The following is a 57,671-nucleotide window of genomic DNA, read 5'->3' as shown; positions in this document are numbered from 1 at the left end:
TCCTTTTACTCCACTTAATAAAGAAAATAACAAGTTAGGTGTATGGATAGATATATTCCCTATCGATGGTGTAGATAATGACTTTAATGTCTTTACATCTCAAATGGAAAAACTTCACATTTTGTTTGAATCCCAATTACAAGCTCGTTGGTTAATACCTTTTTATGGTCTTCATATGGGTTTTTATTCTTGCGTAAAGCAAATAGTAAAAAAAATAATTCATTTTAACAAAGATGTTAATCAGATAAATGAGCAAATACGTATAATAAGAGAAAAACATAACTATAATGAATCAGTGTACGTAAGTCAGATAGTATGTGATGGAAATGGAAATCGTGAATTTTTTAAAGCTGAGATTTTCGAGAATTACATAGATGTTGTTTTCGAAGGTTATAAGTTCAAAGCAATCAAAGACTACGATATCTATTTGAAAAAAAATTATGGAGATTATATGCAACTCCCTCCACAGTCGGAGCGATTACAACATAGTGCAGGGCATACTCATTTCTATTGGAAGTCAAATACAAAAATAAATATATGAAGAAATTAAATTTTACAGTGGGACCTGTTATGTCAAGTGACGCTGTTCTTGATGTTGGCGCAGAGCAAATTCCTTATTTTAGAAATAGTGATTTTTCAGCTTTAATGCTTGAAAATGAAGAACTTGTTAAGAGTTTCTCAGGAGTGGATAGTTCTGGCCGAACAGTTTTTATGACTTGTTCTGGCACAGGCTCTATGGAGGCTGTAGTCATGAACTTTTTTACCTCAAATGATAAGGTGTTGATTATCAATGGAGGAACTTTTGGACAAAGGTTTGTAGAAATTTGTAAAATACATCAAGTTCCTTATTCAGAAATACGACCACAGTTTGGTTGCGATATTACAGATGAAGATCTTGCTCAATATGAGGGAAAGCATTATACCGGTTTTTTAGTAAATATAGACGAGACATCTGTTGGGGTTTTATATAATATAGAGCGCATAAGTAAGTTTTGCAAAGCTAATGGACTATTTTTAGTTGTTGATGCAATAAGTTCTTTTTTATGCGATCCATTAAATATGAAGGAATTGGATGTTGCGGTAATGATTACTGGGTCACAGAAGGCACTGGCGTGTGCTCCAGGTATATCTCTGATAACGATGTCAGAAAAAGCGATACATCGATTGAAAGATAGCAAGGTTTCTTCTTTGTATTTTGATTTGAGCTTAGCTCTAAAAGATGGTGAACGTGGACAAACTCCTTTTACGCCAGCAGTAGGTATCCTACGTCAAATCAACGTTCGATTAAACGAGATAAAGCAAAAAGGTGGAGTTGATGTGGAAATAGAAAGAGTACATGCATTAGCTTCTGATTTTCGTCATAAAATAAAATCCTTACCTTTTAAGATTGTCTCAAAGTCTCTTCCTAATGCTGTAACAGCATTAACTCCTTTACATGCCAAGGCATATGATATTTTCTTGAAATTGCAGAGTGAGTATAATATTTGGGTGTGTCCTAATGGAGGTAATCTAAAAGATTCTGTATTTCGAGTTGGGCATATTGGTTATTTGACAGAAAAAGACAATGATGTTTTGATCAATGCCCTTGAGGATTTAAGTAGAAAAGGATTTTTATAATGACAAGAGTTATAACTTATGGAACATATGATTTGTTTCACAAGGGACATCGTAAGCTTTTAGAACGTGCCAAAGCACTTGGTGACTATTTGATAGTCGGAGTAACTGCAGATAGTTTTGATAGAGTTCGGGGCAAGATAAACGTTCAGCAAACATTAATAGAGCGTATAGAAGCAGTTAGAGCAACAGGGTTAGCTGATGAAATAATAGTCGAGGAGTATGAAGGACAAAAAATAGATGACATAAAACGTTTTAATGTTGATATTTTTACTGTTGGTTCAGACTGGAGAGGACATTTTGATTATCTTAATGAATATTGTCGAGTTGTCTATCTGGAACGTACGCAAGGAATTTCCAGTTCAGATCTTCGTACAGAGGAGAGAAAAATCAGAATGGGCATTGTCGGCGAGTCCTCAATCATTAATAAGATAATTTTAGAGAGTAAGTATGTAAATGGATTAACTATTAGTAGTATCTATAGCCTTTATCCAAAATTTATAAAATCAGAAGACGCAAACTTAGAAGAAAAAAGCTACGAGTCGTTATTGGAGAAGTCTGATGCTGTATATATCATATCAAATCCTCTAGAGCATTATGCTCAAATTAAGTCAGCTCTACTTCAGCGTAAGCATGTAATTTGTGAATCTCCAATAGCGACAAATATTGTTCAGTATGACGAACTAAGGAATCTTGCCTCTGCAAATAACTGCATATTAATGGATGCTGTAAAGACTGCTTATTCTACAGCTTATTATAGATTGTTATTATTGGCAAAAAGTGGCAGGATAGGTGAAATTGTTTCTGTTGACGTAACATGTACCAGTATGGAAAATCTGTTAAATACAGAAGCTCAAGAATTAAAATATATATGGAATAGTATTAATTCATGGGGGCCTACAGCCATGTTACCAATTTTTCAACTACTTGGAACGGATTATAAACAGAAATTAATAATATCAAGGCCATTAACCGAACACGATTATTTTGATAGCTTTACTCAGATCAATTTTGTATACGAACATGCAGTTGCAACATTAAGAGTAGGGCAAGGAGTAAAATCAGAAGGTGAACTAATTATTAGTGGAACGAAAGGATATATTTATGTTCCCGCTCCTTGGTGGAAAACTGATTATTTTGAAATACGGTTTGAAAATCCACAAAATAATAAACGCTACTTTTATCAATTGGATGGAGAGGGAATTAGATACCAACTTGTTTCTTTTGTTAAAATGATCAATCTCTCGTATAATGTAGCCTATGTAGATGATAAAACTTCTAAAGCAATAGTAAGGATTATCGAAGATTTTTATAATAGAAAGGATTACGTAGAAATATAAACTACTATATGACAGATTTACAAAAAGTATTGCTTGAAACATTTAAGGCTTTCTCTGCTCTGTGTGATGAATATAACTTGAGATATTATGCTGCTTTTGGAACAGCTTTGGGAGCGGTGAGACATCAAGGCTTTATACCGTGGGATGATGACATAGATGTATATATGCCCCGTCAAGACTATAATAAATTCATTGCTTTAAGAGACAGAATTGAAGAAGCATATTCAATTATTGACTTAAGGGATACGGGGTATTTTATGTATTTTGCTAAGTTCATAAATAATCAAACAACGGTATGGGAAAAACGAGAACTCCCTTTTTTATATGGAGTTTTTATAGATATATTCCCATTAGATTATTATGATGAAGAGAAGTCTGATGAAATAAAAAAAGAAAACAAGTTGTTTTCTAAGGCTTATCTTGGTTTTTTTAAATCGAATCGCGAGTGTTCTTTATCTTTTAGCTGGCAATGTCTCAAAACGGGTGCATGGATAACTTTTCTAAAAGCTTTGGAAACCTTGATGTATTATCGACCATTAAGAAATAAGTATTTAAAAAGGTTATATAGCCATATACAATATTTTTCATCTCTTCGGGGGGATAAATTGTGTAGATATTCGCCTGATCTAAACGAGAGTAATGTTTATCCCGTAAACTGGTTTGGAGAAGGTATTGAACTTCCTTTTGAAGATACGACTATCGTTATTCCTAAAGCTTTTGATTCTTATTTGCAAGTTGAATTTGGTGAATATATGATTTTTCCACCTGTTGAAAAGCGAGTATCTAATCATAATATTTATTTTTTAGACTTATATCATCATTATTCTATTGATGAAGTCAATAGAATAATGAACATGAAAAAAAAGTTCTTTATCATAAAGCTATGAGAAAGATAGTTTAGAGGCAAGATGTATTGTTTGGTAACGAAACACCTTGTTTAGTTTTTTATGGGCTGCAAATAGAGAAAGATAATTATAAAAATATATGATTATGACTATGCAACGCATACAATATGTTGATCGCCTAAAAGGTTTTGCTATGTTGGCAGTAATCTTTGGACACATATATTTTTTTTCTTTGAATGATGGAAATAATATTTGGGTAAGATTTGTGTCCACGTTTCATATGCCTTTGTTTATGTTTTTATCAGGTTGGGTTATATCATCTGTGCCAGATATTAAGAAGGTGTTGATTAAATCTGTTTCTTTCTTGTCTCCTTTCTTATTCGTGGGATTATCATTTGTCATTTTTAATCATAAAGATGTAGCTGGATTCTTTGAAGGTAGTGCAAAGAATGGTTATTGGTATCTATTCGTATTGTCCTTGTTTTACGTTTTCTTATGGTCATTACGCTTGGTTACTCGGTTTGTCAAATTCAAATGGGTGGATATTATTTGGGCTGTAACGATTTGGGCATTCCTAATCATGATTCAATTTACTCTATCAGAACGATGGAGTAATGTACTGAGCGTTTATCAGGCAAGAACATTGTGGCCATTATTTATTGCCGGTTATTTGTTCAGGAAATACAATTTGACAGAAACTCTTTTATCTAAAAATATTGTATTCAGTTGCTGCATGATAGCTTATGCAGTAACTGTTTATTTTTTCACAAAGGGCTTTTCCAGATTATTCTTATTTTCAGCTTTTCTTTCCGTTCCCACCTTTGTTTATCTCTTTAAGAAATTGGAAATAAACAGTGGTGTCGTGTCCGATGCTTTGGCAAAAATAGGTCGCCATTCGTTAGATATTTATATTTATCATTTTTTCTTTGTATTTGCGTTAAGATTATCAGGATGGCATGAATATTTCATGGAAACAGACAACCTACTACTTGAATGTGTGATAGTTGCGATTCTTTCTGTTGCTATTGCATACAGCTGTATAGGTATAGGCTACTTGATTAGACAAAGTGAATTTTTAGAGAACTTGATTTATGGCAGATATATTGCAAATGCAATAATTTCATTAAACAAAAAATCTGCGTAAAGCCGAACAAATTGTAATATATGAGAAAGAAGGTCTTATTTATAATAGGCACGTTACAATCAGGAGGAGTGTCGAAATCCATGGTGTCATTACTGACGGCTTGGGATAGGCAAAGATACGATACCTCATTGTTGCTTTGCTGTAAGGGGGGTGACATATATTCAGACAGGTTGCCAAAAGATGTTCATCTGATATATAACCCTGTTATAGAGCATGTGATGGGTGGTGTATCTTCGGCATGGTGGCTTCTGCAACATGGAAAGATCGTTTTGTCATTGGGTGTTTTGATTAGGCTTATATTGTCCCAACTGTCAAAACCTATGGCAGGACGCTTGATCGCAAAGATGATGCCGGCAATCAATAATGAGGAATATGATTTGATTGTAGATTATGGTGGTCAGCAAATATTATATTATATGGTGGATAAGTTGCGTGGGAAAAAGAAAGTGAGTTTCTTTCATAGCGACTATAGCAGATGGCCTTACTATTATAAGGCCGACAAAATATATTATCCGTTAACAGATCATATATTTACAATTTCAGACACCTGTGTAGCAGCCCTGAGACAATATTTCCCGAATTGTCATAAGCAAATATCTAAGATGGAGAATATATCTTCACCTGAACTTATAGAGCGATTGTCTGAAGAAGATCTTGATAATTTTGTTCCACACAACTTGACATTAGTTACTGTAGGACACGTGTGTTACAACAAGGGAATAGACTTTGCAATCGAGGCTGTAGATATACTTAAAAATACTGAGATTGATTTTTTATGGCTATTTGCAGGTGCTATTATAGAACCTAAATGGATTGAAGAGATAAAACGTAAAGGTCTACAAAAGTATTTCAAATTTGTTGGCATTCAATCAAATCCCTACCCATACATACGTCAAGCTGATATATATGTACACCCATCTCGTTTCGAGGGTAAATCTATTGCGCTCGATGAGGCGAAAATACTGTGCAAGCCTATTATCGTAACCAATTTTTCTACCGTAAGTGACCAATTTGAAGATAGAGTCAATGCCACTATCTGCACAATGGATGGCAATGCCTTAGCACATGCCATTCTTAATCTTTATGAAGATGGGCAGTTACGGCAAAAATATGTAGATTATCTTAAAACACATATTCATGATAATTCCAGTGAGGTGCAGAAATTATATACGTTCCTATAACATTTTAAGGCTATGTTTCCCTATCTTTTAGTTTTCATTGTTGCTTTTATTCTATTTCTTGTTTTAAAAGACAAACGGTCAGATAAATATCTTATAGCCTACTTTCTCTATGTTTCTTTGTTTGTGGGTTTGGGAGATATGATAGGCGGATATGACCGCTATATATATGGAGAGGTGTTTGATGCTATAGCAGAAGAAATGCGAGGTGGTCGCAATTTAGCACGATTGAATTATTTGATCAATGGCAAAGAGTATGGCTACTTCTTTTGGCAAGTGTTAGTATCATTTGTCACGCAGAATAGGTATATATTTATCCTCATCACCACCTTGGCTCTTTATATGCTCTATTTCTTCTCTTTCAAGCAATATATACAAGACTACCCTTTGGCAACGATAGTGTTTCTCGGTTTCTTTTATTATTTTACGATGACCTATCTTCGTCAAGTTTTTGCGGTTGGCATTGTGTGGTTATCCGTGCGATACATTTGGGAGCAAAAGCCAATCAAGTTTTTTGCCCTTGTGCTTTTGGCTTACACATTTCATGGTTCCGCTCTGATTTTTGCACCCATGTATTTTTTGCCAATACGGAAATACAGTCCAACGGCCATTATTGCTTTTGTTGCAGTCTGTTTACTTGTAAGTTTGTCTCCTTTACCCAATGTGCTACTGGTGTCATCAGGAGAGGCTACAGGAATGGCAGAGCGAACAGCTGCCTATACCACAGAAGATCAAGGCTTCCGTATAGAGTATGTCTTGGAATGCATGTTCTTGTTGTGGCTTATTTTTACTAACTACAGGAAAATTGTGCCTACCAAGCAAACGCTTGTGTTTCTTAATATGACAGTTGTGTTCTGTGGAATACTTCTTCTCTTTATGCGTTTTGGACAAGGTGGTAGGTTTGGATGGTATTTCTTCTTGGGCATTATCTATATGCTCACACACATTTGTCATCTCCCTCATCGAAAGCCATGGCTCAAACCACTTGTTGTCACAGTGTGTTTCTTGCTATTTTTGCGTATCACTATTGCTTGGCAGTCGCTCAATATGCCTTATAAAACATTCTTTACGAATGGAGAACCTTCGGGAAGTGGCTCTATTTATGAACGATATGAGTATGATTATAATTATACCGTTGATAAATTGTACAAATAATATAAAACAATACAGTACATGAAAATTATTATAGATCCAAGATTACAGTACGCCTATGCCTCTTATTATCTACTTGGAATAGAAACGGTTTTTGGAAAAAACAGTATACGGTATAGTGCTAAGCCTTTCGAAGGTTTGGATAATAAATATATCAATACTTATAGATATGGTTTTGCTTTTGTTATAAAAAACGGGGGAAATGACTATAAGGTCTTTATAGATAGTGAGGATGTTGCAAGTATATTTAACGAAGGATATGAATGGTGTGATATCTATGGAAAGGTAAATCCCACATTTGAACATACTCAAAAGGATATAAAATTATTAGCAATAGGCCCTTCGTTTGGAATAACACTTCATACTATTCCAATTACTATAATCAAATGTCTTAAACACTATTTTCAGAGTATAGGCTATACGAATGTTCCTTTAAAAAAATATTTGCAAGATTATTTGTATTCCAACATTCGTAGACGACCTATAAATGTATATGAGAAACCAGTGAAGGTGCGCCCCAACTATATTTTTCATTCCTCAACACTATGGTACAATAAGTTTGCGGAAACAGATACAAATTATTGGCGTGGTGAATTTTTACGCGCATGCCAACAATTACAAATAAAAATTGAAGGGGGTTTGTTTTATATAAACGGGGAAGATGTATTAGCAGAAATGCCTGATTATCCTAAATATAAAGAGATATATAAGGATTTTATTTATGATAAGAGACTTTCAATGGATGAGTATATTAAGAAAACCAAGGAAAGTGTTCTTGTTTTTAATACTCCATCTGTATGTGGATGTCATGGATGGAAATTGGCTGAGTATCTCTGTATGGGAAAGGCTATCATATCTACTAAACTTTCTCGAGAGATGCCTGAGCCTATGGTGCATGGTGAAAATATTCATTTTGTGCACACGAAAAAAGAATTACTCGAAGCTATTATGTTGATAAATAGTAACGAAGAATACCGCAGACATTTAGAAAATGGTGCAAGAAGATACTATGAGCAATGGCTCAAACCAGATGTAGTTATAGACAGACTATTGGAACATGCGCTTTACATACACAAATAGTTTTATTTCATGATGATTACTGTATTTACTCCTTCATATAACAGAGATGACTTGCTGCCACGCCTTTATGACAGTTTGTGTGTGCAGACTTTTTCTGATTTCGAATGGGTGATTGTGGATGATGGATCAACAGATAACACACAGGAAGTTATTAATAAAATAATTTTAAATCATAAGAAGTCTAATCCTAATTTCCAAATACGATATTATTATAAGGCTAATGGAGGTAAACATACTGCAATAAATCTGGGAGTAAACAAGGCGTGCGGTGATTTATTTTTCATCGCAGACAGCGATGATTATTTACCATCAAACGCTCTTAAACTTGTAATAGAACAATGGAATGAAGTGAAGAATGATGATTCCTTTGGTGGTGTATGTGGATTGGATTTGTTAAAGGGTAAGAAAGAGGTTGTTGGTGGTATGCCTCCTTATGATATTCTTGATTGCACCTTCTTAGAATATTGGTGGAAGTTCAAAATGAAGAATGGGGATATGAAAGAGGTATATCGAACTTCTGTACTTCGTGAGTTTCCCTTCCCGGAAATACCAGGTGAAAAATTTTGTCCGGAAGAATTGGTGTGGGCTCGGATAGCTCAAAAATACAAACTGAGATATTTCAGTGAAGTAATTTATATTGCAGATTATCAAGAACACGGCATTTCTGCAAATATGACACGAATGAGGATGCAAAGTCCACTTTTGTCCATGATGATGTATGCAGAAAATGTCTCTTATGATATTTTACCATTCTCACGTAAGGTAAGATATGCGATAAATTATTGGAGATTCCGTGCATGTTTTCATGGATCATCGTTAAATGCTTTGATCAAACTTCCTGTGTTAAGATGGTATTGGGTGTGGACTGCACCATTAGGATTTGTATTACATGTAAGAGATAGCTACATGAAAAAATAAGGGTATAAGCTATTTTATTAATCATGTGTATGCTGTCGCACATCTTTTAGTCAATTATATTGATCTGAATAAAGGAGAAAAATGTGACAAAGAAGTTATGAAAACTTATTTAGTAAAAAAATGATTGAAAACAAGTTTGTTGTTTTTGCAGTAGATCACTTTAGTTCTTTAGGAGTGATTAGATGCTTGGGTGAAGCGGGAATAAGGCCTGACGTTATCTTATTTTCTGTTCAAAAGCCTAAGCTAGTTCAATATTCTAAGTATATAGCTGTATTGCATCATGTTCGTAGTTTAGAGGAAGGCTACAAGTGTTTGGTAGACGAATATGTGAATGAGAGCACAAAGCCCTTTGTTTTGGCTACAAGTGATGAAGTGGAATCTTGTCTCGATTTACATTATGATGAATTGAAAGACAAGTTTTATTTTTATCATGCGCAGGAACAGGGACGAGTTACAAAAATGATGCAAAAGCATGTCATTGTAGAAATGGCGAAAAGATGTGGACTGCGCATTCCCAAAACAGAAATAGTTAGCCGTGGTGAGTCTTCAAAGATGTTGAAATTTCCAATTTTAACAAAGGCGCCAACATCGACCATACATAATTGGAAAAATAATGTTTTCATATGCCATAACGAAGACGAACTTCAAGAAGCATATAAGCATATTAAATGTGAAAAGGTACTGTTGCAGGAATATATTGAAAAACAGGATGAACTTAATGTTGAAGGTTTCTGTATTGATGGTGGAGAGGCGTATTTTACCTTGCAAAACCGTTTCCATAGAATAACGAATAAGAGTTATGGTAACTATGCATATATAGAGAAATACTCTTATCCGGAATTAGAACAGGCCATCAGACGATTGTTTAGGGAAACTCATTATAGTGGGGTGTTTGAGTTGGAATTTATGATAGGAAAAGACGGAAAATGTTATTTCTTAGAAATCAATTTTCGAAATAGTGCTTGGTTATATGCATATTCAAAATGTGGTCAACCGCTTTTGATGATGTGGGCTAAATCAGTATTGTGCAATAAAATAATTACGGAGGATGAAAACATCAGAAAACTTCCATTTAATTTGATGGATGAAATAACTGATTTTAAATGGAGCGTTATGTCGGGTATAGTTTCTCCTTTTACTTGGCTTAAGGAGTGTCTTGGTTCCGACTGCCATTTTTATTATAACAAACAAGACTCTCGGCCCTTTTATATGTATTTATGGAATAGGTTTTGGGGATTACTGAAATGATAAAAGAGTATATTAAAAGATATTGTGACGAGCGTTGGAATATTGGCTTCATCCAAAATTCTCTTGATAACATTCTTCAGGGGGAGGATATCCGAGTTCAGTGGGTAGAACATGATTATAAAAATTCATGGTTTGCAGATCCTTTTATTTTAGATGTTACAGATACGGATATTATTGTTTTGGTTGAAGAATTTCCAAAAAACATTTATCGTGGGAGAATTTCTAAATTAACGATAGATAGACGCAGTTATCAGCTAAAGAAATTAGACATTGTCAAAGAACTCCCTACTCACATGAGTTTCCCTGTGATTATTAGGCAGCCATGGTTTGAAACCTCTAACGGGTCTACCGGGGACTTTGTTTACTTAATGCCGGAAAATGGTGCTTCTGGTAAGTTAATCGTCTATAAGTATTGGGTTCACGAGAATATCATAGAAGAAGTTCATAATGTTTTGGATGAATCCGTTGCAGATGCTACTCCTCTTCGAGTGGGAAACAAAGCATATTTATTTTGCACAAAGACACCAAATGTAAATGGGAATACACTTTATGTATATCAGTGGGACAGTCAAGAAGAAAAATTCATGCCATTGGGTTCAAAGATTTTTCAAGAAAATATAGCGCGTATGGCAGGAAACTTTTTCGAATACGAGGGAGCCTTGTACAGGCCTGCTCAAGAATGTAACACTCAATATGGGCATGCTGTATCTTTGCAGAAGATTACTTGTGGGGAAAAGTCTATTTGGGATATGCAGGAATTAGATTGTGAAACGATAGAATTTAGGGAAGTTAGAAGAATGTTTTCTGACCATCCTAAATTGAACGTAGGGATGCATACCTTCAACATGTACAAGGGGGTTATAGTGACAGATGCATTAGGTTTTGATAATATGTGGATAAGAAATATTTTATCTAAGTTTGGAATTATCCATTGATAAAGTAATATGAAGATTCTACAGGTTATCACATCTTTGCAGATTGGTGGGGCGGAGCACGTGGTGGTGCACCTTACCAAGTTGCTACGGCAGAAGGGACTTACGGTGGATGTGGTGGTCTTCAATGGTGAGGAGACTGCTTTTATGCGGGAGTTGAAGGAGACGAGATGTAGGATTTATAAGCTTGGACATGGTGTTTACAATATTAAATACATCCCCAAGTTAAGAAGGATCATGCGGGAGTATGACATTATTCACACTCACAACTCCTCTCCGCAGCTGTTTGCCGCCATTGCCAATATTGGGTTGGGAAAGGTGCTGATAACGACGGAACACTCTACGAACAACCGAAAGCGAGAACATCCTATGTTCTCGTTTGTAGACAAATGGATGTATGGTAAATATGCAAAGGTGGTGGCGATTAGTAAGATTGCTGAAGAGAAGTTGTGCAGTTATTTGGGTCTTGAGGACAATCAACCTAACTGTCCGATGCAAAGTAGAATAGTGACCATCAACAATGGAGTAGATGTTAATGCCTTTTATCATGCGAAGGATTTACCGGAATTGGCTCACCAAGGTAAATTTGTCACGGTGATGGTGGCCGGATTTCGGGAAGCCAAGGATCAGCGAACGGTGATTCGGGCTATTGCGTTGTTACCGGACGAATATGAGTTATGGTTGGTAGGCAATGGCGTTCGTCGACCGGAGATAGAGGCAGAAATTATTAACCAAAATGTGACGGAGCGTGTAAAACTGCTTGGCATTCGGTCGGATGTGCCGCAGATATTGAAGTCGGCAGATGTCATTGTGATGTCGTCACATTGGGAGGGATTATCTCTGTCGAATATTGAGGGCATGTCCTCGGGCAAGCCTTTTGTAGCCAGCGAGGTCAACGGATTAAAAGAAGTGACTGCCGGCTATGGTATCCTTTTTCCACATGGCGATGCTGAGGCACTGGCTGATGTTATAAAAAAGTTGCATGACGACTCGGAGTATTATCACCAAGTGGCGGATCGGTGTTATCAACGAGCCTTGCAATATGATATTCGAAAAATGGTGGATGCGTATGAACAATTGTATGATGTGGTGCAGCAATAATTTGTTTGCACCGACAAGCATGATTCTCCATGGGCAGTCTGTCAATCATAGTCATATGAAAAAGAAGAAACTAATTCGTGTAACCACGGCCGACATCAGTCTGGACTCGCTGCTAAGGGGGCAACTCAAATATCTCAATCAATATTATGAGGTGGTGGGGGTAGCTAAAGACACTGGTGTGCTCGACGAGGTTGCTGCGCGAGAGGGCATACGGGTTATTGACGCTCCTTTGGAACGACCTATCAGTATAGGCAAGGATATCAAGGCCTTGTGGTTTTTGTGGCGACTTTTTAGGCGCGAAAAGCCGTGGTGCGTACATGCCAACACGCCCAAAGGGTCACTGTTGGCTATGGTGGCTGCATGGGTCGCACGCGTGCCGAACCGTATATACACCGTGACGGGGCTGCGCTACCAAGCCACGACCGGCATGCTGCGCACTATATTGAAGACGATGGAACGCGTGACATGTTGCTGCGCCAACCGTGTCATACCCGAAGGCGAAGGCGTGAAACGAGCGTTGAGGGAGGACAGAATCACGGGGAAGCAACTACAAGTGGTACATCATGGTAACATCAATGGGAAGAACACTTCTTACCTGTCACGCGAGGTCACGAGCGAGTTGTTGCGAGCAGAGAACAAGGAAACTCGGTTGATGGAGGATGCCACGCCCTTTGACGGGCGCAGGTATATGCGCCAAAAGTTGGGATATACAGACCATGATTTCGTTTTTATCCTTATTGCCCGCATGGTGAGAGACAAGGGCATTAACGAGTTGGCGGAGGTGATGAGCCGATTGGTGAGGCATTCCGCAGACCTGCCACGGCAACCCAAGCTCCTGATTGTGGGAGAAAAGGAGGTGCAAAGCGGTGGCAACATTACTCCGGAGGCACAACGTTTTTTGAGCGATTCCGCCGCCGTGTTCTATGCAGGACTCCAAAAAGATGTGCGCTCCTACCTGCTTGCGGCCGACGCGTTGGTGTTTCCGAGTTACAGGGAGGGTTTCCCCAATGTACCCATGGAGGCGGGAGCGATGGAGTTGCCTTGTATCGTCACCAACATCAATGGCTGCAACGAGATCATCATTGATGGTGAGAATGGTGTCATCATCCCAGCGCCGGTCGATCGTCACGGCCATCTCATACAGTTTGCCTCGGACGACCCACAAGCAGACGGTTTCTCCTCGCCCATGGCAAAGGCACTCTACCAATCAATGTGCAATTTTATCAAGAACGCTGACAATACCAACAGAATGGCCGCCAACAGTAGGAGGTTAATCCAAGAACGCTATGAGCAGCGTGATGTGTGGGAGGCGTTAAGGCAAATGTATGCTGGGTTATGATTCGCAAAAATTCCTGTGTGAGGGACGAAACTACATAAAAGTATCCCTCATACAGGGATTTTGGGGAAATTCATGAGTCAGGCTACTACCCATTCTCATCGAAAACTGGTTTTGCTCAGCGCATAGACCAAGCGTTGGACTAACCATAGAGGATTAACCATTGTGTTAGGCCAAGTTTCCTTGTAAACCTAATTTTGAATGTTGTAGCAAGGAGGTAAGTGTGGCCATGATAAAACTTCAAGCATTATGTATCAATATTTCTTCAAACGCATTTTGGATTTTTGTATTGCACTTACCGTTCTTGTATGCATCTCTCCTTTATTGCTGATAGTCACTGTATGGCTGCACTTTGCCAACAAGGGTGCCGGCGTATTCTTTCTCCAAGAACGACCGGGTTGGAAAGCAAAAATATTTAAGGTTATCAAATTCAAGACAATGACAGATGAAAGAGGTGCTGATGGTGAGTTGCTGCCCGATGCACAACGCCTCACTTCTGTAGGACGATTCGTACGCTCTACCTCAATAGATGAACTGCCGCAGCTCATCAATGTGTTGAAGGGTGATATGGCACTCATCGGTCCCCGTCCTCTCTTGCCCCAGTACCTTCCTCTTTATTCCGAAAAGCAGGCCCGTCGCCATGAGGTCCGACCTGGAATTACGGGGTGGGCACAATGTCATGGTAGAAATGCTATTTCATGGTCGCAGAAGTTCGAGTATGATGTTTGGTATGTGGATCATGTGTCGTTCATCACTGATACCAAGGTTGTTCTTAACACTATTAAAACAGTATTCCTGCGTAGTGGAATTTCTCAGGAGGGCAATGCAACGATGGAGCCCTTCAATGGCCATAATTAGATATTATCATTATGAAAGAAAATATATTAATAACCTCTGTCGGACAACGTGTTGTCTTGACAGAGATTTTTCAGAAGTCAATCAAGGAGCTTGGGCTACATTCAAAAATATACAGTGCAGATCTTAATCCTTCGATGGCACCAGCAGGTTTTATTTCAGATCATTGCTTTCCTATTTGCCGATGTACCAAGCCTGAATATATCGAAGAGCTCATAGCTCTTTGCAAAAAAAATGATATTGGTATCATTGTACCAACGATTGACACAGAGCTTCTTGTTCTTTCTCAGCATGAAATGCAATTTAGAGAAGAGGGTATTCAAGTGATGGTTTCGGCACCTGACTTTATAAAAATGTGTCGTGATAAACGCAAAACAATGGTTTTATTTGACAGTTTAGATATTCACTATCCGCGATTGTTAGACAAGCACGCCCCTGTGTTTCCCATGTTTGCAAAGCCATACGATGGTTCGCTCAGCACTAATCTCCACATTATTCGAAAGCCGGAGGATCTGACATCAGATATCCTAAATGATGAGAAGCTCATCTTTACGGAATATATTGATACTGATGATTTCAAGGAGTTTACAGTTGATATGTATTATGGCAAGGATAATTGCGTTAAGAGCATAGTCCCCCGCGAGCGCATCAAGATTCGGGCAGGTGAAATTAACAAAGGAATTACCCGTAGGAATGCTATTGTCAATTATCTTAAGGAGAGGATGGACTATCTTCCTGGAGTTATCGGCACCATTTGTATTCAACTTTTTTATCGTGAAGACGATCATCGTATTTACGGCATAGAGATCAACCCCCGCTTTGGAGGAGGGTACCCCTTGTCGTATTGGGCGCATGCTAATTTTCCAGGTAATATTATTCGTGAGTATTTGCTTGGCGAAGATATTGATTACAGTGAAGAATGGACTTCCAATACGTTAATGTTACGTTATGATAGGGAGGTGATCGTATATGATGCTCAGTAAGGTAGTCGTGTTTGATTTGGACGATACGTTGTACAAAGAAATTGAGTTCCTCAAGTCAGCCTATCATGAAATTGCTCGGACGGTGAATGTCCCTGAGGCTTACGATATTATGATTAAAGCCTATTTAGCTGGAGAAAATGCTTTTGAAAAGGTAATTGAGAATTGTAACTTGTCCCAAACAGTAGCAGATTTGCTGAAGATCTATCGTAATCATAAACCGTTAATTTTTCTTTCGAAAGATGCATGTACGCTGTTGAAGTCTTTATACGAGAGGAGTATTCGGATGGGTATCATCTCTGATGGTCGGAATACTCAGCAGTGGAATAAAATTTATGCATTACATTTGTTGGATTTCATCGATCGTGAAGACATCCTTATATCAGAAGAATCAGGTTATACCAAGCCTGCATACCAACCATATCTTTATTTCATGCGAAAGTATCCTGGAGCACATTATGTCTATGTAGGGGATAATTTAAGGAAAGATTTTATCGCACCTAACATGCTTGGGTGGGTAACCTTTTGTCTGAAGGACAATGGCATGAATATTCATTCGCAGACAGTAGAAGTGCCGGAGGTAAATCTGCCGTCAATGATGGTAGACAGTCTTGCGCAAATAGTGCCATTAGTCTAAATCGGAAAAGTGAATAGCAGGATGTTCGTAAAGCGTGTTAAGGATCGGCAAATCATAATGCAAAGGTTATTTTTGATAGCCCCTTATCTTTTGGTGTAGCACATTTGAAGAAACAAAAACAATAAATATGAAACCTGAAAAACGTATTATTCTTTGCCTGGCTCACATGTCGGGCAATGAGCAAAAGTATATCAAAGAGGCATTCGACACCAATTGGGTGGTGCCGTTGGGCCCGAATGTGAATGGATTTGAGGAAGACTTGAAGCGGTTTGTCGCATCCACCGTCCCCTCTGGCAGGAGGGGGGAGAGTAAACCGGAGAAGACGGATAAAAGAGATGCTTGTACCGTGAGAGATTTCTCAGAGGAGGATTATCCCCAGAGTATCGAGCCGCATGAGAACAACCCAGAGAGGTTGTGGCAGGAGGGTGACGACCGGTTGAAGGACAAGCAGGTGGTAGCGTTGGCTTCAGGTACGGCGGCCGTGCATCTGGCGCTCATCGGCGTGGGTGTCAAGGCCGGCGATGAGGTCATTTGCCAGAGCTTCACCTTTTGTGCCTCATCCCACCCCGTGACATATCTTGGTGCCACGCCAGTGTTTGTCGATTCCGAGCGCGACACGTGGAATATGGATCCGGAACTGTTGGAGACTGCCATCAAGGACAGGATGAAAAAAACGGGCAAAAAGCCTAAAGCCATTATCGTGGTGCATCTTTATGGCATGCCAGCCAAGATGAGAGAGATTATGGCCGTGGCAGATAAACATGGCATACCAATCGTGGAAGATGCCGCCGAGGGGCTTGGCTCGCGTTACGATGGTAGGGCGTGCGGCACTTTTGGGCAATATGGCGTGCTCAGCTTCAACGGCAATAAGATGATCACCACGTCGGGTGGGGGGGCGTTGGTTTGCCCCGACGAAGCGGCTCGTAACAACATCATGTTCTATGCCACCCAAGCCCGGGAGGGCTATCCCTACTACCAGCACGAGAAAATTGGTTACAACTATCGCTTGAGCAACATTTGTGCCGGTATCGGTCGTGGGCAGCTGACTGTGCTTGACGAGCACGTGGCCCATCACCGCAGGTTGGCCAAGTTGTATGCCAACGCTTTCAAAACAATGGACGGCATCACCTTTCATGACAACCCTTCCCCTTTGTCAGATTCTAATTTTTGGCTCAACACCATCACGATAGACCCTGACGTGAAAGTCAAGGGCATGGAAAACGCTTACAACACGGTAGTGAAAAGTGCCGTAGGGGGGGCGGCTGGCGTAATACACTATGTGGATAAGGCGCGCACCGACTGTGAGCCGAACGACAATGTTGAAGCAATGCGTGTATGGCTCGACCAAGCAAACGTAGAAAGCAGGCCGCTTTGGAAACCCATGCACAAACAGCCTTGCTACGCAACAGCGCCAAGTTACACCAACGGCGTGAGCGAATCGCTGTTCAAAGTGGGGCTTTGCTTGCCATCAGGCCCACTCGTAACAGAGCAGGACGCGGCGTTTATAGTGACGAAGATTAAGGAGGCAATAGGTTAACGACTTGTTTATGCGTGCGCACGGCCCATTTCGTAAGTCGTATAGCTTGCTTCTCCATAGACTTTTTTTCTTTTATTTCCCACAATCCCAAGCTTTGTTCCTAAAATTCATGAAAATAATTTTAGGAACAAAGCTTGGGATTGTCATAAGCATTACTTAAAAGTTATGTTTATATGGCCTATCATGGAGTATTTTTTGTAACTTTGCTCGCCAAATAACAGGAAATTGAACAATGGTTTCTATAGATAACTTGAAGGTGGAATTTGGTGTTCGCCCACTATTCCAAGATGTTAATTTCGTGATAAACGAGCGCGACCGCATAGCGTTGGTGGGCAAGAATGGAGCGGGAAAATCCACTATGTTAAAAATACTTTGTGGTTTGCAAAAGCCCACTTCAGGCTCTGTTTCCATTCCCAATGATGTCACGATAGGCTACCTGCCGCAGGTGATGAAACTTGCCGATGATACCACTGTGTACGAAGAGACGCGCAAGGCGTTTTCTCGTCAGGCGGTCATGAAAGCCAAATTGGAGAGCATGCAACGCGAGATGAGCGAGCGAACCGATTATGAAAGTGACGAATATTTGGCGCTTGTGGATAGGTTCGCACAAGAACATGAGCTGTATATGATGATGGGAGGCGAAAACTATGCGGCCGAGTTGGAGCGCACGCTTATAGGCTTAGGCTTCACGCCCGACGATTTTGACAGGCCCACCCGAGAGTTTTCGGGCGGCTGGCGCATGCGCGTGGAGCTGGCGAAGATTTTGCTGCGCAAGCCCGACGTGTTGCTACTTGACGAGCCTACCAACCACCTTGACATCGAAAGCATACAGTGGTTAGAACGATTTCTTGAGCAGAGCGCCAAGGCAGTGGTGTTGGTTAGCCACGACCGCGCGTTTATAAACAACGTGACAAATCGGACAATAGAGATAACGTGCGGTCACATAGAAGACTATCGGGTAAGCTATGATCATTACATGGTGTTGCGGCAAGAGCGCCGTGAGCAGCAATTGCGAGCTTACGAGAACCAGCAAAAAGAGATTGCCGACACCCGGGCGTTTATAGAGCGGTTTCGCTACCAAGCCACCAAGGCCGTGCAAGTGCAACAACGCATCAGGCAATTGGAGAAGATTGTGCCCGTAACCGTCGACGATGTTGACAACAAAGCCATGCACCTGAAGTTTCCACCATGCCTGCGTTCGGGCGACTTCCCGGTGATATGCGACGAGGTGAGAAAAGACTACGGCTCACACACCGTTTTCGACCATGTCACGTTGACTATCCGCAGAGGCGAAAAAGTGGCCTTCGTGGGCAAGAACGGGGAGGGCAAGTCCACTCTTGTAAAATGTATAATGGGGGAGATACCCTTCACTGGAAAACTCAAGGTGGGGCACAATGTCCAGATAGGTTACTTCGCGCAGAACCAAGCGCAGTTGCTTGATGAGAATGTCACTATTTTCGATACCATAGACCGTGTAGCCACGGGCGAGATGCGATTGAAAATAAACGATTTGCTTGGCGCGTTCATGTTTGGCGGCGAGACATCGGACAAGATGGTTAAGGTGCTGTCTGGTGGCGAGCGTTCTCGATTGGCCATGATTCGTCTCTTGCTTGAGCCGGTCAACCTGTTGATACTCGACGAGCCTACCAATCACCTCGACATGCAGTCCAAAGATGTGTTGAAAGAGGCCATCAAGGCGTTTGATGGTACCGTGATCGTGGTAAGTCACGACCGCGAGTTCCTTGACGGATTGGTGTCAAAGGTATATGAGTTTGCGGGGGGCAAGGTGACGGAGCACCTTGGTGGCATATACGATTATCTGCGATCTCACAACGCCGAGACCATCCATGAGGCTATCGCGGATGCGACAACGAGCAAAGCCGAGCCCAAGGAGGCTCCCGAGGACGTATCTGCTGATACCAAGCAGAACTATTTGGAACGCAAGGAAAAACAAAAAAAAATCAAGAAAGCCGCTCGTGCGGTAGAGAACTCGGAGAGCAAGATAGCCAGCATGGAGAGACGTCTCAAACAGATAGACCAACTGTTGGCGCTTCCTGAAAACGCTTCGAACATTGAGTTGGTCACCGAGTACACCTCAACCAAAGCCGCTTTGGACAAGGAAAATGACAATTGGATGGCATTATCAGAAAAACTTGAGCAGCTTGAACAATAAGCCATCTCGTTAGTTGGTTGTCTTCTTGACAGTATGTCTATCTTTCATTTTTTTATTTTAGATATTAATATTAACCCTAAAATAGTATGAGAACAAAACAATTCTTACCAATGGCCATGATGTTTATGGCGCCAGTGGTGGGCGTTAACGCCCAGAGTAAGTCTGGATTGGATTTGTCTAATTTGGACAAAAGCGCCAATCCCGCGGACAATTTTTACCAGTTCGCTACCGGTGGATGGCAGGCTTCGCACCCATTGCCAGCCGCTTACAGCCGTTATGGCAGTTTCGACATGCTTCAGGAGAATGTCAACAAGCAAGTGAACACCATCCTCACAGACCTCGCAAAAAAGAAATACAAGGATGGGACGACAGAAAAAAAACTAAGCGATTTTTATAAGCTCGCGATGGATATCAAGCGGCGTAACCAAGAGGGCGTCGCTCCAGTAAGACCGCTCTTGGACGAGATTGAGTCCGCGACAAGCCTTGACGCATTGAGAAACTTACAGTTGAAATATGCCAAATTTGGTTACGGCGTGCCTTTCAATTCTTATTTTGGCGCAGATGAGAAAAATGTTTCGATGAACATTCTCAATCTTGGTCAGGGTGGCTTGACACTCGGACAGAAAGATTGGTACGTGAACACAGACTCCGCTACCGTAAGCGTAAGGGAGGCATACAAGAAGCATATTGCCCGCATGTTTACACTTTTCGGTTTCCCGCAAGCCACGGCCGAGCGCAAAAGCAAAGACGTGTTCCGCTTTGAGACCATGCTTGCGCTGATCTCAAAGAGCAACGTGGAGCTTCGAGACCCCAAGGCCAACTACAACAAGATGACATTGAAGCAGTTTGACGAGCGCTATCCCAACATCGGTCTTGTCAAACTTTCGGAGGCCGAGGGTGTCGACACCAAGTATATCCAAGAGATGGTAGTAGGCCAACCGGCTTTTTTCGAGGGCTTGGACAAGATAGTCGCGCTGCTCACTGCAGACGAACTTAAAGCTCTGATGGAATGGGATGTCATCATGAGCGCCGCGTCATATTTGAGCGATGAAGTGCGCGAGGCCAACTTTGATTTCTTCGGCAAGACAATGAAGGGCCGCAAAGAAGACTACCCTCTCTGGAAACGCGCCACCAACCAAGTGGAGAACGCCATGGGCGAGGCACTTGGAAAAATGTATTGCGAGCGCTATTTCCCAGCGTCGAGCAAGAAGATGATGGAAGATTTGGTGCGCGATTTGCAGGTTAGTCTTGGCCAACGCATTGACGCACAGGTATGGATGAGCGACTCCACGAAAGCCAACGCACATGCCAAGCTCGACAAATTTTACGTCAAAATAGGCTATCCAAATAAATGGACCGACTACACCAAGCTAACTATCGACCCCTCCAAGAGCTATTACGAGAATGTGTTAGCCACACGCCTTTTCGAGCATGACAAGCACATTCGCGAGAAGGCTGGCAAGCCAGTGGATCGCGACGAGTGGTTCATGACGCCGCAAACCGTCAACGCCTACTACAATCCCACCACCAATGAGATATGCTTTCCAGCGGGAATTTTGCAACGCCCATTCTTTGATCCCAAGGCAGACAAGGCTTTCAACTATGGAGCTATCGGCGTGGTTATTGGCCACGAGATGACTCATGGATTTGATGATCAGGGGCGGCAATATGACGCGGATGGCAATCTGCACGACTGGTGGACAGCTCAAGACGCCAAGGGATTTGAACAGCGCGCCAAACTATACGCCGACTTTTTTGACGCCATTGAGGTGTTGCCAGGTCTCCATTCCAACGGCCGTTTCACGCTTGGCGAGAACCTTGCTGACCACGGAGGACTGCAAGTGGCATACAACGCTTTCAAAAACGCCACCAAAAAGAAACCGCTCAAGACAGCCGATGGATTTACGCCAGACCAGCGTTTCTTCATCGCCTACGCTGGAGTGTGGGGCCAAAACATCACAGACCAAGAGATACGAAATCGCGTGAAAAGCGATCCCCATGCCCTTGGCAAATGGCGTGTCAATGGCGCCCTGCCTCATATAGACGCTTGGTATGACGCTTTCAACGTGAAAAAAGACAATAAAATGTATATACCACAAAACGAAAGGCTCCAACTCTGGTAAGCCCAAACCTGTTTGAGAAACCGTTATGCGAAGGGTGCGAATGTTAAAATTCGCGCCCTTTTTTACTGAATGCGGTATAGTTTTCGTAACTTTGCCATCGCATACAAGTTCTTTCCAAAATGCCGTTAAGATTACCAGATAGACTTCCAGCCATCGAGATTCTGAAAAAGGAAAACATTTTCGTGATGAACGAAAGTCGCGCTCACACACAGATGGTACGCCCATTAAAGATAGTAGTGCTCAATCTCATGCCACTTAAGATTACGACAGAAACCGATTTGATAAGGCTTTTGTCCAACACCCCATTACAAATGGAGGTCAATTTTATGAAGCTCAAGAGCCACACGCCCAAGAACACGCCCATTGAACACATGATGATGTTCTACAAAGACTTTGACATTCTGAGACGCCAAAAGTGGGATGGACTTATCGTGACGGGTGCACCCATCGAGCTGTTGGAATTTGAAGACGTGGAATATTGGCAAGAGATTACAGAGATTTTCGATTGGGCGCGCACCCATGTTACGTCCACACTCTATATCTGTTGGGCTGCCCAAGCTGCCCTTTATCATTTTTACAACATTCCGAAATACCGATTGCAAGAGAAGATGTTTGGCGTTTTTCGCCAATATCCGCTTGTACACGACCTGCCTATTTTCCGAGGTTTCGACGATTTCTTTATGATGCCCCACAGTCGGCATACAGAGATCAGGCGACAAGATATAGACCAAGTGGCAGATTTGAAAATTATTGCCGAGTCGCCAGACAGTGGCGTGAGCATGGTGATGGCACGCCGTGGCCGTGAGTTTTTCTTTACCGGGCACTTGGAATATGCTCCCGACACATTGGACAAAGAGTATAAACGCGACATGGGAAAGCGTGATGACGTGCCCATGCCCAAGAATTATTATCTTGACGACGAGCCCGACAAGGGCCCTTGGGTGTCTTGGAGATCGCATGCCAATCTCCTGTTCTGCAACTGGATAAATTATTATGTCTATCAAGAGACACCTTATAATATTAACGAGATTGTGTAATGCTTGTGCCAATATAAACATGATGATATGACATTTGAAAGATTTCATCACGTCAGTGATGGCATATTGAAACATCAAGATAACGGTAGGGCGAAACAAAAAAAATACGGAGAAAAAATATTTTTTGCCATTTAAATGCCCACTTATAATGTGAAAAATCGACAAGATGCGTAGATTAGAACTTCTTGCGCCAGCCAAAAATTTAACCTGTGGCATGGCTGCCATCGATCATGGAGCCGACGCGGTATACATTGGGGCCGACAGATTTGGCGCCAGAGCCGCCGTGGGCAACACTGTCGATGACATCAAGACCCTTTGCCACCATGCCCATCAATATGGCGCGAGGGTGTACGTCACCGTCAACACCATCATTTACGAAGACGAGTTGGAAGACACTCGACAACTCATAGAGCGGCTTTCTGCCATCAGGGTGGACGCCATTCTCGTGCAAGACATGTGTACGATCGGCATACGCCAAGCCGCGTTAAACAGTGTGGGGCGCGCGCCCATGCTTCATGCGTCTACGCAGTGCGACGTGCGCACGGTCGAAAAAGTGAGCTGGCTGAGGTCGCTTGGCTTCTCAAGAGTGGTCCTCGCTCGCGAGCTGACATTGGAAGAGATACGCCACATCCATCAGTCGGTGCCCGACATGGAGATAGAAGCCTTTGTTCATGGCGCGCTGTGCGTGAGCTATTCGGGCGTGTGCTATGCGTCGCAGCGATGTTTCGACCGCTCTGCCAACCGTGGGGAGTGCGCCCAGTTTTGCCGCATGCCATTCGATTTGATAGACGCGAATGACCAAATGATCGAGGAGGGAAGGCATCTTTTGTCACTCCGGGATTTGAGCCAGATAGACAGTTTGGAAGAATTGGCTAACGCCGGTGTCACCTCTTTTAAAATAGAGGGCCGACTGAAAGATGTGGGATATGTGAAAAACGTGGTTTCCGCGTATAGCCAGAAACTAAACAAGCTAATAGACCGTCGGCCTGATGATTTTCGCAGATCGTCTCTTGGACGGGTGGATTATACTTTCACGCCAAACTTGAGCAAGACGTTCAATCGTGGATTTACTGATTATTTTCTCCATGGCAGGCATGCCGACATCGCCTCGTTTGACACGCCCAAGGCGTTGGGCGAATGCGTCGGGCGGGTGAAGGAGGTGCGCGCCGATTCTTTTAACGTCTCCGGCACAGCCTCGTTCAGCAATGGCGATGGGTTGTGTTTCTTGAATGACGCACGCCATTTGGAGGGTTTCAGGGTGAACCGGGTGGTTGGCAACCGCTTGTTCCCGTTTAAAATGCCCAATGGCTTGAGACCGGGTACCACGCTCTATCGCAACAATGATGAGGCGTTCAACAAACTTATGAATAGCCATACGGCACGGCGCGATATACTTGTCGACATGGCATTCGAGACCATTACCGATGGGTTTAAGCTACGTCTATCGTTTGACGTGGGAGGCGGAGAGCCGAGTGTCACTGCCGCGTCTACGGTGACTTTTGCCCATCAGGTGGCCAAAACGCCACAGGTGGATAACATCAGAAAGCAATTGACCAAACTCGGCAACACGCCCTATACATGTCATGACCTGCAAATCAGCACTGAGGCGGCGAGTTTGTTTGTGCCATCAAGTTTGCTCTCTGACCTAAGGCGAAAGGCTGTGGACGCTTTGATGGAAACGACGCTCGCTTGGCACGAACAAGAACATAAGCGGAAGATGCTTGGCGCGTTGGCGGTCGAAAGCTCTGCAACTGCCAAGGCATGGCAACCCGCATACGAGAAGTACACCTATCTCCACAACATATCCAACCATGAGGCCGCAAAATTTTATGCGGATCACGGATTGGCGAAAGTCGATATGGCGCTCGAGGTTGACACCAACCGCCGCGATGCCATCGTGATGCAGTGTAGACACTGCTTGCGCTACAGCTTAGGGCATTGCGTCAAATATGGAGGAAGCGCACCCAAATGGCACGAGCCTCTCTATATACGGATGGGCGACGGAAGACGTTTTCGGCTCGAGTTTAAGTGTGACATGTGCCAAATGAACATTTATAACGAAAGATAATAGATATGAAAAGATTGCCTTCCCTGCGCCTTTGTATGGTTTGGCTTATGGCGTGCGCGCTTCTCATGCCATTAAGTTCGTGCTACGAACACTACCATCGAGCCAAATTGCCTTTCAATCTCAGTGAGCGTCAGAAAGACTCCCTTTCGTTTTTTTCCACCCACCATTACACTAACAACTACAATTTCATTGTCAAAGACGATAGTTTAAAACTGATGTCGGCAATGCCCGAGGAGCTTATCAGTGGCATGCAGACCGATTCGTTTTTCGTTTACAAGAATGCTCATCTCGTAGTGGCAGACATACGCATACTGCCTGCCGACTCTATAGACTCTGTTTGGGTGCAATTGGCCAACGACACCTCCGCTTTCGGCTGGACACATGAGAACGTAATGCTGAAAAGTGTAGAGCCGGATGACCCTATCTCACATTTTATATCAGAATTTTCAGACACACATGTCATTATATTTATCGTCATTATCGTCATTATTGGGGCTGGCTATTTGTTACGAAGTCTTTTTCGGCGCAACGCGCGTATCGTGCATTTCAATGATGTAGACTCTTTTTATCCCACGTTGCTATGCCTCATCGTGGCCACGGCGGCGGCATTTTATGCTGGCATACAGACTTTCTCGCCACAGATGTGGCAACATTTTTATTTCCACCCAACGCTCAATCCTTTCTCCGTGCCCATGCCCTTGGGTATATTCCTCTCACTGGTTTGGGCCATGCTTTTCGTGGCTTTGGCTGTCGTGGATGACATACGCCACCACTTGCCATTGGGCGAGGCGGTTTTGTACTTGGGTGGCCTGGCGGCGATATGCGCTGTAGACTACATAGTTTTTAGCGTTACATCCTTGTTCTTTGTGGGTTATGTTTTGTTGGTGGCTTATTACTATTTCGCGCTTCACCAATATTTCACAAGAAACCACGCCCATTATATTTGTGGCAAGTGCGGTGCCAAATTGCGCAAGAAAGGCGTTTGCCCTCATTGTGGAGCACTCAACGTTTAAGTGAGCTTGGGCAGATGACGCTCACCACTTTCGAATATGAAAGCGCTGGCATAAAATGAGAAATTACGCTCACACATGGCATCATAAAAACTGGTACATTCTAACGATAATATACTGATCGCTTTCTTTATTTTGTAAAAAAATATAGGATTTAATTGGTGCGTGAGCAAACGTTTGTAAAAAACAAAAATTGCGTTTTTAACCCATTTATTTCCCTTTTCTCCCTATTTTGGCAGTGCTCTTATGTATGACAGTTAATGCTCGTCATGCGTTTGGTACTTAAAGGGCTGTCGTTTAAGGCCTATTTGCCACTCAAATAGCACCTAAACGCATTGTGAATAAGGCTTATTCACGTCACGAATAATGCTTAATGGTGAAGAAGAGTGTTAACATAAAATTTGCCATACCTTTTCGGTCACTTGTAAATGGTTGATTATTTGGATTTTAACAAAACTGCCATTTTAGCTCATTTTAAGCCTAAAGTATGCGTGTTTTGTCATTTTCTTTAAGATTTTAACGACTTGTCAATTATTTTGGTACACAATTATTAAATCGTAATAGTGACATTCTTAAATGGTCTGTGTGTGCCATTTTCTCAAGGATGTATAGCGTGAAAACATTTTAAACATTCGTCCAAGTGGCATGATTGGTTTGCAATGCTTGCGAGCACCATAAATTTACCCGAGATTAATACTTGTTTTTTAACATGATTTTTCATGTAAGAAAGATGACTTTTCTCGTTTATTTTTAGTATTTTTGCAACAATATGGACAAAAAAAACATCTATATAGTTATGAGGAATTTAGTGTGTTGCGTGTTGTTTGCGTTTGCATGCATATTTGCAGGATGCTCTAATAGCGCGAAAAAAGAGTTTAACGCCTTGCTGATAGAGTTGGCCGAGCAGGACAAAACCATTGACAGCGGGGACTGGGCACAGATAGTGACTTTTCTCGATAATAACAAAGCCAATTTCAAGGAATTTTACAAGGATGGGCAGATGGATGTGCAAGAGGTACAAGAATATATCTCCGATTTCTTCGAGCACCGCAGACCACCCTTTGAGGTGACCATTATCGGCCAAGGTCATGACAAGCTCACGTTCCGCTTGTTCATAGAGCGCAGTGGGAGCATGACACCTTACGATAGCAAAGATGGTGACGGATCGTTTCGCTCTACTATCATGTCGCTCCAAAACAGCCTGCCCGGAGATGTGAAAATGGACAGCATTGGGGAAAAAGGATACACTGATTTCAGAAAGATATTTGACAAGGTGCTCAACAAGACTAACAAGGATGAGGTGAGCATTTTGGTAACAGACATGATCTATTCTGTGCGCGACATGGCAAACGTTAATCCCCAAAAAGTGTTCAACGAGGCTGAGGAGATGATAAGTGCCGTGTTCAAGGACGAGGTGAAAAACAAGTCGATGGTTGCCATACGAATGATAGGCTCATACAATGGGCCGTATTATGCGTATGATAACAGTGCGCATCAGTTTGCAGGAAAGCGTCCTTATTACATTCTTGTCGTGGGTTCTAACGAGAATATTAAACGATTGACGCAAGACCCTTCATTACGTTTTTTCTCAGAGATACAAGGCATGAGAGGGTATGACAACATGTGCCTTTTCACGGCAGAGGATCTTTACGAGCCTTACCACTCGTTTTTGTTGACCAACCATGACGTACGAGGCCGATTTAAGCCAGCACATGGACAAGGTTACCAAATAAAGAGTTTGGAAGATGTCAAGCCCGACAAAAACTCGGGTGACGTACAGCTGGTGTTGGCTGTAGACTTGAGTGACATGCTCATAGATCAGCGATACTTGTGCGACAAGGGCAACTATATGGTGGACGCCGACGACGATATCAAAATAAAGGCTATCAGAAAAATAGAGAAAGCAGATATGACACCGGCACAAAAACAATATATTGGTACGGCTACACACCTATTTATCCTGTCGGCAAACCGTATTAATCACGAACAGGATGTGGAGATTAAATTGCTTAATCGTATGCCTGAATGGATTGAAAATTGTACTACGGAGAACGATTTGACGCCCGACTCGAGGTCTACATTCGCGCTCAAATATGTTCTCGGTGGTATATGGAACAGTTATAAGCGATACGCTGATCGTAAGCCGTGCTTTTTTGAGCTTGAATTAAAACTTGACAAATGAAAAATTCAATTTTATTGATTGGGGGAGCCGTGCTAACGGTGCTCTTCATGATTTTCCCGTCCTTGGTGTTTGAGATGGCGGACAGCCAGAGCGAATTTGCCAACGAGATGTACAATGAAAACCATTATTTCGTGGTAGCGGTTATTAGCTCCGTGATGGCATGGGGCGTCGCCGCACTGTTCTATTACGTGATCAATAGCGTGAGCTTCAGTCGTTGGTACCATTGGCTTCTAAGTCTGCTTGCGGTATCTATAGTGGCTCCTGTGGTCAACTATATATATTTGGACGGTGCGCTGTCAATAGACTATTCGGGCAAATTGTTCAATTTCTCCATTATCGATTTTGTGGTAACGGCGGTGCTTTTCATCATCGCCTCGTTTGCTATCAGGTGGTGGAGTGGCAATTGTAGACACACGCCAATACCTGAATGAAATGAAAAAATGAGTTTGGGAGAGAATGACCACAGGCCTTTAGCCGTTAAAAAACGGCTGTAAGCCTATCGTGAAACAGAGCGTTAATAATCCAAACGCAATACCTAAATAATACAATGAGACTATTCTTATTTTTAGTTGGTGGAACCGGATCGCGCGTGATGCGCCCATTGATCATGCAATTTGCGTCGGGCGTACACCCCATGGATGAGCAGGGGAACCCCATTTCGGCAGAAGTAATACCCATTATCGTGGACCCACACAAGGCTAACGAGGACTTGAAACGTACCGAAAACCTGTTACGCTGGTATCGCGATATACGCCGCACGCTTTATGGCGAGGCGGTGGATGTTCCTAAAGGCTTCTTCTCTGTGAAAATATCCACACTCAGTGACATACTTCCCGGAGGCTCAAATCTTAGTGACACGTTCCTGTTTAATCTTGGGGCGGTGGAATCCAAGAAGTTTCAGGATTTTATTTTCTATAACACGCTCGACACGGCTAACCAAGCGTTGTGCTCCATGCTGTTTTCCGACGACCAGTTGCAAACCAAGATGGACATAGGATTTGTGGGCTCTCCCAACATAGGTTCGGTGGCATTAAATCAGTTTAAAGACTCAGAGGAGTTCAGACAGTTTTCTAATGTATTTGGCAAGGACGATTATATTTTTGTCGTCTCCAGCATCTTCGGGGGTACCGGAGCCGCAGGCTATCCCATCATTGTGAAGAATATACGCAATGCCGGCAACAATGCGGCAATCAATAACCGTGGCGATTTGCGCGACGCGAGGATTGGGGCGTTGACAGTACTGCCTTATTTCAATGTGCAACAAGACGAGAAAAGTCCGATAAGCCGGGCAGATTTTATCTCGAAAACAAAATCGGCACTATTCTATTATCATGACAACTTGACGGGACTCACTCAGGGTGGAGTGGATTTGGGCCTGTCAAAAATAAACGCTTGTTATTATTTGGGTGACGAGGTGCCGTCAAATCCTTACTATAACGACCCTGGGGGCAATGGTCAGCGCAACGATGCGCACGTAGTGGAATACGTGGGTGCGCTGGCCGTGATCGACTTTATGGGTATTCCTAAAGACCAAATGGTGACCAAGAATGGCAACGCAAGCAATCCCATTTACAAGGAATATGGATTGAGCAACGATAGAATGTCGCTCACACTCAAAGACTTTGGACTTCGCACTCGAGTTTTGGTAAATAGGCCTATGGCTAAATTTTACTTAGCTTACCAATATCTCACGCATCAATTTAGAGATGATATAGGCAGGGGCTACACGCAGGACAAACCCGAGATACAAAATAGTTTTTTGGCCACAAGCTTCTTTTCTACGCTCACCAACGACTTTTTCGTGGGATATCGCACGTGGCTCAAAGAGCTGGCTGGCAATCAGAGAGCTTTTGTACCGTTCAACCTTAACACCACTCAACTCTCCGATGCCGTGAACGGAGTGGCTCCAAAGAAAAGTTTTTTCAGTGGTGAGATTAATTACAAGACCCTTCTGGGAGCTATGAACAAAGCGTCGCAAACGGCCGTGAAGAATGGCAGGTTTGCATCTGACGAAGTGGCATTACGGCTGATGACACTGCTTGACGAGACACTCGACAAGCTGATCGATGAGAAATACAATGGTTTGATTTAAACGTGAAAGGTTAATAACATAATGTCCAAGATATTATCATATAACAACAAAACTACAGGCGAGGGTTGGATACCCTTGACAAACCAATACTGCGCTGACGAGATAAACATGATCAGCGATCCTAACGGCGGACTGTCGGCGGTGCCGCGCACAGCCATTCCATCTCCATTTGCGCAAATGGACTTGGTGAAAAACGCCTTTAGAAGGTTGGCCGCAAACGCCAATCTCAATGGAGAGCTGATGGATGAGAGGTTGGTTGGCAACGCTTTGGACGTGGCACAACTCTTCTTCAACTTGCCAGAGCTGCAATCAAAATTACATGTAGTGGAGTGGAACAAGACCGGAGCGCTACAACAATTGAAAGCCGACACGCAACACAAACTATTGGGTGACACCATGGAGATGTTTTTGGACCAAGACAAAGAGGCTTTCAATTTTGACCACATGGATCTCCTTTATTTTCTCGTACACGGCAATCAGGTCATTGGATGCACGTCGCCTGTGACACTATTCATGGCCACTCCCAATGCTCGTCCAAACCTTTATACCATTCCTGTGGAGCAAAACGTGAACGTGTTTGACCTCACGCGACCGCTGCACATGCGCGAGCCAAAATTCGTGAAGTATATTTACGCACTCTTCACGGCCTATCCAGAACTGAAAAAAATGTGTGCCGAAGTGAACGCCTACCTCATTACGAGCTTTGGTTTACTCGTACCACAGCTCAGGCAAGAGATTTTGACAAACATTGGCAACCCAGAAACTTTAGACTATGAAAGTAGCGAACGAGCGCTGCAATATCTCAAAGTGAGCTACGCTTTGACCGAGCAGGGAATACAAGCGTTGGGCATTCCGTTCTATTGCGCTCGCAAATCAGATATCCAAGAGGCCATACAAAAAAGCGATTTTCGTATTGAGCCATCCATCGTACCCCACGGCGAGCGATTGCCATTGGTGCTTCAAAACCACTTGAACGCTCCACGAACGTCGCCTTTCAGATATGTCACCAGCGATTGGGACGACCTGACCGTGATCACGCCCCAAGACTATGCGATGGAACCTGACAAACGGATTTTGCCAGCCACGTCGCACCAATATCCTTGGCTTACTGACGACGACTTCTTCCTTCCATCACTTATCAAATTAGACTATACGATGGATAGGGACTGCTTTTTCAATGGCAACATGACACAAGGAAGCAGGGAAACGGACAACAATGATTTTTTGTTGCCTCTTAGCAAAACTTATTTCAAATACTTCACGGTAAATGATTTGTGGGGCACCATAGCCGGACGGCCGCGCTTTGAGATGATACACACGCAGACAGGACGGCAGGAAACTATCAAGGTTATACTGCGCATTCCAGTGCAAAAGCAAGGCGCCTTTGTCACATTGGAGCGCATTTACGTACAGGCCGTGGGCGTGGACATGCGCTATGACAGGGAGAACAACCGAGGTTACTTCCTCACGGTGCCTTTCGCTCTTGGCGTTTTCCCGTTTATCAAGTCAGCAAACCTCAAGCAATACACCGTCCAGCTCATTGACAGAGCTTTGGGATTGTTGGAGAATTGCCGTTTAAATCTTGAGTTTTTCGCATCTAATGACAATGGCGACTTGGAAGCGTTGCCAACGGTGAAGCGTTCCAAAAGCCTGAAAAACGAGAAACGCGTGGGGTCTGATTATTATCGATTGGCAGGAGCTTTCGATTTTGCCAACGTGCAAATTTTTGACGAGCGGGGCAACCTTATGTCTGAGGGAGTGGTATGCCCAAGATGGGCGAGCGACGCCAATGGACATGAGGCATTTACCTTCGCTGTGGATTTTGGCACGACAAACACACATGTTGAGAGCATGCGCCAAGGACAAATGCCTGAACCTCTGACACTAAGTTCTGACGCTAAGGAACGGCTTTTAGCTACCTTGTATAACGGAGAGCACATTTTGTACGATGTCATCATGAAGCAAGAGTTTTTGCCACGCAATATCGGCCATGATTATAGATTTCCACAGCGCACGGTTCTTTCCGAGTCGGAACGGCTTGACGTTGAGAATATTGATGAGATAGTGGCTCTCGGCGACGCGAACATCCCTTTCATTTACGAAAAGGAATCCGTGGGATATGGCAATCGCATTGTGGCTAATCTGAAATGGTCTACAGAGATAGAGACGGCTAAGCGCGTGCGCGCTTACCTCACGGAGCTGGCCCTTTTAATGCGCGCCAAGGTTTTATTGGAAAATGGAGACTTGAGCAAGACACGTCTCATCTGGTTCTACCCATTGGCCATGAAAGTGGGAAACATTCGGAAATTGGGCGAGATGTGGGCAAAAACGTTCAAGGATGTCTTTGGTTTCGAAGCTGACGAACGTCAGTTAATACAGATGCCCGAGTCTGTGGCGCCCTACTATTTCTATCGGGGGTCGAGCCAATTTCGTGGTTCCGCCTCATCGGTGGCATCCATAGATATTGGTGGTGGGTCGAGCGACGTAGTGGTATTCGAGCCTAATGCCCAGCAACCCACTATCTTGACATCGTTTCGTTTCGCCGCCAACGCCATTTTTGGCGATGGATTCTCGGAGGTCCCTCATGGTGATAGCAACCCAATGTTAGCCAAATACGTGTCATATTTTCGTAAACTATTTGACGCTGACGACGACCGCTACGGAGAACTGAACGGTATTCTTGACGACATCATGTCCAAGCGAAAGAGTGAGGACATTAACGCGTTCCTCTTTTCGGTCATACAAAATAAAGTGGTGGCAGGAAACGATGTGTTCTCTTATAACCAAAGGCTGAACGAAGATGGACGTTTCAAAATAGTGTTCATTTATTTCTATTCCACGCTCCTCTACTATGTGGCGTCGATGATGAGACACCGTGGATTGGACAAGCCTCGGTCGGCGATGTTCTCTGGAACGGGATCTAAAATTCTTGATATTGTGGGCAGCCAACGTGAGCTTGACTTGCTGTCTCAAGCGATATTCGAGCGGGTCTACGGTGAAAAGTATGGTGAAGATGGATTCTCTGTGGTCATGGAGCGTAAAGAACCAAAACAGATTACATGCCGCGGAGCATTGATGCAAGTGCGCGACTCGAGTGGATGCGCTAATGTGGAACAACTTAATCAAATGTTGGATGGTTTTGAATCTAACTTGAAATACAACTATTCCACCATTGACCAAGAGCGTCTTACTTACGCTGATATGGACAAAACAGAGGTACGATCGGCCATTGTGGAGTCTGTAAAACAGTTTAACGACTTCTTCTGCACACTCTGCGACGACATTCATGTCGTTGATCGCTTCCTTGTAGACAACCTTTCACTTGCCCGTTTCAAGGAGTTGGTAAACAAGGATTTGGAGCATCACCTGCTCAATGGATGGAACTATATGAACAAGAACGAGCCTGAGCGAAATGCCAATGACACCATAGAGGATGCCGTATTCTTCTATCCAATCATTGGGTGCATACGTGACAATCTCATTGAAAACTTGTAAAAGGCATTATCGATGTTTAACAAAAACAAAAACAACAACGTGTCATCCGATGATGTCTCCAATATGATAGAGCCAATCGTTGCAAGGATAGACAAGCTCGAGACTGCGCTAAAAAACCAAGCTAAACAGATTGTCGAGTTGCAAAACCTCCTTAAAGGCACTGGCGCCATACGTCAAGGAGATGGGGAGAAAGGTTCCGAAACCTTTAATTCGGCATCGGAGACACAGCTTCAAATCCATGAAGAATGCGCGGATAGAAATCGAACGTCTTCGGAGAAAGCTCTGACGGCTGACGACATGGCATCAAAGGACAACATATTAAGTCGTTCCGTGGAGACCTTGTACCTGCCGGCACCAACCCCGGATGGCCTGTTCATGGAGTATAGCCCCACGGAACAAGTGGGCAAAAGTGTCTATCAGTTACGCACGGAGGACGGAATTAATGGACAGTTTATCATGATAGACACCTCTGATGCCATTGCCACGGCAATGATCAGTATTAGTCAGATAGTCAAGCCAGTGTGCAGAATAGAGGGCAACACCAAACAATATCCTCGTCGAATTAAAACGCTCGAGGAAGGTGTGGCCCAGCGAGACGGCGCAATATGGCGAGTTACCAAGAAAGCCAAGCTATCGTTTGAATGACATTGTGACTTTAGACGTTATAAACCAAGAACGCTTACAACAATTAAGAACACAAGAAAGGAACACTGATAACGATGAAAGTGAAATGTCCTAAATGTAGATACAGATTTGATTTGGCGGATGCGCCGGGCATGCAAGAATTGCAATGTAACTGTCCGCGTTGTGGAATGCCTTTCACGTTTGCCGTGGATGACGAGAGCGTTGGCAATCAAATGAACGCCGAAACATTGGAGTCTACAGACCTTGCGGATACAAACGATAGCGCGGCCAAGAAGCAAGACCATGCTGAGGTATATTCTAATTCATCGACTCAAACTGACGATTGTAAGGCGAGTAGCCTGCCACCACCAATTTATCCCAATTTTAACAACATCCAAAAAACATCCAACCCTCTTAACGCTCACCCTTTCAATACAGATATTCATGGTGAAAACATGATATTTGCAAAGTACAAATCTAAAGGGTACGTTAAGAAAATGCTTGTATTCGCGGTTGTTTTTGTAGTGGGTATGACCTTTATCGCTCGTCAATGCAGCACTTCGACAAGCTACACGGCCGATGATGTAGGCCTATCTGACACGAGCGAAAACTATACAGATGACCAGTCAGCCGCAGGCTCTGCACCATCGTTTAACAGCAATGCCGCACCTGAGAAAGCGCCCGGTTGGATACAAGGCAACTGGCATATAGAAACAGACTATGGTGGCATCTCCTTGAAAATACATGGTGATCAAATAGCCGAGACCAGCGGCGGAGAAACCGCTTATGGTACTTATAAATATCAGGCTCATCGTTTGTATTGTGATTTTGGAGATAACAACGAGTTTGTTTATAAATTGGTTGAAGAGTCGAGACAAATCGACGCAGGTAATGGCATGCTGATGAGAAAGGTAGATTAGATGGTGGCTAAGCGGCCTATTTCATACGGACTTTTTCCAACCATTGCGTGAACTCATTGCTGTAACCATTGAAAATATTGATGTCTACATCTCCATGAATGCCCGAAACCCTTCCATCGGGAGCCAACTGCCATATCCATAGTTTAACGTCGGGTTTGTACTCGCCATATCTTGCTATCCATACCGGATAGCCACTTTTGATATCTGGAGCCTCGTCAAGATACTTGTTTACAAACATTTGGCTGACATACAGGATGGGACGCATGCCTGTCTTGCGCTCAACGGCATAGAGCCAAGCCCTTACCCTTCGCCACATGGCATGCGCTCCCCCCATCTTTTTGACATGAGAGGGAAGGGGTTCGAGATCCAAAACAGGAGGTAAATCGCCTTTCTTGAAGTATGAATGCCGCAAGAATGTTGCCGCTTGCGCGCTTCCAGAGGTATGGTAAGAGAAAAAATGATAGGATCCCACTGGGTAACCATGCGCTCGGGCAGCCGCATAATCCGCTTTGTAAAACTTGTTCACAACACTTGTCCCCTCTGTAGACTTGATAAAAATAAATGATATTTTATAGTCCACCACATCGTTTATGCTTTTCTTTGACAGCGTTCCCAAATGCGTAATACGTAGTTTGTCCCAAAATATTTTATAATGTTTTTTCTTTTTTACATGCTGGTGTTTGGATATGTCGATACCATAAATACGGTCTGACGAATAGCTCAAACGCTCGCCTTTATACACGTTGTTTTTCCATTCGCCCACCCTGAAAAGTGAGCGTTGCGACGAGAAACCAAATCCATTGCGCTTGTCATGTCTCCAAACGCCCTCGAAAATTCCCCCCTCTGCGTCACGATACGTGCCATGTCCGTGTGCCATCAACTGGTGGTCAAACTGCCCGCAGTACACTCCTAAGGAGTCATGTCGAGTTCCTGTCACGATGGTATCATGGTCCCAGATAGCGTCAACCTTCCTACCCAAGCTATCGATGGCCCATCCTTTGCCATGCCTCATGTTGTTGTGCCATGCTCCCGAATAGACCAAAGAGTCACCTGCATAGAGCGCGCCCAATCCTTCACGCTTGCCGTTTACCGTCTCACCCCGATAGGTCATGTTGCTATAGGTCACCACTGTAGTGTCGCTTTGGTCTATGGTGCATGCGCATGGTAACATGATTGCCGTTAAAAAGGCAAGAAATATCCATGCCTTATACCCTGTATCGTGTGTTTTACCATTCATTTTTTGATCCTCGCTATCCTGTTTTTGTAGACCAAACCGAGAAACTCGCCATAAGCGTTAAACACGGGGCTGCCATCTTGAGCAAACAATTCTGGCACGTCGCACAGCCGTCCATCTACACTTCTGCCAGGCACCAAGACGGCTTTGCGTTTCATGACAGCATTTGGCGCAACTGGCGTAACAGTGATGACGTTCGTCTTTCGGTACACGCGCCACGGAATGTTTCGCACGGCATACACGCCACGTGGTTTTGTTTTTTGGCAAGTCTGGACGACAAACGGTTCCCCTGCGCAAGCCACATCGGTTATCGCTTCCTTACATTTCTCGGTTTGCAATTTGCCATCCCGGTCTCGCCATGATACCTGCAGCAGGTATCTTCGCTTCAAGGTATCGCCGTGACGAGGCTTGTATTTTTTAAGTATTAGAAAGGTTCTCTTTAGCGAGTCTGTTTCTTTCTTTTGTCGTTCAGCATGTTGGGCTATTTTCATATAGCCCTCATCTTGCACTCCATGACTACGGAAATAATAATTTATCTCTTTTTGTTCGATTTCATTTCGAGCTATAATCCGCTTAATAGAGTCGGTCACGATGTTTATTTTTTGCTCTATATTGTCAACGTTTTGCCGATCGGCCTCACACGTTGATGGCTCGCCCTGCGCAACAGTAAGCACTCGCCCGCGACAACTTGGCCACCACCAATGTTTGTCAGCCCACACGCCGACCTGACTAATAGAGTCTTGCCGTACCACTACCGTGTCTCGACCATTCGTCACGCACAACTGCGAATACCCTTCCACATGGCATACACATCTCCTGAGATCGTTCTTACTGGCAGGAAATAGCCTGATGATCATAGTTATAGCAATAGCCACAATGATTACTGTCGCTATGACGCGAACTCTGAAAAGTGCGTTATGTCTGAATTTTTCCGCTTTGAAATATCTCATGTTCTCATAACATCATTGCACGCTATACAGTCTCATGTACATACGCATGGATCTCATACGCCTCGAAATGTATGTTTTTACACATGCAAAGTTAATCATTTTCTTTGTTGATAACATATCGTTCCATAGCTTTTTCTCCATTTATTATATTTATCAGACGATAGTCACCGCATATATATTTTACGTGAAAATACCTTTGTTCGCATATTCCATTCCATCATTTTTAACTACCTTTGTAAAAGAAACCAAAGCGATGAAACAGACTGACAAGGATATTTTGCGGTTGGCCGTGCCATCTATCATAAGCAATATTACCGTTCCCTTGCTTGGCTTGGCCGATTTGGCCATTGTCGGGCACATGGGCTCCGAGCAATATATTGCCGCTATCGCGGTTGGCACCATGATGTTCAATGTGATCTATTGGCTGTTTGGCTTTCTCCGTATGGGTACCAGTGGCATGACATCGCAGGCCCTTGGCCGTGAGGACCATTCGTCTGTTAAACTACTGTTGCGCCGCTCCATGTACATATCCGGGGCCATAGCCCTGTGTTTTTTGGTGTTGCAGGTGCCACTTTGTCAACTCACGCTCCACCTCATTGGGCCATCCATTCAGATTAGACCGATGGTAACCACCTATTTCAGCATAGTGATTTGGGGAGCGCCCGCGATGCTTGGGCTGTATGCATTGAACGGATGGTTCATCGGATTGCAAAACACCAAGATACCCATGACTGTCGCCATCTTGCAAAATATTGTCAACGTGGTGGCATCACTCACTTTAGTGTTTGGTTTAGGCATGCACATATCGGGTGTAGCGTTGGGTACACTCATAGCCCAATGGTGCGGTTTCTTATTTGCCCTTTGGCACGCATCCCGTCAGCTGCGTTTGTATACCCATCCGCGACACACTGACAAGGCTGTCAATTCTGGCATGGTGACATGGAAGGCTTTTTTCACCGTAAACCGCGATATATTTCTCAGAACGATCTGCCTTGTTGTCGTCAATCTTTTCTTTACTTCTGCTGGCGCCCGCCAAGGCGACATGCTGCTGGCCGTGAACACGTTGCTCATGACGTTTTTCACGTTGTTCAGCTACATCATGGACGGCTTCGCTTTTGCAGGCGAGGCATTGGCAGGCTTGCTCTATGGCGCCCAAGATGGGGTCCGGCTGCATGCCACCGTTCGTCGGCTTTTTGGCTGGGGAGCACTCATGGTCATAGGCTTCACGTTGGTGTATGTTTTGGGTGGCAATGCGTTTTTGGGCTTGCTCACCAGCGAGCATGCTGTCATCGCGGCTGCTGACGAGTATTTTTATTGGGCTTGTCTCATTCCGTTGGCAGGTGTGGCAGCCTTTGTCTATGACGGCATCTTTATTGGTATCACGGCCACGAGAGCCATGTTGGTATCCAGCGTGGCATCTACCGTGGTGTTTTTTGTTCTTTTCTTTTTGGGCAAAGCATGTTTGCCTACCAATCATGCGTTGTGGATGTCTTTCATAGCATATCTTGCCATGCGTGGTTTGATGCAACATATTATGATGAAAAAACAAATAAAATTTTGAGAGAAACATGGAGTTAGCTTTTATTTTGGTGGGTATTGTTGTTGGATTTGTTATCGCATACTTGGTATTGCAGGGACAAAAGAAAACTGTGCAAACTGCTTTACTGTTAGCCAACAAGCAGGCGGACATGGAAGCGGAGACCATCAAAGGCTTGCAGGCCAAGATAGATATATCCAACGATGAATTGCAATATTTACGCCAACAACTCACCGATGCCAAAGTATCGCTTGGTGCCGTGCAAGCCCAATTGACAGCCGAACGACAGCAAAATGCAGAGAAAGAGCAGAGAAAACAGGAGCAAGACCAAAAGCTCGAGGTACAGCGGCAACAACAATTTGCGGCGCAATTAGAGACGGTGCGCGCGCAATTTGAGAACTTGGCGGTCAAACTGCTCGACCAGTCGGCCGACAAGTTGAAATCGAGAAACACCGAGACAATGTCCGCGCTGACCGCTCCGCTGAAAGAAAACATTGACAAACTGCACGAGGCCATCTACAACACCAACCAAGAGACGGCTAAAAGCGCGGCTTCGCTGTCACAACAATTGAGGGAGATGGCCGAGCGAACGCAAAAAATAAACAACACGGCCACCCGACTGGCCAACGTGATGCGGGGTGGCAATAAGATACAAGGCAATTGGGGGGAGCTGATATTGACAGATATTTTGGAGCAAAACGGTTTCAAACAAGGAGTGAACTACGATGTACAACAAGTTATCACGGATCACAAAGGAAACGCAGTGCTCAATGCCGAGAGCGGCAAGTGCATGGTGCCTGACGTGATATTGCACTATCCTAAAAACGAGGATGTAATCATAGACTCAAAGATGTCGATAGAGGCTTATGAGCTATACGTAAACACGGACAATGATGATCTTAAGAGAAAATATGCCAATGACTTGGTGCGAAGCGTTCGCACCCAATTCACGAGCTTGGCAAAAAAAGATTATAGTAGCTACATCAGGCCACCCAGGCGCGCCATAGACTTCGTGATCATGTTTGTCCCCAACGAAGGCGCGCTGCAGTTGGCAATGGCCACTGACAAACGCTTGTGGAACGATGCCTTTGCCAAGCATGTCTTTATCACTTCGCAACAAAACCTGATGGCCATCTTGAAGATGATAGAGATAGCATGGCGTCAATACGCCCAAACAGAAAATCAAATTAAAATATACGGTATAGCTGAAGAACTACTTAAGCGAGTAGGCGAGTTTGTCAAACGTTTTGACAAGGTGAAAAAAGACATCGACACGTTGGCCAAGGATTATGATGACGCTTACAACAAGGTTTACACAGGTAGGCAGAGCGTTGTACGCAAGGCCAATGAGATGAAACAACTGGGCGTGAAAGAAGCTGCGAACTATCCCATACCTTCATCCGAGAATGAGCTTGGCGATTTGTAACCTTCGCGGATGCTATGTCGCTACATTGTAGGCTCGTGGCCAAATGTTCTTGCAATGGTGACACGACGTCAAGCCAACAACTCTGTTTGAGCATGGTGTCAAGGAGTGGTTGTTGAGAAAAAATATCATTGAAAGAATCTGACAAAAGCATGTTTGAAACTTCTGTATTTGTCAAGCGGTGCACATTCGCTTGCAAATAGGCGAAAAATGGGAGTTTTTCTCAACGTACTATAAAACAGGAACATACGAAGAAAAAGGAGCAAACTTGGGCAAATAGTTTTTTTAAGCGGGTGCCTTAGCTACCTATTCGCGTCGCGATTAGACACGAATCGCTTGCCGATTAAAGCCCATTCGTGTATTGTTTGAGCACTCAACGTGGCACGAATAAGCATTAATCGCAAAAAGACAGAGCAATATGAGGGCTTCAAAAATGATTTTAAACGAGAAACAATTCTTTTTATTCTCTATAATGTTATGTATGAGAGGGCATTTTTTCAGGATGTTTTTTTGACAAATATAAATTGATCGTTTCGCCCCAAATGTATTTTTCAGAATTTTGTGTGAGCCCTATATACAGAATGTTTTACCTGTGTCTTTATTGCAAAAAGAAATTGTTAGCGTCTGCATGACACCCTTGACTAACAATATGAAACAAAAAAGCTCACAAAAACTTGTGAGCTTTTAGATTGTGTCAAAGTATAACTTTGCGCGTGCCGCGCTGATCTTTGACGATAAATATACCATGCAGATTGAGATTGGAATAGTCTCCGGTGGCTATCTTGCGACCCTGCATATCAAATATTTGAGCTGGCCGTTGTGACGCTGTGGTGGGGCTTGATATACCTGTCAGCCAATTGTAATCGGTCTGATTGCTCACTGTGGGGAACTTTCCGTTGGCAATATGAATAATGACACTGTTCTTTTTGCCGTATTCAGCCCTTACTATTTGCCAATCAGCATCTCGTTCGTCTTTGAACCGTGGGTAGATTTTATAATCGCCATCGGGTAGGTCGGCAGGAAGTCTAAGGTTTTGCCATGAGTAAGGTTTCCAGAAACTGTCTTTTGCTGTGTAGTCCATTGAAACCAAGTCGCGCTGAATGCCATTTCCCTCAATGACGAGTTGGAAAATGCCATTAAGCGTAGAGCTGCTCACGTTCCATAATTGGATTTCAGCCACAGAAATGGATTTTTTAGAAAACGGTTGTATTGTTAGCTCATTGTCATAGTTTAATGTCAGATGGCTTTTCCATTGTCCGTCCTTCGCTGGCTGAATGCCAATAATCATATCTTGTTTGTAACTGTAGTCGCCATTGCCTTCAGGGGTGAGGATGCCGATATCAAAATAGCCATCCTCAAATCCTCCCCATCCCCAATTGACATGTACTTTGCCGTCTTGGTTGTAGCCGTCAATAACAAAGGCATGGCCATTTTTCCAGTTCCTATCGTTGCCAGAATAGTAGATGGGGCGTTTTTGGGACAGTTCGTTAAATACCATGTCCATCCACTCTTGCTCTGAATAATAGTTGCGTGTATAACGATTCATGTTGGGGTTGTAGCCGAAATACTTAATAAGCGCGTTTTGTGCGCTACTTGTGTATGACGAACTGAAGTTTGGTTCATACTTCATATTGACAGAGATGCCCACCTGTCTCATCAGTTCGGATACAACTTTGGCATCTTCGTCAGAGTATTTTGTTTTTTTATAGACCTTGAGCATTTTGTCCCATTGGTAAGTCGAGGCGGAGAAATCGGCTGTGAGTTTCTCGCCATGACTGGTGTAACTGTTAGATCCTATGCCTACAGTGGGATATTTGTAATAGCGCATAATCTGTGACATGGTGATTGCCACGCAACCCACTAAGTAAGGTTTTCCGTTATCGTCCTTTTGTATGTCGTTGTTAAACGGTGCCTCCTGATGCCATTTGGTCTCTATGAGTGCGTCTACATGGTCGGGTAGGGGCGCCGCTGGCGCAATGGCAGCGCTGTACGTCTGGCCATTGGCCAAGCGCGAGGCTACGGCAGCGTTGGCAGCTCTCAAATACCATTGAAAAGCGGGATTGGGATTTGTGCTGGTGGCATAGGGCTTGTTTGAAACTCCGACGACAGCCTCGATGGCATCATCATTGGCAAGCACCACAAAGCCCTTCTGTTTGTCACCAATTACAGTTAGGTTTGACATGGCCTGCAACGTTACAAGACGTGTGGCGGCGTTTGCTCTTGTTTCATTTGCATCTGATGAGGAGACCAACTGTCGAGCGGCGATGGCTTTGAGTTGAGCCAAGGTTCGTGGCTTTGCCGAGACAGCCGAGACCACAAGCGTTGCAAGGAAAAATAAGGTTAATGTTCTATATTTCATGACGTTCAAATTTATCACTATGTATGAAAAACCCAATGGGCTTGTAGGCGAACTGTATTCCGCCGCCCATTGGGTTGCAATTAATAAAAGAAACAAAACGAGTGTTATCTTTTTATTTTTCGCTCATTTTTTAGTCTAAAAGCGCTATCCATTCTGGATTCTCATTGTTGGTCCACCATCCCCAATCAGGCGAGTACCAGTGTAGCCACAACTCAAAGGTGTCATCATCTGGATGGTATTTGCCACATTCGTCCTTAGTCAAAGCTTCAATGTCGGCCTTTTTCCAAAGTTCCTTGCTATCACCAAATAAACCAACAATCCAAAAATCTTTCATGCCATCGTTGTTCCATTTCTGCTTATGGATGTACTGTGGCTTCATGTGAAGTATGTTTCCACCATCTTTCCAGAAAGTAATGGTTCCCATGTCGCTGTCAATCCATTCAGCCTTTGCATGTAGACCTTTAATGGTGTAAGTACCCTTAGGAAATTCCATAACATTGATATTCTTGAACATCCATCCATAATACCAGCTGTCCCAATTGGCATGGTGCAGGATATATCTGTTCACGGTGATGTCAAGCTCGGTGTTACCATAATCGTAAGCTTGCGCATCATCCACCTTGATATTAACTTTCTCAGAGCTTGCGGGTTGCATGTCAAAGTTGACGTTGATCTTCTTTGTTTTTTCCCCAGCTTTAAACTCCACGCTTTGAGGCAATTTGAATTTGCTGTTATTTGATATTAGATGAATGGCAGCGGCCGTGGAAGCGTCAGGACGACCCACCGTAAGCTCAAGTTTTTGTGGTTCGCTATTTTCCAAGTCTATGACTGTTTTTTCGGTGAGAATATATGCCTTTTGTGTGGCAACGCTGCTATCGGGTTTTGCGGCAGGCTCATACTCGTACTCATTAACACAAGAAGCGAGAAACGCTACGCTCACAAGCATTAGTATAGCCTTAAAGGTTTGATATGTCTTTTTCATAATTTCTAATGATATTACGTTACAATGTTAGTTACTTTACCCAAGGCGTGTATTTGTTGGATGGGTCAGGATTGTTCCATCCTACAAGCGCTTTATTGTTGATTTGCTCTTGGTCTACAAACACGATGTTCATCCACGCTGGACGACCGTCGGTATTAAACCTGCATCTCTCATAGAAGTTTGTGCCGGGATAGCCACGTTTAACGGAGTAGTTCAAACGTTTTACATCGAAGAATGTTTGTCCTTCGCCCCAGAGCTCAACTCTTTTTTGGAAAACAATTTCCTCTACTAAAGCGTCTTTAGTGGATGCCGTGACCGAATATTTCTTATCGCGATAGTTACGCATGAAATCTTCTATCAGTTTCTTTCCACGTGCCATATCCTGATGTGCGGCTGCCTCTGCTTCGATAAAATACATTTCCTCAACGCGCATGAGTGGGTAAGCGGTAGACTCGCCAGTAATCATGTCATCAAAACGGCCATTTCCAGGTCTCCATTTTAAGGAAGCGTATGTAGGAAGAACAGATTTAAACTGATCGTCGACATAGACATTTTTAGCGGCCAAAGGTGAATCGTCTGGAGCTTTCCACATCAGTTTTCTGAAGTCAGTATCACTGATTCTGTCATAAATGCTCTTTCCAATCATTTGCTTACATGGATTTTGGAGGTATCCGTATTTAATCTCGTTGCTCTTCCATGACGTCCAATTCAGCCATCCGTCTTTGACCGTTTCGTCATCCTTGGTGTATTGAACAGCCCACATCCATTTGTTAGCTTGGTTGAAACCCGTTTTTGAATCAAGGCAATCTTTTTCTGTCATGGGTTGCACGCTTGCTTTGTTGATAGCGTTTCGAGCTGCCTTTTCAGCATTGGCATAGTCGCCCATCCAAAGGTAGAGGCGTGCCTCCAAACCATAAACAACTGACAAGTCGGGGAGAGTTTGTCCACGGGTGCTCTTCAAATGAATGATGTTTTGCTCTGCATTTTTCAGATCTTCAAGAATGAATGCAGTCATTTTTTCCTTTGTAGCACGAGGATTCACACGCGCAGAGTCATTGCTCATGTTGGGTTTGATGATAGGAACGGTTAGCCCGGTAACGTCATTCCCGTCAGCGTTGATATTGCTTGTCACTTTGTTGGGCAAGAACTCGAACATACGAGCGATATCCAAATACATCATGGCACGATTGGCTTGCGCCACGCCTAAATATCCTTTTTGCTCATCAGTCGCGGTCTTTGGGTCGATGGTTCCAATGACATTGTTCGTGTTCAAAATATATTTGTAGGGATATTGCAACAGGAATTGCGTACTAAGTCTGTCTTGACCGAGGAGAGTACAGTTTGCCCACATCCAAAACCAATCGAACTCATTGTCCACGGTGGCCAAATCTTCGGTCATGACATCACGGATGTGCATCATGGCACCGATTCCCCAACTGTATGAAATGTCCCATGACCACCATACAGCTTTGGCATAAGCAGGGATGGCGTTAACCATCGCCTCGGTTGCCGTGGGCGATTTGCCAACTTGGTCTTTTGTAGCTTGAGACGTTGGGAATGTCTCGTCTATACAGCTTGTGAGCAGCGAAGAGCACATAAACGAGCCCACAAATGCTTTTGTGATTATATTTGAAAGTTTCATTTTTCTTATTTTTTTAAGTTAGAATGTGATCGATATACCACCTGTAATGGTACGTATTGGTGAATAGTTCACATTGTTACCAGTACCATCAATGCTTTGTCTTGGGTCCATGCCTTGGCGCTTCGACCACAACCATACATTGTCAGCAACGCCATAAACGCGTATTTTCTCCAAACCCCATGAAGTGGTTAACTTAGTCGGAAGTGTATACCCCAAGGTGATGTTTTGTAATGACAGGCTTGACGCATTGATCAAAAAGCGGTCGCTGTAAGCTGTCGAGAACTCGTCATTGCACTGTATACGTGGAATGTTCGATTCTGTGTTTTCTGCTGACCATGCTTTTAACATATCTTTATGGAAGGCGTAGCCACGGCTGAGCGACATGGCGCTGGCATAGGTTCCATCATAGTATTGACCGCCAATTTGGTAAGCAAAGTCAATGGAGAAATCAAATCCCTTGAAGTTAACGGATGTACCAAACCCACCATAGCCATCTGGCAGTGATGTGCCACAGAGGTAATAGTCGGCGTCACCCGTTGTTTTTACGGTGGTTAACTCTTTCACAATGGGTTGCCCCTTGCTGTCGAGCACACGCTTGCCATTAGCGTCGGTCTCGTAAACATTCTTGTAATACAAGGCCTCGCCCGTTTTGTGGTCAACACCTGCATAGCGATACATACGGAATACGTTGAGTGGCTGATTTTCGCCATAGAAGTAACCATCAGACATATAACCCTCAACGCCGTCTACAACAGCGTTCTTGCTTTCTTTAGCCAACTTGGTGATACGGTTTTTATATGTCGTAAAATTCAAGTGTGCAGACCATGTGAAATCTTTCGTACGGATAATGTCTCCGTTAAGTTCTATCTCAAATCCGCTGTTGGCCATGTTTCCAATGTTTTTGTAATAGCCTGTGTAACCAGTTGTTCCAGGCAGTGTGTACCAAGCCAACATATCTGTTGTGGTACGGTAGAAGTATTCCAAAGAACCACTTAACCTGCTTCCGAAGAGCGTGAAATCAATACCGGTGTTGAAGTTTCCACCTTTTTCCCATGTGATTTCCTCGTTTCCTACCGTTGCAGGTGTAATGGCAAGCTCGCCGTTTGAATTGACAATGTTGTACATATAAGCATAGCGGAAGTTACCGATTCGGTCGTTTCCTTGCTCTCCATACGATGCTTTCAGTTTTAATTCATTTATCCAATTGGTCTTCATCCAAGACTCTTTGCTCATCAACCAGGCACCACCCATTGACCAGAAATTACCCCAACGATGTTTGGGATGGAAACGAGAGGAGGCATCGCGACGATAAGACATCGAGCCAAAATAGCGTTGGTCATAGTTGTACTGAACGCGCCCAAACCATCCCTCGGTGTTGTAGTCGCCCATAGAAGAGCCCGTGTCGATAACCAATATAGCTTGGTTCATCTCGCTACTTTCGTTTGAGAAAGTTTTTTGGCGTTCGCCAAATATGTTGTAATCTCGTACACGATAATACTCATGTCCCAACATCGCCTCAACCTCATGTGCTCCATACTCGTGATGCCAGTTGAGCAACTGTTGGTAGTTGTAGCTCCATGTTCTTTTGTGTGAACGTTGTACTGCACCCTTTTGGGCGGAATAGTGACCCAACCAAGGGTTGTGCGTGGTTATTCCTCTGTATTCATCGACGAACACACTGTTGGTTGTAGTGAACTTGAAATCTTTGAGGAAACGTATTTCAGCGAACCCAATGGCGCTGAAAGAGTTACCTTCTTCGCCGTTTTGGTTAAGCAAGTTGTCTGAAAGACCGTTTGCGTTGGGCAAGAAAGCTCTTGGTATGCCTAATGTTTTACCATCACCGTAGTCGTATGCAGGTATTCCTCCATTAGCGAAAGTCATGATATTGCCGTTTTCATCACGAAGATAGAGAGGGTAGATAGGAGCTATGGAAGCCATGGCAAAGACATTGTCTGGAGCCCCACCTTTACCTCCATCTCTTAGAGAGTTGGACTTATAATGTGTGTAACTGAAGTTTCCGCCGAGCTTCAACCAAGGTTTCATTTGATAATCCGCTTTCATACGTCCAGAGAAACGGGTGTAATCAGAGTTGGGAGAAATACCATCATATTTGAGATAGTTTGCCGAACCAAAAAAGGTTGATTTCTCCGTGCTGCCGTTTGCAGACAAATTGTATTCCTGACGCATGCTGTTTTTATAGATAGCGTCTATCCAATTGTCTGGATAAAGCATATATTTGGTACCATTAGGAGCTGTAATTACATTGCCTAATGTAGCGTTAGGGTTCAACTTTCCGTTCTTACCAATCAAATATTCATTGGTTGGAACGTTATAAACATTATATCCTAAACCAAAGCTATTGTCTGAGGTAATGTTCTCATTGGCAAATCTATAGGCTTCCAAAGGTGAGGATTGGCGTTTGTCAATGGCATAGTTGTACAAGCCTTTGTACCACATTTCATAATATCCCGCAGGATGATTGATATATTCATAGTCAGGCAGCATTCGGCTATTTGAACCCCATTTAGCGTCAAATGTGATTGAAGCGTGGTCTTTCCGGCCATTTTTGGTGGTAATAATAATCACACCGTTGGCACCACGTGCACCATACAATGCAGCTGAAGCTGCGTCTTTCAATACAGTTTCGCTTTCGATATCAGCAGGGTTGAGAGAGTTCATATCACCGTCAAAAGGCACACCATCGAGTATTATCAAAGGTGCATTTCCTGAATTGATTGAACTAATACCCCTAATGCGGATTGCCGGAGCCGATCCACCGGGCTGTCCTGACTGACGGGTCATCTGCACACCAGAAACCTTTCCACGCAACGCATCAACTGGGTTGGTTACTTGCACTTTGGAGATTTCATCTTCTTTCAACACACCTGCTGAGCCCGTGAATGCAGATTTCTTTGCCGTACCATACGCAACAACAATCACTTCGTCCAAACCTTTAGATATAGGTATAAGCGTTATCTTCATGTTTGGTTTGGCCGTCAAGTCCACTGTTTCCATTCCTACGTATGAGATACGAAGGCTTGTTTTACCTTTGGGAAGTGTTACATGGAAATGACCGTCGAGATCTGTGATAGCTCCCACGCCAGTACCAATCACTTGTACCGTTGCGCCGACAATAGGTTCGCCATCGTCTTTAGAAATAACCGTTCCGGAAATTTCTGACTGCGCCATAGCTATCCCTGATAGAATAAAAGAGAATAGCATAGACAAAAATAGTCTTTTTTTCATAGATTTAAGTTAGTAAAAGTATTAAACTTAGGTTTTTGATCCTTTAAATTTGGCTGTAAAAGTACCACAGTTTTTTTAGAAAAAAAAATTTTGAGTGGTTAATACATGTTAAATTTTATCCTTTTTTTGTCATTTTGAAAGTTGTAACATGGTTTTCAATAGTTTAGATTGAATAGTATTATGATAAAGTGGAAAGTCTTAGACTTTAATGAAACCGATATTTTGGAGGTAGCGAAATAGTATATAAGGACAATAGATGAAAATCTTTGATAAATGCTCTTCTTTGCCTATAAAAAATAATAAGACTGTAATTAAAATAAGCTTTGTACGTAATGGGATAGGTTGACTATAAGTTTTCTTTTAGGTAGTAACATTAATCAATGACTATCAAGAGCGGAATACGGGAGTCGAACCCGCCTTTCAGGCTTGGGAAGCCCGCGCACTACCGATGTGCTAATTCCGCAATTTTCAAGTATAGAAACAACAAATATTAGTCTGATATTCAAAATTTCTATCCATCTCATAGGATAGAGAGCCGATACCCGGACTCGAACCGGGGACCTACGCATTACGAATGCGTTGCTCTACCAACTGAGCCATATCGGCGATTTGCGTGTGCAAAGATATTATATTTTTTTTGATCCTCCAAATTATTGGAAACAAAACATTCTGCTTTCGTGTCTTTTTGTGCCAGTATCGAATAGGGGCCTTTAAAGTAATGAAAAACACAGAAGACTGTATACCTGTTTTCAGCACTTTTCCAAGAGCCATTGACTATGGCCGTTCCGATAGAGGAAAACTTTTGGCCATATACTTTTGGCTCTTGGAATTTTCAATTTCTATTGTCTCGTTATGAAATAATATTACAAGACACCATGCGCTTTTGCCGCCCAAAAGTCTTGGATGTTTCTCTGTGTCACGCTCCACAGAAAAAGAGAACCACTATCTGGGCAGACAGTATTCTGAGAAACATGCTGAGCGGATAAACCGTCGAGTAACCCACGGCTGGCGCCTCTCTGCTGCAACTGGCATTGGCATAAGCCAATGCTGGTGGGTCTGTGTAAGTTCCTGCGATCATTCCCATGATAGTGAAATAGTTGAACTTGTATTTCAACCTTGCAATAGTCCCTATAATAAGAATAGGTATAACAGTGATGAGAAAACCTGTATATACATATTTTAAACCGTCTCCCTGTGTCACAGTTTCCCAAAATCCGGCACCGGCCTTGATGCCCACGCTTGAGAGAAATAGCACCAAGCCAAATTCTCGGAGCATCATGTTGGCAGAGTTTGTGGTGTATGTCACAAGTTTCATGCGGTATCCGAACCTACCTATAAGTATCGCTATGATAAGCGGTCCACCCGCCAAACCTAATTTTAATGGCACGGGCACACCCGGAATGGCTATAGGAATACTTCCGAAGATAATACCTATCAACACGCCTATGAATATAGTCGCAATATTTGGAGCGTCAAGCCGTTTGACCGAGTTTCCCATCATTTCAGCCACACGGTCCACATTGTCTTCTCGTCCCACGACCATAATCTTGTCGCCCACATGGAAGTGGTGGTTCCTACTAGCAAAGAGATCCATACCTTGGCGAGAGATACGCGTGATATTTACACCGTACACGCTTGAAAAGTGCATTTTACCCAGAGTCTTGCCATTCATCTTTGGATTTGTCACCACCACACGTCTTGAGATCATGTGTTGCTTGTTGATATCTTCGTGTATATCCCACTCCGGCTCAACCTCTGGTCCAATAAATGCTTCCACGGCCTCCGCATCTGCCTCCGCGCAAACGATCAACACTTCGTCACCTATGTTGAATACCGAGTCGTGTTTGGGAGTATGTACCTCACCATTATGGCAAATGCGAGAGCATACTATGTCTCGATTTAGAAACTCGCAAATCTCCATAAGATTTCTGCCGGCTATTGGTGGATTGGTCACTTTTAAAGTCATGGCGTGTGCCTTAGCATGCGGACTTTCCTCCTCAGCTTCTTCCAGCTTAGCTTCTTCCTCTTCGAGTTTTGTTCGGGTAATATATCTTATAGCTATTGTGGCGCCAATGATGCCGAGCACGCCAAGCGGGTAGGCGCAAGCGTACCCATTGGCTATCTGCGGAATGTTTCCTTTTGTAAACACTGCTCCCAAAGCCTCGTTGGCAGCACCCAATCCCGGAGTGTTCGTGACAGCTCCAAATAATGTACCCACCATCATGGGAAGGTTAAATGGGTTGCTTGTGTCGAAAAACAAGAAGTAGCAAGCAAACATCATCAGCACGTTCAGCATCACGGTCGACGTGGCCAACAAGTTAAGAGTGACACCGCCTTTGCGGAAACTCTCAAAAAAACCAGGGCCCACTTGCAATCCGATGCAGAACACAAACAAGATAAGTCCAAAGTCTTGTATAAATGTAAGAATGTTCGTAGGGGCTGTAAAGCCAACATGTCCAGCCAATATACCTGCGAACAGCACAAACGTGACACCGAGCGAAATACCGCCAATTTTTACTTTACCTAATAAAATTCCAACTGATATTACAATCGCATATAACATAACTATGTGTGCGATGGAGTCTTGTGTGGTAAAGAGATTGATTAACCAGTCCATTTTGTAATGCTAAAATTTTAGTTTGCAAATGTACATAATATAAGTTTAATGGCAAAGAATTTATCTTGGAATTTCAGCTAAGCGTATATAAAATTAAGTATGAATACCACAGAGAGTACCATTAATGTCCAGTTAAGCTCTTGCCATTTGCCAAGGCAAAATTTTAGGATGACATAACTCAGGATACCTAAGCAGATACCATCCGCTATGCTATAACATAGCACCATGGTTATCATCGTTATGAATGCGGGAAATGCCTCGCCCACATTACTCAAGTCTATTTTCTTCACCGAGTCGAGCATAAGTACGCCCACCAGTACCAATGCACCCGAGGTGGCAGCTGCCGGAATGAGCAAGAAGATAGGAGAGAAAAAGAGAGACAGCATGAACAGCATACCTACTACGAAGCTTGTCATACCAGTTTTGCCACCTTCGGCAATACCCGATGCACTCTCTATATAGGTAGTGATGGTGCTCGAACCCAACATGGCGCCGCACGTGGTACCGATAGCGTCACTCATCATGGCCTCTTTAGCTCTGCTAATACTACCATCTGGCTGTGTAAAGCCTGCTTTTTGGGCTAAGCCTACGAGCGTACCAACAGTGTCAAATATATTAACAATGAGCAATGATATTATCACCAAGAGCGTATTATAATTCAACAATCCGTTGAAATCAAATTGACAGAATGTCAATTCAAGGCTATGTGGAGCGGATATAGGCATCCAATTGTCAGTCAACACTGTCACTCCCATCGGAATACCTATTATCGTAGCGATTATTATGCCATAAAAGAGAGCTCCTTTCACCTGTCTTGCCATCAGTATGCCGCTCAACATAATGGCTATTATACCCAATATGGAGACAGGCGTAAACTCGCCCAACCCCACGAATGTGCCATCTTTGGGCACGATAATCTCGGCGTTTTTCAATCCGATGAAAGCTATGAACATTCCGATACCTGCCGAAATGGCATATCTCAAATTTTGGGGGATGGAGTAGAGTATCATCTCTCGAATGTTGAAAAACGTGATGAAAAGAAATATCAGCCCTTCTATCAGTAGTATAGCCAATGACTGTTGCCATGTGTAGTGCATAGCCTGGCATAGCGTAAAGGCGAAAAAAGCGTTCAGACCCATACTTGGCGCTTGGGCGAAAGGTAGTTTTGCCATAAAAGCCAATAGTAGTGTCGCGATAGCAGAAGCAAGTGCGGTCGCTGTAAAAACAGCCCCTTTGTCCATGCCTGTTGTGGCGAGGATGGCAGGATTGACAGCCAAGATATAGCTCATGGTGAGAAAAGTGGTGGCTCCTGCCACTATCTCTGTGCGCAGTGAAGAGGTGATATTGTTAAAACCGAGTGCTTTTTCTAAGAGTTGCATTGGGCTATTTATTGTTTGATTTTTGTAGAAGACAAATCCTCGTTAAACCGTATCGTTGGTTCAGGAAAATCAACAGATGTTTTCTTGACAGATGCCAGCCATTGATCTATGAGTTTTCTGGCAACAGAAAGTTTTTCTGGTATCTTTGGCAATTCATCATATCGAAACCATCCACCCTTGCTAAGCTCTGAACGTTGCAGGTGGATATCGCCCGAGACATAAGTCGCGGTGTATCCCACCATCAGGCCACAGGGGTAGGGCCAGGGTTGTGAACGTTGATAGGTGATATCTTTGATGGTAAGTCCGGTCTCCTCCATCACTTCACGAGCTACAGCCTCCTCGAGCGTCTCGCCTGTCTCCACAAATCCAGCCACCAATCCATAGAAGTCTGATTTAAAGTTCTTAGCATGCACCAATAGCACCTCGTCACCTCTATGTATCAACACGATGACAGCAATGGCCAATTGTGGCCAAACTTCCTTGCCACACTCTGAACACTTCTTGGAGATGTCGGTGTGCATGTGCATGGGTGCGCCACACACACCACAAAACTGGGTATTGCGATCCCAATATAGCAGTTCGCTGCACTTGCCAGCCTTGAGATACAATTCGTTAGAGAGATGATAATATGATTGCCGCAACCCGACAAACTCGTGACCGCTGTCGCGCAATACTACATCGGTGATGGTTATTTGTTGTGGGCTGTCTATATTAAAGGTTTTTACCAGCGTTCCATCATCCATCGGCGACACATCCATGATGTGCGTCCACGGTTTTACCTCAACCGGAACGTCCCCGCACAAGGGGATAGACAATGAGCCATCTTCTTGTTTTTGAAGCAGCAAGTCTGTCTTGCTGAATATAAAATAATATTTTTTCAATTTTCTTATTGCTATCACTTAATACAGAAACAAGTACACACTCATTCACTGACACCGAAGAGCAGCATCTTATCTCTCTTGCCTGCGGGCTTGGTCCATTTCTCGGGTACAAAGCGCCAGTTGTGGTTGGGTTTAGGATTCAGTATCCCAGCCTTTTTAATTTCTTCTGTGAGATAATATCGCTGATCCATATCAGAACGCCAAACAACTCTGTCCTTAAGCTCTTCTTGAGGTATACCTGCGCCTCGCGTAAGCAGCTCACCGCCACCATTGGCACGATAACTGTTTACGGCTACTGTGTACCATGCGCGCTCATCAAACGGTTTTCCATCGCTCATCCTGATGATTTTCACTTTTTGTCCGTTAGGCTTGGTTACGTCTACCTCGTAGTCTATACCTGCAGCGGCATCAAAATTGAAACTGAAGTTTTTAAATCCTGATCTTTGTGCGTCGCCTCGGGTGGTACTATCGAGCAACAATAGGTGGTCGTTTGCCGATTTCATGGTGTTTGTCCACAGATCATAACTCATCTCTAAGTGCTTACGTATCTCCTTGCCCGTCATTTTTATTACGTATAGCTGGTTTTCGTATTTGTACAGGTTGAACATGTCGCTCATGTAGATAGGCCCAGCCTTTATACACTCGTTAAACGATAATGGGGCATTGAATGATACGTCGGCACCAGTTATTTTTAGTTGCAGGTTAAGGATGAGGTCATTGAAAGCGGAGTTTCCAAAATAGCTGTCTCGTGTGTAGATGGTATTCTTGATCTCACCAATCTTTTGGTTGGCATAAGCGTTTACCTTATCCGTAAAATACTTGAAGTGGTTGGTGAAATCTGTGTCTATTGGCTCGGCATCCACGTCATGTAGCCTGCCCTCGCATGCCGTAACTGCCCATTTGCCATCTTTGGGCAGAAGGGTTACGGTAGCCTCTGCCACGGTCATGGCATTGTTGGCTGGGTTTAGACACAGCACCTTTTTGCCTTCCACATTGGTCAGGATATTGTTGTATCGTGTGTGGTCGTGTCCGAATAGTATAATATTAAATCCAGGAACCTCACGCGCCACTATTAGCGAGGCATCCTCTTTGTAGGCATCGGTAGTGATACCACCATTTTTACCCGAATGAAACAGGCCAATAATGACATCTGCCTTCTCGTTTTCTTGCAGTACCTTCATCCATTTCCTTGCCGTGGACACCATTTCGTCAAACCGAAGTCCACTCCATAGATTTTTGGGCAGCCAGTTTGGTATGGCTGGTGTCAACATGCCCAACACGGCTATTTTCACGCCATCGCGTTCTATGCAGACGTATGGCTTCACATATGGTTTTCCTGTGGAGGTACTTACAATGTTGGCTCCCACAACAGGGCAGTTCAGTTCGGATATCCATTTATCGTACACCGCATGGCCAGTCTCTATGTCATGGTTGCCCACGGTCTGAGCGTCATATTTCATATAGTTCACCACCTCGGCCGCAATGTTATGACTCAAGGTGTCTATATAGTTAGAATAATAGGTTAAAGGTTGGCCTTGCAATATGTCACCGTTGTCAAGTAAAATGACATTTGGGCCATATTGGGCTCTAAGACCTTTGACATAACTGCTCACTCGCGCCAATGAGCCGGCCTTGGGCTGTCGTCTAATGAAGTCGTATGGGAAAAAAGCGCCATGCACATCAGAGGTCTCAACGATCTTTAATGTTACAGGTTTGGTACTGGCTTGTGTCATATTAATGGTAAACAAGCAGAGAGCTGTCATGCTCGCTGCGACTAACTTGCTGTTCATTGTAGTGTGATCATCGTCAACATGGGGTTGTGTTAATATCTCATCCTGATATTTTCAGGTTGATGTTTTCACATCCCAATACTTGTTTTTAAAAAGCTATATATTAAAAGGTGTAAAACGTGGATAGGTATTCAAGAATAGAACGCGAAGTTTAACACCAACTTGTTTGTTCTTTTGTCATATTTCATCAAATGTCGTTCGTGTCATGTCGCCTGTCTCCAAGCCAAGCTTGAACCACTTCATGCGCTGGGCAGAGGTACCGTGGGTGAAGCTCTCGGGTTGCGAGTAGCCTCGCGCTTTTTCCTGAAGGTAATTGTCGCCAATAACCTCCGCGCACCTCAAAGCTTCTTCTATATCGCCATCCTCAATACTGTTAAACCATTTGTTGTCATAGTGTGCCCACACACCAGCATAGTAGTCGGCAAGCAACTCCAATTTCACACTCACCTTGTTTGCGTCCACCGTGTTCATCATGCTCATTTGTTCGTGTGCTTGTCCAAGCGTACCTAATAGGTATTCCACATGGTGCCCCACCTCATGGGCAATGACATAAGCATACGCGAAATCTCCATCAGCGCCAAGTTTAGATTTCATGTCCATCAAGAAACTTAAATCGAGGTATAATTTTTGGTCAGCAGAGCAATAGAATGGCCCCACGGCAGCCGTTGCGCCCCCACAGGCACTGTTCACCGAGCCAGAAAACAACACGAGCGTAGGAACGGTGTATTTACGCCCCATTTTTTTGAATTGCTGAGTCCACACATCTTCTGTGCCAGCCAAAATCTGACGTGAGAATTTAGCCAACTTTTGTTCTTCTTCCGTAAATTCACGTTGGCCGCGGCCGTCATTTGATAGTGTTTCTTCACTAATAGAGCCAGATTGGAAGACGTTGTTCACCACATCGCCAAGGTTTCCACCTGACAAAAGGGTGAATAATGCTATAACAATGACACCGCTTATGCCGCCTATGCTGGCTTTGGCAGTGCCACTTATACCCCTACGATCTTCTACATTGTTACTTTCTCGTCTGCCTGATAGCCTCATGATGTTTCAATTATAAAATGCTCATTTTTAGATTTCTATGCAAAGTTAGGGTTTTTATTCGTAAAAGAGATTGCAATATGGATTTTTTTCTCATGTCATCATGATATGTTCGAATGGGCAGATATCACCCATGGCATAGCTTATTGTGTGAAAATAATCACAAAAAGATGACTGTAAAAATACGCCCTTTTATGGCATAAAATCTTGGTTTTGCACCCTGCGTGAGAAGAATGACGAGTCGTGTTTGCCCCTTGATTTTACAAATGGTATCTAATCAAGGTGTGAATAGAGCTTTATTGTGGCATAATGAGGCCTTATTCGGCGTGCGATTAAGCTCTATTCGCGATGCGATGAGATATTAAAGGCATGCGGATTATCAAACATATTTTATGGCATTGGCTTTTTTATTTGTTAAATTTCTGATTATCAGCGTTTTACTAAAGAGTCTCATTTCTCGCAAATTTGCACGCAATCACTCAATGGTTTACAAATACGCCAATCCTGAGAGGGTTTTTGTTAGATATTTTCCGATTAATAAAAAGTCCACATTCCTGACTTCGTCATTGCGTCACCCAAAAATTCTCATCAAATAGTTTAGCTATTTTCTGATGCCTTGTCATCAGCATAGTCTGTGTATAAACTTCCTTGTTCAGAGGTAGCTTGATTTGTATCGTTGTAATGGTCTTTGCCAATGCAAGCACCTTGTCTACGCTCATCCTAATCTCTGAGGCCTCCAACATACGCTCCAATTCTTTGTATACTTTCAAAGCCACGAAGCAGATGCATATATGGGCCTCGATTCGTTTGCGTGTAAAATGGAACATGGGATCGTATCTCTATCTTTGATTTCGCTATACGGAAGGCCCGTTCTACATGCCAAAGGTTGTGATATGCTGTATATACGTCCTGTATTGGTATATCTGTATTGGTGAGATACCCTTTAAGACCATCCCAACGAGAATCATC

General features: G+C 43.4%; 41 protein-coding genes, 2 tRNA genes and 1 pseudogene (1 of these 44 running past the window's edge). 30 read left to right on the top strand and 14 right to left on the bottom strand.

From position 1 onward, the window contains the following. The 28 genes from C7379_RS00220 to C7379_RS00085 all read left to right on the top strand — a co-directional run. Positions 1-541, top strand: the 3' portion of a protein-coding gene (locus C7379_RS00220; RefSeq protein ID WP_116615454.1) for a LicD family protein. The gene continues 308 nt to the left of window position 1, outside the view; 541 of the gene's 849 nt are visible here — the last part of the coding sequence; its start codon lies off the left edge, out of view; its stop codon occupies positions 539-541. Next, on the top strand, positions 538-1,617 hold the full coding sequence (locus C7379_RS00215) for a pyridoxal-phosphate-dependent aminotransferase family protein (protein WP_116615453.1): 1,080 nt from the start codon (positions 538-540) through the stop codon (positions 1,615-1,617). The genes C7379_RS00220 and C7379_RS00215 overlap by 4 nt, the downstream gene beginning before the upstream one ends. Continuing rightward, complete coding sequence (locus tag C7379_RS00210; RefSeq protein ID WP_116615452.1) at positions 1,617-2,954, top strand: adenylyltransferase/cytidyltransferase family protein; 1,338 nt, start codon at positions 1,617-1,619, stop codon at positions 2,952-2,954. The genes C7379_RS00215 and C7379_RS00210 overlap by 1 nt, the downstream gene beginning before the upstream one ends. Before the next feature lie 8 nt (positions 2,955-2,962). Further along, positions 2,963-3,841, top strand: a complete 879-nt coding sequence (locus C7379_RS00205; protein WP_116615451.1) for a LicD family protein — start codon at positions 2,963-2,965, stop codon at positions 3,839-3,841. A gap of 103 nt (positions 3,842-3,944) precedes the next feature. Then, complete coding sequence (locus C7379_RS00200) at positions 3,945-4,943, top strand: acyltransferase family protein (RefSeq protein WP_165814996.1); 999 nt, start codon at positions 3,945-3,947, stop codon at positions 4,941-4,943. Positions 4,944-4,963: 20 nt separating this feature from the next. Further along, positions 4,964-6,124 (top strand): glycosyltransferase, encoded by a 1,161-nt coding sequence (locus tag C7379_RS00195; protein WP_116615449.1) that lies wholly within the window; start codon positions 4,964-4,966, stop codon positions 6,122-6,124. Positions 6,125-6,136: 12 nt separating this feature from the next. Further along, positions 6,137-7,276 (top strand): EpsG family protein, encoded by a 1,140-nt coding sequence (locus tag C7379_RS00190; protein WP_116615448.1) that lies wholly within the window; start codon positions 6,137-6,139, stop codon positions 7,274-7,276. Positions 7,277-7,294: 18 nt separating this feature from the next. Further along, complete coding sequence (locus C7379_RS00185) at positions 7,295-8,353, top strand: glycosyltransferase (protein WP_116615447.1); 1,059 nt, start codon at positions 7,295-7,297, stop codon at positions 8,351-8,353. Between the two features lie 9 nt (positions 8,354-8,362). Beyond that, complete coding sequence (locus C7379_RS00180; RefSeq protein WP_116615446.1) at positions 8,363-9,271, top strand: glycosyltransferase family 2 protein; 909 nt, start codon at positions 8,363-8,365, stop codon at positions 9,269-9,271. A 120-nt stretch (positions 9,272-9,391) separates the two neighbouring features. Further along, positions 9,392-10,519 carry a D-alanine--D-alanine ligase gene (locus tag C7379_RS00175; protein WP_116615445.1) on the top strand — a complete coding sequence of 376 codons (1,128 nt, stop codon included), beginning with the start codon at positions 9,392-9,394 and terminating at the stop codon, positions 10,517-10,519. Then, positions 10,516-11,454 carry a glucosamine inositolphosphorylceramide transferase family protein gene (locus C7379_RS00170; RefSeq protein ID WP_116615444.1) on the top strand — a complete coding sequence of 313 codons (939 nt, stop codon included), beginning with the start codon at positions 10,516-10,518 and terminating at the stop codon, positions 11,452-11,454. Before C7379_RS00175 ends, C7379_RS00170 begins: the two co-directional genes overlap by 4 nt. A gap of 9 nt (positions 11,455-11,463) precedes the next feature. Further along, a complete protein-coding gene (locus C7379_RS00165) occupies positions 11,464-12,552 on the top strand; it encodes a glycosyltransferase (protein WP_116615443.1) in 1,089 nt (362 codons plus the stop codon). A gap of 55 nt (positions 12,553-12,607) precedes the next feature. Then, the gene (locus C7379_RS00160) at positions 12,608-13,891 is read left to right on the top strand and encodes a glycosyltransferase family 4 protein (RefSeq protein ID WP_116615595.1); all 1,284 of its coding nucleotides are present in this window, start codon (positions 12,608-12,610) and stop codon (positions 13,889-13,891) included. A gap of 246 nt (positions 13,892-14,137) precedes the next feature. After that, entirely contained in the window at positions 14,138-14,746 is a 609-nt protein-coding gene (locus C7379_RS00155) for a sugar transferase (protein ID WP_116615442.1), read from the top strand. 11 nt (positions 14,747-14,757) lie between these two features. Then, positions 14,758-15,726, top strand: coding sequence for an ATP-grasp domain-containing protein (locus C7379_RS00150; protein WP_116615441.1), 969 nt, complete (start codon positions 14,758-14,760; stop codon positions 15,724-15,726). Further along, positions 15,713-16,360 (top strand): HAD family hydrolase, encoded by a 648-nt coding sequence (locus C7379_RS00145; protein WP_116615440.1) that lies wholly within the window; start codon positions 15,713-15,715, stop codon positions 16,358-16,360. Before C7379_RS00150 ends, C7379_RS00145 begins: the two co-directional genes overlap by 14 nt. A gap of 127 nt (positions 16,361-16,487) precedes the next feature. Beyond that, the gene (locus tag C7379_RS00140; protein WP_116615439.1) at positions 16,488-17,897 is read left to right on the top strand and encodes an aminotransferase class I/II-fold pyridoxal phosphate-dependent enzyme; all 1,410 of its coding nucleotides are present in this window, start codon (positions 16,488-16,490) and stop codon (positions 17,895-17,897) included. Between the two features lie 232 nt (positions 17,898-18,129). Further along, positions 18,130-20,070 (top strand): ABC-F family ATP-binding cassette domain-containing protein, encoded by a 1,941-nt coding sequence (locus C7379_RS00135; RefSeq protein ID WP_116615438.1) that lies wholly within the window; start codon positions 18,130-18,132, stop codon positions 20,068-20,070. A 110-nt stretch (positions 20,071-20,180) separates the two neighbouring features. Then, positions 20,181-22,193 (top strand): M13 family metallopeptidase, encoded by a 2,013-nt coding sequence (locus C7379_RS00130; protein ID WP_419185297.1) that lies wholly within the window; start codon positions 20,181-20,183, stop codon positions 22,191-22,193. 119 nt (positions 22,194-22,312) lie between these two features. Further along, positions 22,313-23,230, top strand: coding sequence for a homoserine O-acetyltransferase MetA (gene metA / locus C7379_RS00125; protein WP_116615436.1), 918 nt, complete (start codon positions 22,313-22,315; stop codon positions 23,228-23,230). 166 nt (positions 23,231-23,396) lie between these two features. Beyond that, entirely contained in the window at positions 23,397-25,298 is a 1,902-nt protein-coding gene (locus C7379_RS00120; RefSeq protein ID WP_116615435.1) for a peptidase U32 family protein, read from the top strand. 5 nt (positions 25,299-25,303) lie between these two features. After that, the gene (locus C7379_RS00115; protein WP_116615434.1) at positions 25,304-26,311 is read left to right on the top strand and encodes a TFIIB-type zinc ribbon-containing protein; all 1,008 of its coding nucleotides are present in this window, start codon (positions 25,304-25,306) and stop codon (positions 26,309-26,311) included. A gap of 793 nt (positions 26,312-27,104) precedes the next feature. Continuing rightward, positions 27,105-28,490, top strand: a complete 1,386-nt coding sequence (locus C7379_RS00110) for a hypothetical protein (protein ID WP_116615594.1) — start codon at positions 27,105-27,107, stop codon at positions 28,488-28,490. After that, on the top strand, positions 28,487-28,921 hold the full coding sequence (locus C7379_RS00105) for a hypothetical protein (RefSeq protein WP_116615433.1): 435 nt from the start codon (positions 28,487-28,489) through the stop codon (positions 28,919-28,921). Before C7379_RS00110 ends, C7379_RS00105 begins: the two co-directional genes overlap by 4 nt. A gap of 176 nt (positions 28,922-29,097) precedes the next feature. After that, a complete protein-coding gene (locus C7379_RS00100) occupies positions 29,098-30,582 on the top strand; it encodes a hypothetical protein (RefSeq protein ID WP_165814997.1) in 1,485 nt (494 codons plus the stop codon). Positions 30,583-30,603: 21 nt separating this feature from the next. Continuing rightward, positions 30,604-34,077, top strand: coding sequence for a hypothetical protein (locus C7379_RS00095; RefSeq protein ID WP_116615431.1), 3,474 nt, complete (start codon positions 30,604-30,606; stop codon positions 34,075-34,077). Between the two features lie 12 nt (positions 34,078-34,089). Then, complete coding sequence (locus C7379_RS00090) at positions 34,090-34,722, top strand: hypothetical protein (protein WP_116615430.1); 633 nt, start codon at positions 34,090-34,092, stop codon at positions 34,720-34,722. A 74-nt stretch (positions 34,723-34,796) separates the two neighbouring features. Beyond that, positions 34,797-35,621 carry a zinc ribbon domain-containing protein gene (locus tag C7379_RS00085; protein WP_133241848.1) on the top strand — a complete coding sequence of 275 codons (825 nt, stop codon included), beginning with the start codon at positions 34,797-34,799 and terminating at the stop codon, positions 35,619-35,621. Between the two features lie 16 nt (positions 35,622-35,637). Here C7379_RS00085 and C7379_RS00080 read toward each other — a convergent pair whose 3' ends face one another. Together C7379_RS00080 and C7379_RS00075 are read right to left on the bottom strand one after the other, a co-directional pair. After that, positions 35,638-36,858 carry a GH25 family lysozyme gene (locus tag C7379_RS00080; RefSeq protein WP_116615428.1) on the bottom strand — a complete coding sequence of 407 codons (1,221 nt, stop codon included), beginning with the start codon at positions 36,856-36,858 and terminating at the stop codon, positions 35,638-35,640. Beyond that, entirely contained in the window at positions 36,855-37,805 is a 951-nt protein-coding gene (locus C7379_RS00075) for a hypothetical protein (protein WP_133241847.1), read from the bottom strand. The genes C7379_RS00080 and C7379_RS00075 overlap by 4 nt, the downstream gene beginning before the upstream one ends. 253 nt (positions 37,806-38,058) lie before the next feature. Between C7379_RS00075 and C7379_RS00070 the strand changes: the two genes are divergently transcribed. Both C7379_RS00070 and C7379_RS00065 read left to right on the top strand, forming a co-directional pair. Then, the gene (locus C7379_RS00070) at positions 38,059-39,366 is read left to right on the top strand and encodes an MATE family efflux transporter (protein ID WP_116615593.1); all 1,308 of its coding nucleotides are present in this window, start codon (positions 38,059-38,061) and stop codon (positions 39,364-39,366) included. A 7-nt stretch (positions 39,367-39,373) separates the two neighbouring features. After that, entirely contained in the window at positions 39,374-40,768 is a 1,395-nt protein-coding gene (locus C7379_RS00065; RefSeq protein ID WP_116615426.1) for a DNA recombination protein RmuC, read from the top strand. 691 nt (positions 40,769-41,459) lie between these two features. Here the strand turns inward: C7379_RS00065 and C7379_RS00060 are convergent. The 12 genes and pseudogenes from C7379_RS00060 to C7379_RS00005 form a co-directional block, all read right to left on the bottom strand. Continuing rightward, a complete protein-coding gene (locus tag C7379_RS00060) occupies positions 41,460-43,124 on the bottom strand; it encodes a C10 family peptidase (protein ID WP_243406660.1) in 1,665 nt (554 codons plus the stop codon). 130 nt (positions 43,125-43,254) lie between these two features. Next, on the bottom strand, positions 43,255-44,106 hold the full coding sequence (locus C7379_RS00055; RefSeq protein WP_116615425.1) for a hypothetical protein: 852 nt from the start codon (positions 44,104-44,106) through the stop codon (positions 43,255-43,257). Positions 44,107-44,137: 31 nt separating this feature from the next. Next, positions 44,138-45,748 (bottom strand): RagB/SusD family nutrient uptake outer membrane protein, encoded by a 1,611-nt coding sequence (locus C7379_RS00050; protein ID WP_116615424.1) that lies wholly within the window; start codon positions 45,746-45,748, stop codon positions 44,138-44,140. Positions 45,749-45,766: 18 nt separating this feature from the next. Continuing rightward, complete coding sequence (locus tag C7379_RS00045; RefSeq protein ID WP_116615423.1) at positions 45,767-48,994, bottom strand: SusC/RagA family TonB-linked outer membrane protein; 3,228 nt, start codon at positions 48,992-48,994, stop codon at positions 45,767-45,769. Between the two features lie 392 nt (positions 48,995-49,386). Beyond that, positions 49,387-49,457, bottom strand: a tRNA-Gly gene (locus C7379_RS00040). 70 nt (positions 49,458-49,527) lie between these two features. Then, a tRNA-Thr gene (locus tag C7379_RS00035) sits at positions 49,528-49,600 on the bottom strand. Positions 49,601-49,910: 310 nt separating this feature from the next. After that, positions 49,911-51,611: a putative transporter gene (locus C7379_RS00030; RefSeq protein ID WP_116615422.1), complete on the bottom strand. Its 1,701-nt coding sequence runs from the start codon at positions 51,609-51,611 to the stop codon at positions 49,911-49,913. 77 nt (positions 51,612-51,688) lie between these two features. After that, positions 51,689-52,990: an NCS2 family permease gene (locus C7379_RS00025; RefSeq protein WP_116615421.1), complete on the bottom strand. Its 1,302-nt coding sequence runs from the start codon at positions 52,988-52,990 to the stop codon at positions 51,689-51,691. Positions 52,991-52,998: 8 nt separating this feature from the next. Beyond that, positions 52,999-53,871 (bottom strand): NAD(+) diphosphatase, encoded by an 873-nt coding sequence (gene nudC / locus C7379_RS00020; RefSeq protein WP_116615420.1) that lies wholly within the window; start codon positions 53,869-53,871, stop codon positions 52,999-53,001. Between the two features lie 41 nt (positions 53,872-53,912). Then, positions 53,913-55,634: a bifunctional metallophosphatase/5'-nucleotidase gene (locus C7379_RS00015; protein ID WP_419185296.1), complete on the bottom strand. Its 1,722-nt coding sequence runs from the start codon at positions 55,632-55,634 to the stop codon at positions 53,913-53,915. Between the two features lie 204 nt (positions 55,635-55,838). Further along, complete coding sequence (gene ypfJ / locus C7379_RS00010; protein ID WP_116615418.1) at positions 55,839-56,705, bottom strand: KPN_02809 family neutral zinc metallopeptidase; 867 nt, start codon at positions 56,703-56,705, stop codon at positions 55,839-55,841. 560 nt (positions 56,706-57,265) lie between these two features. Further along, positions 57,266-57,671: pseudogene (locus tag C7379_RS00005) on the bottom strand (IS1634 family transposase); the annotation flags it as partial.

This window comes from Hallella colorans (assembly GCF_003096815.1).
Lineage (GTDB): Bacteria > Bacteroidota > Bacteroidia > Bacteroidales > Bacteroidaceae > Prevotella > Prevotella colorans.
Note: the sequence above shows the minus strand (reverse complement) of the source record. Positions and strands in the feature narration are given on the sequence as shown.

Coding starts and splice junctions, on each gene's coding strand:
- C7379_RS00015 (WP_419185296.1), bottom strand. CDS start 55,634: ATGACAGCTCTCTGCTTGTTTACCATTAATATGACACAAGCCAGTACC.
- C7379_RS00190 (WP_116615448.1), top strand. CDS start 6,137: ATGTTTCCCTATCTTTTAGTTTTCATTGTTGCTTTTATTCTATTTCTT.
- C7379_RS00140 (WP_116615439.1), top strand. CDS start 16,488: ATGAAACCTGAAAAACGTATTATTCTTTGCCTGGCTCACATGTCGGGC.
- C7379_RS00145 (WP_116615440.1), top strand. CDS start 15,713: ATGATGCTCAGTAAGGTAGTCGTGTTTGATTTGGACGATACGTTGTAC.
- C7379_RS00090 (WP_116615430.1), top strand. CDS start 34,090: ATGTTTAACAAAAACAAAAACAACAACGTGTCATCCGATGATGTCTCC.
- C7379_RS00045 (WP_116615423.1), bottom strand. CDS start 48,994: ATGAAAAAAAGACTATTTTTGTCTATGCTATTCTCTTTTATTCTATCA.
- C7379_RS00110 (WP_116615594.1), top strand. CDS start 27,105: ATGAGGAATTTAGTGTGTTGCGTGTTGTTTGCGTTTGCATGCATATTT.
- C7379_RS00135 (WP_116615438.1), top strand. CDS start 18,130: ATGGTTTCTATAGATAACTTGAAGGTGGAATTTGGTGTTCGCCCACTA.
- C7379_RS00080 (WP_116615428.1), bottom strand. CDS start 36,858: ATGAATGGTAAAACACACGATACAGGGTATAAGGCATGGATATTTCTT.
- C7379_RS00075 (WP_133241847.1), bottom strand. CDS start 37,805: ATGAGATATTTCAAAGCGGAAAAATTCAGACATAACGCACTTTTCAGA.
- C7379_RS00160 (WP_116615595.1), top strand. CDS start 12,608: ATGAAAAAGAAGAAACTAATTCGTGTAACCACGGCCGACATCAGTCTG.
- C7379_RS00195 (WP_116615449.1), top strand. CDS start 4,964: ATGAGAAAGAAGGTCTTATTTATAATAGGCACGTTACAATCAGGAGGA.
- C7379_RS00055 (WP_116615425.1), bottom strand. CDS start 44,106: ATGAAAAAGACATATCAAACCTTTAAGGCTATACTAATGCTTGTGAGC.
- ypfJ (WP_116615418.1), bottom strand. CDS start 56,705: ATGAGGCTATCAGGCAGACGAGAAAGTAACAATGTAGAAGATCGTAGG.
- C7379_RS00100 (WP_165814997.1), top strand. CDS start 29,098: ATGCAATTTGCGTCGGGCGTACACCCCATGGATGAGCAGGGGAACCCC.
- C7379_RS00120 (WP_116615435.1), top strand. CDS start 23,397: ATGCGTAGATTAGAACTTCTTGCGCCAGCCAAAAATTTAACCTGTGGC.
- C7379_RS00185 (WP_116615447.1), top strand. CDS start 7,295: ATGAAAATTATTATAGATCCAAGATTACAGTACGCCTATGCCTCTTAT.
- C7379_RS00025 (WP_116615421.1), bottom strand. CDS start 52,990: ATGCAACTCTTAGAAAAAGCACTCGGTTTTAACAATATCACCTCTTCA.
- C7379_RS00070 (WP_116615593.1), top strand. CDS start 38,059: ATGAAACAGACTGACAAGGATATTTTGCGGTTGGCCGTGCCATCTATC.
- C7379_RS00215 (WP_116615453.1), top strand. CDS start 538: ATGAAGAAATTAAATTTTACAGTGGGACCTGTTATGTCAAGTGACGCT.
- C7379_RS00095 (WP_116615431.1), top strand. CDS start 30,604: ATGTCCAAGATATTATCATATAACAACAAAACTACAGGCGAGGGTTGG.
- C7379_RS00170 (WP_116615444.1), top strand. CDS start 10,516: ATGATAAAAGAGTATATTAAAAGATATTGTGACGAGCGTTGGAATATT.
- metA (WP_116615436.1), top strand. CDS start 22,313: ATGCCGTTAAGATTACCAGATAGACTTCCAGCCATCGAGATTCTGAAA.
- C7379_RS00065 (WP_116615426.1), top strand. CDS start 39,374: ATGGAGTTAGCTTTTATTTTGGTGGGTATTGTTGTTGGATTTGTTATC.
- C7379_RS00060 (WP_243406660.1), bottom strand. CDS start 43,124: ATGAAATATAGAACATTAACCTTATTTTTCCTTGCAACGCTTGTGGTC.
- C7379_RS00165 (WP_116615443.1), top strand. CDS start 11,464: ATGAAGATTCTACAGGTTATCACATCTTTGCAGATTGGTGGGGCGGAG.
- C7379_RS00030 (WP_116615422.1), bottom strand. CDS start 51,611: ATGGACTGGTTAATCAATCTCTTTACCACACAAGACTCCATCGCACAC.
- C7379_RS00115 (WP_116615434.1), top strand. CDS start 25,304: ATGAAAAGATTGCCTTCCCTGCGCCTTTGTATGGTTTGGCTTATGGCG.
- C7379_RS00130 (WP_419185297.1), top strand. CDS start 20,181: ATGGCCATGATGTTTATGGCGCCAGTGGTGGGCGTTAACGCCCAGAGT.
- C7379_RS00150 (WP_116615441.1), top strand. CDS start 14,758: ATGAAAGAAAATATATTAATAACCTCTGTCGGACAACGTGTTGTCTTG.
- C7379_RS00050 (WP_116615424.1), bottom strand. CDS start 45,748: ATGAAACTTTCAAATATAATCACAAAAGCATTTGTGGGCTCGTTTATG.
- C7379_RS00180 (WP_116615446.1), top strand. CDS start 8,363: ATGATGATTACTGTATTTACTCCTTCATATAACAGAGATGACTTGCTG.
- C7379_RS00210 (WP_116615452.1), top strand. CDS start 1,617: ATGACAAGAGTTATAACTTATGGAACATATGATTTGTTTCACAAGGGA.
- C7379_RS00155 (WP_116615442.1), top strand. CDS start 14,138: ATGTATCAATATTTCTTCAAACGCATTTTGGATTTTTGTATTGCACTT.
- C7379_RS00175 (WP_116615445.1), top strand. CDS start 9,392: ATGATTGAAAACAAGTTTGTTGTTTTTGCAGTAGATCACTTTAGTTCT.
- C7379_RS00205 (WP_116615451.1), top strand. CDS start 2,963: ATGACAGATTTACAAAAAGTATTGCTTGAAACATTTAAGGCTTTCTCT.
- C7379_RS00085 (WP_133241848.1), top strand. CDS start 34,797: ATGAAAGTGAAATGTCCTAAATGTAGATACAGATTTGATTTGGCGGAT.
- C7379_RS00200 (WP_165814996.1), top strand. CDS start 3,945: ATGACTATGCAACGCATACAATATGTTGATCGCCTAAAAGGTTTTGCT.
- C7379_RS00105 (WP_116615433.1), top strand. CDS start 28,487: ATGAAAAATTCAATTTTATTGATTGGGGGAGCCGTGCTAACGGTGCTC.